Annotated in this window: 56 protein-coding genes, 1 pseudogene and 1 riboswitch (1 of these 58 running past the window's edge); of the genes and pseudogenes, 38 read left to right on the forward strand and 19 right to left on the reverse strand. The window is 51.5% G+C overall.

Going from position 1 to position 57,116, the window contains the following annotated elements:
* Positions 1-415: 415 nt before the first annotated feature.
* From EDM58_RS22620 to EDM58_RS22630, 3 genes are all read right to left on the reverse strand, one after another.
* Entirely contained in the window at positions 416-1,792 is a 1,377-nt protein-coding gene (locus EDM58_RS22620; protein ID WP_122915345.1) for a sensor histidine kinase, read from the reverse strand.
* Complete coding sequence (locus EDM58_RS22625; protein ID WP_122915392.1) at positions 1,793-2,512, reverse strand: response regulator transcription factor; 720 nt, start codon at positions 2,510-2,512, stop codon at positions 1,793-1,795.
* A gap of 220 nt (positions 2,513-2,732) precedes the next feature.
* The gene (locus tag EDM58_RS22630) at positions 2,733-3,296 is read right to left on the reverse strand and encodes a C40 family peptidase (RefSeq protein ID WP_122915346.1); all 564 of its coding nucleotides are present in this window, start codon (positions 3,294-3,296) and stop codon (positions 2,733-2,735) included.
* 4 nt (positions 3,297-3,300) lie between these two features.
* A riboswitch (cyclic di-AMP (ydaO/yuaA leader) is annotated at positions 3,301-3,438 on the reverse strand.
* 297 nt (positions 3,439-3,735) lie between these two features.
* Here EDM58_RS22630 and EDM58_RS22635 point away from each other — a divergent pair.
* From EDM58_RS22635 to prpE, 7 genes are all read left to right on the forward strand, one after another.
* On the forward strand, positions 3,736-4,122 hold the full coding sequence (locus EDM58_RS22635) for a LiaF transmembrane domain-containing protein (protein WP_122915347.1): 387 nt from the start codon (positions 3,736-3,738) through the stop codon (positions 4,120-4,122).
* Positions 4,123-4,185: 63 nt separating this feature from the next.
* Complete coding sequence (locus EDM58_RS22640; protein ID WP_122915348.1) at positions 4,186-4,899, forward strand: PspA/IM30 family protein; 714 nt, start codon at positions 4,186-4,188, stop codon at positions 4,897-4,899.
* Between the two features lie 80 nt (positions 4,900-4,979).
* A complete protein-coding gene (locus EDM58_RS22645) occupies positions 4,980-5,558 on the forward strand; it encodes a class I SAM-dependent methyltransferase (protein ID WP_122915349.1) in 579 nt (192 codons plus the stop codon).
* A 14-nt stretch (positions 5,559-5,572) separates the two neighbouring features.
* Complete coding sequence (liaF, locus tag EDM58_RS22650; RefSeq protein WP_122915350.1) at positions 5,573-6,433, forward strand: cell wall-active antibiotics response protein LiaF; 861 nt, start codon at positions 5,573-5,575, stop codon at positions 6,431-6,433.
* A 13-nt stretch (positions 6,434-6,446) separates the two neighbouring features.
* Positions 6,447-7,610 carry a sensor histidine kinase gene (locus EDM58_RS22655; RefSeq protein ID WP_122915351.1) on the forward strand — a complete coding sequence of 388 codons (1,164 nt, stop codon included), beginning with the start codon at positions 6,447-6,449 and terminating at the stop codon, positions 7,608-7,610.
* Positions 7,607-8,236, forward strand: a complete 630-nt coding sequence (locus tag EDM58_RS22660) for a response regulator (RefSeq protein WP_023556224.1) — start codon at positions 7,607-7,609, stop codon at positions 8,234-8,236. Before EDM58_RS22655 ends, EDM58_RS22660 begins: the two co-directional genes overlap by 4 nt.
* 96 nt (positions 8,237-8,332) lie before the next feature.
* A complete protein-coding gene (gene prpE / locus EDM58_RS22665; protein WP_122915352.1) occupies positions 8,333-9,163 on the forward strand; it encodes a bis(5'-nucleosyl)-tetraphosphatase PrpE in 831 nt (276 codons plus the stop codon).
* A gap of 3 nt (positions 9,164-9,166) precedes the next feature.
* On the opposite strand, the gene EDM58_RS22670 is transcribed toward prpE, so the two are convergent.
* Entirely contained in the window at positions 9,167-9,952 is a 786-nt protein-coding gene (locus EDM58_RS22670; RefSeq protein ID WP_122915353.1) for an N-acetylmuramoyl-L-alanine amidase family protein, read from the reverse strand.
* A 151-nt stretch (positions 9,953-10,103) separates the two neighbouring features.
* On the opposite strand from EDM58_RS22670, the gene EDM58_RS22675 reads away from it, so the two are divergent.
* From EDM58_RS22675 to EDM58_RS22705, 7 genes are all read left to right on the forward strand, one after another.
* Positions 10,104-10,334: a YneF family protein gene (locus EDM58_RS22675; RefSeq protein ID WP_122915354.1), complete on the forward strand. Its 231-nt coding sequence runs from the start codon at positions 10,104-10,106 to the stop codon at positions 10,332-10,334.
* Positions 10,335-10,355: 21 nt separating this feature from the next.
* Complete coding sequence (locus EDM58_RS22680) at positions 10,356-10,541, forward strand: hypothetical protein (RefSeq protein ID WP_122915355.1); 186 nt, start codon at positions 10,356-10,358, stop codon at positions 10,539-10,541.
* A 120-nt stretch (positions 10,542-10,661) separates the two neighbouring features.
* Entirely contained in the window at positions 10,662-13,343 is a 2,682-nt protein-coding gene (locus EDM58_RS22685; protein ID WP_122915356.1) for a response regulator, read from the forward strand.
* 66 nt (positions 13,344-13,409) lie between these two features.
* The gene (locus tag EDM58_RS22690) at positions 13,410-14,219 is read left to right on the forward strand and encodes a CheR family methyltransferase (protein WP_183187600.1); all 810 of its coding nucleotides are present in this window, start codon (positions 13,410-13,412) and stop codon (positions 14,217-14,219) included.
* Positions 14,161-16,188, forward strand: a complete 2,028-nt coding sequence (locus EDM58_RS22695) for a response regulator (protein WP_122915358.1) — start codon at positions 14,161-14,163, stop codon at positions 16,186-16,188. Before EDM58_RS22690 ends, EDM58_RS22695 begins: the two co-directional genes overlap by 59 nt.
* 207 nt (positions 16,189-16,395) lie before the next feature.
* Positions 16,396-18,156, forward strand: coding sequence for an ABC transporter ATP-binding protein (locus EDM58_RS22700; protein WP_122915359.1), 1,761 nt, complete (start codon positions 16,396-16,398; stop codon positions 18,154-18,156).
* Positions 18,153-20,177, forward strand: a complete 2,025-nt coding sequence (locus tag EDM58_RS22705; RefSeq protein WP_122915360.1) for an ABC transporter ATP-binding protein — start codon at positions 18,153-18,155, stop codon at positions 20,175-20,177. Before EDM58_RS22700 ends, EDM58_RS22705 begins: the two co-directional genes overlap by 4 nt.
* 337 nt (positions 20,178-20,514) lie before the next feature.
* Here the strand turns inward: EDM58_RS22705 and EDM58_RS22710 are convergent, their stop codons facing one another.
* A complete protein-coding gene (locus EDM58_RS22710) occupies positions 20,515-21,285 on the reverse strand; it encodes a TSUP family transporter (protein ID WP_023556212.1) in 771 nt (256 codons plus the stop codon).
* Between the two features lie 200 nt (positions 21,286-21,485).
* On the opposite strand from EDM58_RS22710, the gene EDM58_RS22715 reads away from it, so the two are divergent.
* The 4 genes and pseudogenes from EDM58_RS22715 to EDM58_RS26060 all read left to right on the forward strand — a co-directional run.
* Positions 21,486-22,094, forward strand: coding sequence for a superoxide dismutase (locus EDM58_RS22715; protein WP_023556211.1), 609 nt, complete (start codon positions 21,486-21,488; stop codon positions 22,092-22,094).
* A gap of 118 nt (positions 22,095-22,212) precedes the next feature.
* Positions 22,213-22,515, forward strand: coding sequence for an ArsR/SmtB family transcription factor (locus tag EDM58_RS22720; RefSeq protein WP_031305590.1), 303 nt, complete (start codon positions 22,213-22,215; stop codon positions 22,513-22,515).
* Positions 22,516-22,656: 141 nt separating this feature from the next.
* On the forward strand, positions 22,657-23,832 hold the full coding sequence (locus EDM58_RS22725; RefSeq protein WP_122915361.1) for an MFS transporter: 1,176 nt from the start codon (positions 22,657-22,659) through the stop codon (positions 23,830-23,832).
* A gap of 46 nt (positions 23,833-23,878) precedes the next feature.
* A pseudogene (locus tag EDM58_RS26060) lies at positions 23,879-23,950 on the forward strand (superoxide dismutase); the annotation flags it as partial.
* 103 nt (positions 23,951-24,053) lie between these two features.
* Here EDM58_RS26060 and EDM58_RS22735 read toward each other — a convergent pair.
* On the reverse strand, positions 24,054-25,070 hold the full coding sequence (locus tag EDM58_RS22735) for an MBL fold metallo-hydrolase (RefSeq protein WP_221175432.1): 1,017 nt from the start codon (positions 25,068-25,070) through the stop codon (positions 24,054-24,056).
* Between the two features lie 237 nt (positions 25,071-25,307).
* Here EDM58_RS22735 and EDM58_RS22740 point away from each other — a divergent pair, with 237 nt between their 5' ends.
* The 3 genes from EDM58_RS22740 (at position 25,308) to EDM58_RS22750 (ending at position 27,494) form a co-directional block, all read left to right on the forward strand.
* The gene (locus tag EDM58_RS22740) at positions 25,308-26,102 is read left to right on the forward strand and encodes a dioxygenase family protein (RefSeq protein WP_122915362.1); all 795 of its coding nucleotides are present in this window, start codon (positions 25,308-25,310) and stop codon (positions 26,100-26,102) included.
* Positions 26,099-26,971, forward strand: a complete 873-nt coding sequence (gene sigJ, locus EDM58_RS22745) for an RNA polymerase sigma factor SigJ (protein ID WP_246000977.1) — start codon at positions 26,099-26,101, stop codon at positions 26,969-26,971. The genes EDM58_RS22740 and sigJ overlap by 4 nt, the downstream gene beginning before the upstream one ends.
* Positions 26,972-27,047: 76 nt before the next feature.
* Entirely contained in the window at positions 27,048-27,494 is a 447-nt protein-coding gene (locus tag EDM58_RS22750; protein ID WP_023556207.1) for a carboxymuconolactone decarboxylase family protein, read from the forward strand.
* A 73-nt stretch (positions 27,495-27,567) separates the two neighbouring features.
* Here the strand turns inward: EDM58_RS22750 and EDM58_RS22755 are convergent, their stop codons facing one another.
* Together EDM58_RS22755 and EDM58_RS22760 are read right to left on the reverse strand one after the other, a co-directional pair.
* Entirely contained in the window at positions 27,568-28,113 is a 546-nt protein-coding gene (locus tag EDM58_RS22755) for a pyridoxamine 5'-phosphate oxidase family protein (protein WP_122915363.1), read from the reverse strand.
* Between the two features lie 151 nt (positions 28,114-28,264).
* Entirely contained in the window at positions 28,265-29,260 is a 996-nt protein-coding gene (locus EDM58_RS22760) for a metal-dependent hydrolase (protein WP_122915364.1), read from the reverse strand.
* 168 nt (positions 29,261-29,428) lie between these two features.
* Between EDM58_RS22760 and EDM58_RS22765 the strand changes: the two genes are divergently transcribed.
* From EDM58_RS22765 to EDM58_RS22775, 3 genes are all read left to right on the forward strand, one after another.
* Positions 29,429-29,716: an MFS transporter gene (locus tag EDM58_RS22765; RefSeq protein WP_122915365.1), complete on the forward strand. Its 288-nt coding sequence runs from the start codon at positions 29,429-29,431 to the stop codon at positions 29,714-29,716.
* Positions 29,717-29,732: 16 nt separating this feature from the next.
* Positions 29,733-30,815 carry an A/G-specific adenine glycosylase gene (mutY, locus tag EDM58_RS22770; protein ID WP_122915366.1) on the forward strand — a complete coding sequence of 361 codons (1,083 nt, stop codon included), beginning with the start codon at positions 29,733-29,735 and terminating at the stop codon, positions 30,813-30,815.
* A gap of 114 nt (positions 30,816-30,929) precedes the next feature.
* Positions 30,930-31,463 carry a hypothetical protein gene (locus tag EDM58_RS22775; protein ID WP_122915367.1) on the forward strand — a complete coding sequence of 178 codons (534 nt, stop codon included), beginning with the start codon at positions 30,930-30,932 and terminating at the stop codon, positions 31,461-31,463.
* A gap of 81 nt (positions 31,464-31,544) precedes the next feature.
* Here the strand turns inward: EDM58_RS22775 and EDM58_RS22780 are convergent, their stop codons facing one another.
* The 3 genes from EDM58_RS22780 to EDM58_RS22785 form a co-directional block, all read right to left on the reverse strand.
* Positions 31,545-31,703 (reverse strand): YrzI family small protein, encoded by a 159-nt coding sequence (locus EDM58_RS22780; RefSeq protein WP_023556201.1) that lies wholly within the window; start codon positions 31,701-31,703, stop codon positions 31,545-31,547.
* A 143-nt stretch (positions 31,704-31,846) separates the two neighbouring features.
* Positions 31,847-31,999: a hypothetical protein gene (locus tag EDM58_RS25915; protein WP_183187599.1), complete on the reverse strand. Its 153-nt coding sequence runs from the start codon at positions 31,997-31,999 to the stop codon at positions 31,847-31,849.
* A gap of 539 nt (positions 32,000-32,538) precedes the next feature.
* Complete coding sequence (locus tag EDM58_RS22785) at positions 32,539-32,763, reverse strand: hypothetical protein (RefSeq protein WP_122915368.1); 225 nt, start codon at positions 32,761-32,763, stop codon at positions 32,539-32,541.
* A gap of 209 nt (positions 32,764-32,972) precedes the next feature.
* On the opposite strand from EDM58_RS22785, the gene fabL reads away from it, so the two are divergent.
* The 7 genes from fabL (at position 32,973) to EDM58_RS22820 (ending at position 39,825) form a co-directional block, all read left to right on the forward strand.
* Positions 32,973-33,731, forward strand: coding sequence for an enoyl-[acyl-carrier-protein] reductase FabL (gene fabL, locus EDM58_RS22790; protein WP_122915369.1), 759 nt, complete (start codon positions 32,973-32,975; stop codon positions 33,729-33,731).
* A gap of 106 nt (positions 33,732-33,837) precedes the next feature.
* Positions 33,838-34,251 carry a GNAT family N-acetyltransferase gene (locus EDM58_RS22795; RefSeq protein ID WP_023556195.1) on the forward strand — a complete coding sequence of 138 codons (414 nt, stop codon included), beginning with the start codon at positions 33,838-33,840 and terminating at the stop codon, positions 34,249-34,251.
* Between the two features lie 49 nt (positions 34,252-34,300).
* Positions 34,301-34,837: a DUF402 domain-containing protein gene (locus EDM58_RS22800; RefSeq protein WP_023556194.1), complete on the forward strand. Its 537-nt coding sequence runs from the start codon at positions 34,301-34,303 to the stop codon at positions 34,835-34,837.
* 57 nt (positions 34,838-34,894) lie between these two features.
* A complete protein-coding gene (locus EDM58_RS22805) occupies positions 34,895-36,670 on the forward strand; it encodes an ABC transporter ATP-binding protein (RefSeq protein WP_122915370.1) in 1,776 nt (591 codons plus the stop codon).
* A gap of 49 nt (positions 36,671-36,719) precedes the next feature.
* Positions 36,720-37,937 (forward strand): MFS transporter, encoded by a 1,218-nt coding sequence (locus tag EDM58_RS22810; RefSeq protein WP_122915371.1) that lies wholly within the window; start codon positions 36,720-36,722, stop codon positions 37,935-37,937.
* Positions 37,938-38,057: 120 nt separating this feature from the next.
* Positions 38,058-39,257, forward strand: a complete 1,200-nt coding sequence (locus EDM58_RS22815; protein ID WP_122915372.1) for an MFS transporter — start codon at positions 38,058-38,060, stop codon at positions 39,255-39,257.
* 19 nt (positions 39,258-39,276) lie between these two features.
* Entirely contained in the window at positions 39,277-39,825 is a 549-nt protein-coding gene (locus EDM58_RS22820; RefSeq protein WP_122915373.1) for a flavodoxin family protein, read from the forward strand.
* Positions 39,826-39,874: 49 nt separating this feature from the next.
* Here EDM58_RS22820 and EDM58_RS22825 read toward each other — a convergent pair whose 3' ends face one another.
* The 4 genes from EDM58_RS22825 to EDM58_RS22840 all read right to left on the reverse strand — a co-directional run bounded on the left by EDM58_RS22825 (position 39,875) and on the right by EDM58_RS22840 (position 43,347).
* Entirely contained in the window at positions 39,875-40,732 is an 858-nt protein-coding gene (locus tag EDM58_RS22825; protein WP_122915374.1) for an NAD(P)-dependent oxidoreductase, read from the reverse strand.
* A gap of 5 nt (positions 40,733-40,737) precedes the next feature.
* The gene (locus tag EDM58_RS22830; RefSeq protein ID WP_122915375.1) at positions 40,738-41,571 is read right to left on the reverse strand and encodes a pyrroline-5-carboxylate reductase family protein; all 834 of its coding nucleotides are present in this window, start codon (positions 41,569-41,571) and stop codon (positions 40,738-40,740) included.
* 95 nt (positions 41,572-41,666) lie between these two features.
* The gene (locus EDM58_RS22835; RefSeq protein WP_122915395.1) at positions 41,667-42,347 is read right to left on the reverse strand and encodes a zinc metallopeptidase; all 681 of its coding nucleotides are present in this window, start codon (positions 42,345-42,347) and stop codon (positions 41,667-41,669) included.
* Positions 42,348-42,795: 448 nt separating this feature from the next.
* Positions 42,796-43,347 (reverse strand): DUF4365 domain-containing protein, encoded by a 552-nt coding sequence (locus tag EDM58_RS22840; RefSeq protein ID WP_246000979.1) that lies wholly within the window; start codon positions 43,345-43,347, stop codon positions 42,796-42,798.
* A 138-nt stretch (positions 43,348-43,485) separates the two neighbouring features.
* On the opposite strand from EDM58_RS22840, the gene EDM58_RS22845 reads away from it, so the two are divergent.
* Positions 43,486-43,920, forward strand: a complete 435-nt coding sequence (locus EDM58_RS22845; protein WP_122915376.1) for a hypothetical protein — start codon at positions 43,486-43,488, stop codon at positions 43,918-43,920.
* Positions 43,921-43,991: 71 nt separating this feature from the next.
* On the opposite strand, the gene EDM58_RS22850 is transcribed toward EDM58_RS22845, so the two are convergent.
* The gene (locus EDM58_RS22850; protein ID WP_122915377.1) at positions 43,992-44,555 is read right to left on the reverse strand and encodes a GNAT family N-acetyltransferase; all 564 of its coding nucleotides are present in this window, start codon (positions 44,553-44,555) and stop codon (positions 43,992-43,994) included.
* A gap of 138 nt (positions 44,556-44,693) precedes the next feature.
* On the opposite strand from EDM58_RS22850, the gene EDM58_RS22855 reads away from it, so the two are divergent.
* Positions 44,694-46,394 (forward strand): thiamine pyrophosphate-binding protein, encoded by a 1,701-nt coding sequence (locus tag EDM58_RS22855; protein ID WP_122915378.1) that lies wholly within the window; start codon positions 44,694-44,696, stop codon positions 46,392-46,394.
* A gap of 103 nt (positions 46,395-46,497) precedes the next feature.
* Here EDM58_RS22855 and EDM58_RS22860 read toward each other — a convergent pair whose 3' ends face one another.
* The 3 genes from EDM58_RS22860 to EDM58_RS22865 all read right to left on the reverse strand — a co-directional run bounded on the left by EDM58_RS22860 (position 46,498) and on the right by EDM58_RS22865 (position 52,805).
* Positions 46,498-51,006, reverse strand: a complete 4,509-nt coding sequence (locus EDM58_RS22860) for a glutamate synthase-related protein (protein ID WP_246000980.1) — start codon at positions 51,004-51,006, stop codon at positions 46,498-46,500.
* Positions 51,007-51,280: 274 nt separating this feature from the next.
* Positions 51,281-51,421, reverse strand: coding sequence for a hypothetical protein (locus EDM58_RS25920; protein WP_023556181.1), 141 nt, complete (start codon positions 51,419-51,421; stop codon positions 51,281-51,283).
* Between the two features lie 94 nt (positions 51,422-51,515).
* Complete coding sequence (locus tag EDM58_RS22865; RefSeq protein WP_122915380.1) at positions 51,516-52,805, reverse strand: glutamate-1-semialdehyde 2,1-aminomutase; 1,290 nt, start codon at positions 52,803-52,805, stop codon at positions 51,516-51,518.
* A gap of 209 nt (positions 52,806-53,014) precedes the next feature.
* Here EDM58_RS22865 and bla point away from each other — a divergent pair, with 209 nt between their 5' ends.
* The 5 genes from bla to EDM58_RS26320 all read left to right on the forward strand — a co-directional run.
* A complete protein-coding gene (gene bla, locus EDM58_RS22870) occupies positions 53,015-53,947 on the forward strand; it encodes a class A beta-lactamase (RefSeq protein ID WP_122915381.1) in 933 nt (310 codons plus the stop codon).
* Between the two features lie 21 nt (positions 53,948-53,968).
* Complete coding sequence (locus EDM58_RS22875; protein WP_122915382.1) at positions 53,969-54,472, forward strand: NTF2-like N-terminal transpeptidase domain-containing protein; 504 nt, start codon at positions 53,969-53,971, stop codon at positions 54,470-54,472.
* Positions 54,441-55,970: a peptidoglycan D,D-transpeptidase FtsI family protein gene (locus EDM58_RS22880; RefSeq protein ID WP_148039350.1), complete on the forward strand. Its 1,530-nt coding sequence runs from the start codon at positions 54,441-54,443 to the stop codon at positions 55,968-55,970. Before EDM58_RS22875 ends, EDM58_RS22880 begins: the two co-directional genes overlap by 32 nt.
* 210 nt (positions 55,971-56,180) lie before the next feature.
* Complete coding sequence (locus tag EDM58_RS26315) at positions 56,181-57,074, forward strand: M56 family metallopeptidase (protein WP_246000982.1); 894 nt, start codon at positions 56,181-56,183, stop codon at positions 57,072-57,074.
* A gap of 9 nt (positions 57,075-57,083) precedes the next feature.
* Positions 57,084-57,116, forward strand: the beginning of a protein-coding gene (locus EDM58_RS26320; protein ID WP_281275097.1) for a BlaR1 family beta-lactam sensor/signal transducer. The gene runs 831 nt beyond the window's last position; 33 of the gene's 864 nt are visible here — the first part of the coding sequence; it begins with the start codon at positions 57,084-57,086; its stop codon lies off the right edge, out of view.

The following is a 57,116-nucleotide window of genomic DNA, read 5'->3' on the forward strand; positions in this document are numbered from 1 at the left end:
CAAGGAAAGAAGAACATCGGAAAGCCGTATGAGGGAGAACCTCACGTACGGTTTGATGAGGGGGAACTGATAGGAGTAAGGCGACCAAACGGTCGCCAGAAAGCGTCAGTTCTCTACTCTACACCCTGAATTACTCCCTGGATTCGGCTGCTTTTGGCCGCGGTTCCCCCTTTGGAATGGAGTCGGCCAGGAATGACCCCCATCGAAGATCCCAACCCGCCGAAGCGTTTTCCCCTTTTTCCTCCCCCACAGCTGGCTGGCGTACATAAAAAAAAGGCATCTATCACGAGGCGGAAAGCCGCTGGTGTCAGATACCGAACTGGGGGTTATTTATCACTGAAAGCACATGCTTACTTTTCTAAATATAGCAGGTAAAAATAAAGAAACCGTAAAATAAACATAAAGTGAAATAAAATTAAGTTGTATAGAACGGAATGGTGAAAGAAAAGCTGCTTCCCACACCCAATTCGCTCGTCACCATGATTTCCCCGCCGTGGCGACGGACGATGCTTTGGCATATATTCAGGCCAAGGCCAGTGCCGCCGTTGTCCCGATTGCGCGATTTTTCCACACGATAAAATTTGGTGAAGATCTTCGTCTGGTCCTCGGGCGATATCCCTTCTCCCTTGTCGATGACGGAAAAAAGGACATGGCCTTCCCGCTGGTCGCACGTAATCAGGATGGAGCCGCCTGGCTTGTTGTAGGTCATCGCGTTGTTGATCAGATTTTCCATCACCCGGCGCAGCTTAGCTTCGTCTGCCTCGATGTAAAGCTCGTTGGAGACACGCAGCTTCCATTGGAAGGACAGCCCTGCATCCTTGATCCGAACCAGGTAGTCCTCGATGATTCCTTTCATGAACTGCTTGACGTGGATACGGCTTATATTGAGGCGGACCTCCGTGCTTTGCGTGCTGTAATCCTGCAATTCATCGAGGAGCTTCTCCAGGTCGGACGTCTTTTGTTCGATTTTGCCCATCTGTTTCTGAATTCGTTCGAGATCAGTGACACGACCGGTGCCGATATAGGAGGCATAGCCTTTGATCGTGGTCAGCGGTGTGCGGAAATCATGGGCGATAGCTGAGATCAGCTCGGACTGGCGCTCCTCGGACACACGCAATTCGTCCACCATATCGCCGAAATACTGGAATAGCTGGCCGAATTCGTCGTGCGTGCGATAGGAGAAGGAGACGAGCCGTTTGCCATCGCGAATCTCCTGTGTAACACGGGTAAGCTCGTTGACAGGACGCAAGATCCAGCGGACATACAGGGCCATCAAGACCAGTCCGACAAGCGTGATGCTGCCGTAAATAAACCAGAGCATCATCGAGACCCCTTTGGAAGCCATGATGTCGTATTCGTCCGTGTAAAAGTAAATGACGGTCTCGCCTTCCTTGGGAGGCTCCTGCTGGAAATGATACTCGCCGACGATTTTCAGACTGCTTTTTTTCTCCGAATTTCGCTGCGAGGGTGGGGGCTGTTTCAGCTTGTAGGCTTCGGAGTCCTTGGAAAAGATGACATTGCCCCTTGCATCCTTCACGATTATGCGGTACATCAAGTCTTCCGGAAGATTATAGTCCAGCTCCAGCCGCTCGGTAGGGTCTTTGAAATTGTAGGAACGCAGCAGCTGCATCAGCTGTACTTTTTCCGCTGTTTCCTTCTCGTACTGGTATTGAGTGTGTCGGTCATTCTTTAATTGTTCGACGATAATGTCTTCAAAGACAAATTTGAACAGCAGGATGTTGAGGACCATCAGGGCGATAAAGGAAAGAAAGAGTTTGTTGCGCAAGCTCATCTAGAGCTTCTCCCCGATAAAGACATAGCCCGTTCCCCACTGTGTTTTGATGAACTGGCGATCTTCCTCCAGTTTTTCACGCAGGTTTTTGATATGGACGGTGACAGTGTTGAGCGAGCCGTACCCATATCCCCAGACGCGGTCGTAGATTTGTTCGCGGGTAAAGACAATGCCGGCATTCTCAGCCAGGAAGGTGAGCAGTTGAAATTCCTTGGTGGAGAGCTCGATTTTTTGCTCATTTACATAGACGGAGTACGTCTCCTTGTGAATTTCCAGGCCCCTGAATTTCAGGATGGTGATGGACGAAGAGGACGCTTCTTTTACCGGCTGTTCTTCCGAGTGCTTGCGGATGCGCTCGTATCTGCGCAGATGGGCGCGGATGCGGGCGAGCAGTTCTTCGGTATCAAAAGGCTTGGTAATGTAATCGTCTGCTCCAATCTCGAAGCCGACTACCTTGTCTACCGCTTTGCCTTTGGCGCTTAAGAATAAAATCGGCAGGTCCCACTCCCGGCGAATCTGGGAGCAAAGCTCGTAGCCGCTCATATTGGGCATCATAATATCGAGCAGGATCAGGTTGGGAATCTCGCCGCGTTTTAATTTCATCAAGGCCTCCGCTCCATTTTCTGCAGAGGAGACCTGAAATCCCTCGTTCTCCAGGATGTCTTCCAACAACTCTATGATTTCAAGATTGTCGTCGACGATCAGAATATGGTCATGCACCAACATTACCCCCAGTATCTTCTATCTTCCTCATTGAACCAATGATACCTAAGCATATCTGTCTAACTATCATACCATGCCTGGAACGGTGGGAGGGAAAAAGAAAGCATCTTCTGACAAATAGGCGATTGCTGTAGTCTCGTCCTGACACCTGGTCCTAATTTCCGTCAGAAAAAGCCAGAGATTCGATATCCCTGGCTTCCATGATGCAAATGGATGTTTACTTTTGTGGCAGTGATGCAGCTTGCACCGCCTGTTCCTTGTCTGGAGCGGCAGGTGCTTCCTGTACCGTTTCTTCTGGAGCTGTTGGCGCTTCTTCCGCTGCCTTCTCTTCCAGTGCTGGTACATGGACGCGTTTGGCGCCTACATAGCGCTTGCTCCAGTAGTACGGATCGTTCAACTTGGTATTGACGACGCCGCGGCCTGATTCGGAGTGGACAAATGTTCCGTCTCCGATGTAGATGCCGACATGCGAAATGCTGCGTCCGTTGGTTTTGAAGAAGACCAGATCACCTGGCTGCAGATCCTTCTTGTCCACGGCAGTGCCCACTTGGTATTGGGCGGCAGAACTCGCTGGCAATTCTACACCTAGTTCTTCAAAGACGTAGTGTGTGAAACCGGAGCAGTCAAATCCTTTTTTGGTCTTGCCTGCAGTTTTGTATGGGACGCCATAAAGATCACTGACAACATCGTGAAGCTTTGTTGCCTTTTCTTCCGCATGTGCAGCGCCAGCTCCCATCGCAAGCATACCTACAATCAGTAATGAAGCGAACACCTTGCGCAAAAGAACTGCTCCTCTCGTGAGCCTACGAGGTTAGCTGAAGGGTTCGGTCGAAAGGACGCCCTAGACTGCCACATGGACAGCCATTCACCCCAAAAACTTGGTTCCCCCGTTTCCGATCTGCGGAACTCGGCTTTTTCGATCTTTTTTTACAAGAACACCTCCTACGTATTCCATCTCGATCCGAGATTTCCTTTTTTTCGCCTATTTGTTCACGATTTGTTCACATTTTTCTGTCAAAACGTGTAACGAAATCGGATCGACGGCGTCGGCCTGTATTCGTCACCGGATTCGTCCGATTGCGGCAGGAAACGGTATCCGTCCAAGGGCGGAGACAAAAACCAACCGCTCGCCCGTTATGGAGGAAAGGGTGCGGGGGCTAGAATAAAGCCATGAGATTCACATCTGCATCACGGGGTGTAGAGAGGAGGGAAGGGCTAGGATGGGTGAACGGTCAGGAAAGATTCTGCTCGGGCTGGTTCTGCTGCTCATTGGTGGGATGGTTTTGCTCGATCAGATCGGCATCGACAGCGGAGAGATGATTGGGGTGCTGATATCCGGCGTGCTGATGTTTTACGGGGCTCGCAAGATCATGGGGCCGACCGGGTCTCGCTTCTGGGGCATTCTGATTTTTCTGTTCGGCTTCCTGATGCTGATTGGCAAATTGAATCTGCTGTTTACCAGTCTCTTGGCGATCGGGATCATCTACCTGGGGTATCGGCTGATTCGCCGTCAGGATGCCCCCAAGGAAGCGCCGCCTGAATGGGAGCGCCAATGGGCTCGCAAAGTACTGCAGGAAGACTCTTTGGATCGCTGGGAAAAAAGGTAAGCAGCATTGAACGAACTATTTTGGATGGACAATCTGATGTGATATGATGAGGAGGATAAGAAAATGAGTATTTTTAAACGATTGCGTGACCTGACTGTAGCTTCGGTGAATGATGCCCTGGATTCGATGGAAGATCCAGTTGTGATGCTGAATCAATACATGAGAGACATGGAAGTGGAGATCGGCCAGGTCGAGGTGGCCGTAGCCCGTCAAGTAGCGCTTGAAAAGAAATTCAGACAGCAATGGGAAGAAGCGACCGCTCTGGTAGAGAAAAGAGATCGCCAGGTCAAGCTGGCACTCGTGGAGCAAGAGGATGAGCTGGCCCGCCGCGCGCTGATGGACAAGAAGCAGTTTGAAGCTCGTGCGCAGGAATACGAGGAGCTGTACCGCACTGCTTCCGAAGCCGCTGCCCAAATGCGGGAAAAGCTGACTGAACTGAAGGAAGAATTCTACAAAATGCGAGCGAAACGCTTTACGCTGATGGCACGTGCACAGGTAGCCCGTACGCAAAAGCAAGTGAATCAAGCTGTGACAGGCATCGGGACACAGACAGCCGGACGCGGATTTGCCCGCATGGAAGAAAAGGTAATCCGCATGGAAGCGGAAGCACAACTGAGCGGAAAATGGCGTCAACCAAGCGTCGGTCTGGAAGATGCGCTCCTCGCTCTGGAAAAAGATGACCTGGATGCTGAATTGGCTGCAATCAAGGCAGCAATGGAGCAAAAAGGGGATAAGATAGAAAAAACAGGCGAGACAGCGAAGGCAGAAAAAGCCTGATCGAGCTTGACACTTGAATAGATCGTGGTAGTAAGGCAGCCTGTCCTACAGGCTGCTTTTCCCCTAGGAGGTACAGTTACTTGGCAGACTTTTTGGCCTTTTTACGTCGTTTTATAGCAGAGCCCGGACAGGTTGGGAGCGTCATCCCCAGCTCCCGTTTTCTTTGTCAGAACATGCTTAGTTCTATTGATTGGTCCAAGACAGATGTGATTTTTGAGCTCGGACCCGGTACGGGGCCATTTACTCAGGCCATCTCGAAATATAAAAAACCGGATGCCTACTATTTGTTGGTGGAACGAGACCCGCAGTTTCGCAACCTGCTTCATTCCCGCTTTCCCGACCTGACGATTCGGGAGGAAGCGACACAGCTTCGCACCTATCTGGAGGAATTGCATCTGGACAAAGTGGATGTCATCGTATCGGGGCTGCCCTTCGCGAATTTCCCTGCCCAGCAGCGAGCAGCCATTCTCGACCAGGTTCAATCCGTTTTGGCGCCGGACGGCATATTTGTCACGTTTCAATATTCCTTGCAGCTTAAAGCTGAGCTCCAAGCGCGGTTTTCCTGGGTCGAGACTGATTTCACCCTGTTCAATATTCCCCCGGCATTTATTTATACCTGTCGCAACCAAGTACGTGAAGACAACCTGCATGGGGCGTAAGAGAGGAGACTTCCGTGAAATTGTCCCGCTTGCACAAAATGATGGCTGGTGTCCTGATTCTTTTGACGGGCATCGGGCTGTTGTTAGACAGCTTTGGTATCATTTCATTCGGCCTGTTTGATCTCTGGCCGCTGGCGCTCGTCTATTTCGGCGTTCGCCTCTGGAGCGACAATAAAAAAATCAGCGGCGGCATTCTGGCCACATTGGGCATCGTGATCTCGCTGGAGATGTGGCTCGGCATCGGAATCGAAGACCTGTTTAAAATCGGCGTGCCCCTGCTGTTTATCTACTTTGGTTATCGTTTGATTCGCGGCAAGAGTGTACGAACCTTCAAGAAAAAAGAGTCCCCCTCGCTGGATGATGATTTTTTTGCGGCAGAGGAGACGGCTTCTCCCCGGCAGGAACGGGAGCCGGAGGAAGAAAAGCGCTATCGCTGGAGGGGGAGACGTGAGACGGGACCTGCTTCGGAATCCGCGAGGGCGCAATCCGGCGGGATCTTGCTGCCGATGGAAACGCGCAGCTCCTTGATCGGCGATTTTCACTTGACCTCGGGGCGGTTTGAACTGAACCACTTGCATGTCTGGCATGGAATTGGTGATGTAGTGATCGATTTGTCCAGGGCGGTGCTGATGCACGAAGAAGCGATGCTGTCTGTCGATGGCTGGATCGGAGACGTTACGATCTACGTGCCGATCGATCTGGCGGCGTCGGTATCTGCTGAGGTGAGCGTCGGCGATCTGGAGGTTTTTGGTCATCGGCAAGGCGGCATCAGCCGTTGCATCGTGGTGCGTTCCGATCACTACGACACGGCTGCCAACAAGGTACTTCTACGAATCTCGCTGCTCGTCGGCGATATTAAAGTCAAGTACATCTAGGGGGTACTGGCGAATGCGACGACAGAGATTAGCGAGTTTGCAATGGCAAAGTGTTCGGCACGGCCTCATGATGACAGTGAGCGTCATCATGGTTTCGTTTGCTTGTTTTTTCAGCTTGTATTTTGTGGGGATGAATGACCCGCAGATCCAACAATGGTACGTTGCCTGGGTCCATGATCCGACGGTGACGGAATTTATGGAGAATTACATGCCGTTCCAATTGCCACAGGAACCGGATTGGCTGGTGATGGTCGTCGCTTTTGCGGTCTCCCTGCCTGCAGGTGCTGTGATCGGTCTGTTCGGTTCCTATATCTACGGCAATCTGCTGAAAAAGCGGATGAATGTGCTTTGGGAGGCGGCGATGAATTTGGGACGAGGCATCTTGTCCTACCGCGTGCCGGAGCTTGGGACGGATGAAGTCGGCGAGTTAGGGTGGCAATTGAACCGGCTGGCGTCCCAGTGGGAGGAGCAGGTTGCTTCTCTGCAGCGCTTGTCCAACCACAACGCAGCATTAGCCGAGCAGTTGAAGCACACGGCCGTTACAGAAGAGCGGCAGCGTTTGGCCAGAGAGCTGCACGATGCGGTCAGTCAGCAGTTGTTTGCGATTGCGATGACGACTGCTGCACTCAAGCGGATCGTGGAAAAAAATCCGCAGCGGGCCGCCCAGCAAATCGAGCTGGTGGAGGAAATGGCTGCTGCTGCACAGGCTGAGATGAGGGCTTTATTGCTTCATCTGCGGCCGGCGACACTGCAAAACAAAAGCCTCAAGGAAGCGGTGCTGGATCTTTTGGAGGAGCTCACGCGAAAGAACAGCATGGGCATCCATTGGGAAATCGAGGATGTCGAAGGGCTGCCAAGCGGCATAGAGGACCACCTCTTCCGGATTCTTCAGGAGTCGCTGTCCAATACGCTGCGGCATGCCAAAGCAAATCAGATTGTCATCAAGCTGTTTACGCTGCAGGGACAAGTCCGGATGCGCATTGTCGATGACGGGGTGGGTTTTGACCCCGATGGCGAAAAGCTGACCTCTTACGGTCTGCAAAGCATGCGTGAGCGGGTGGCAGAGGTGGGCGGTTCGATGGAGATCTATTCGGCGATAGGAAAGGGAACCCAAATCGAAGTGCGGATTCCCTTGGTTTCACAATCGGAACGTGAAGGAGTTGAGGGTGATTCGTGATTCGGGTGTTACTGGTAGATGACCATGAGATGGTGAGAATGGGCTTGGCTGCCTATCTGTCGACAGAGGATGATATCGAGGTAGTGGCAGAGGCGGGAAGCGGCGAAGAAGGAGTGCGGCTGACTGTCGAGCTGAAGCCGGATGTGGTCCTGATGGATCTGGTCATGGAAGGCATAGGCGGAGTAGAGGCGACGCGGCGGATTCGCGAAAAATGCCCGGCGAGCAAGGTTATCGTGCTGACCAGCTTTATCGACGATGAAAAGGTGTATCCCGTCATTGAGGCGGGTGCATTCAGCTATTTGCTCAAAACATCGCGAGCTTCGGAGATCGCCAAGGCAATTCGCTCCGCCGCTGCTGGCGAGCCCGTCCTGGAATCCAGGGTGGCAGGGAAGATCATGGCCCGTTTTCGCCATGGTCAGGAAGCGAAGCCGCATGAGCAGCTCACCCCGCGGGAGCTGGAGGTGCTCAAGCTGATTGGAAAGGGAAAATCCAATCAGGAAATAGCCGACGAATTGATCATCGGGATCAAAACAGTCAAAACTCATGTGAGCAATATCCTGGCGAAGCTGGATGTAGAGGACCGGACGCAGGCCGCGATCTACGTCCATACCCACAACCTTGGTTGACAGCACTACCGGACTCACCCGAGAATAGAGGGGTGAGTTTTTTTTGCAGATGTGGTAAAGATAGTAAGTAATCGTATTGGAAGGGAGGAGCGGATCGTGAGACATAAACCACAGACGCGTTCCAAGATCCTCAATGCAGATCAGGGAGTGGATTTTGTAGGCGATGTGCATGGCTGTCACGAGGAGTTTCTCGAGCTTCTGGGCCTCCTGGGCTATGAGCGCGGACGGGACGGGACTTACCGCCATCCCGGGGGACGAAAGCTCTTGTCGCTTGGCGATATCACAAGCCGTGGGCCTGCTTCGATCGCGATGCTGCAATTTTTTATCCGTCATATCAATGCAGGCTTGGCCGAGATGGTAGACAGCAATCACGGATGGAAGATCGCCCGTTGGCTCGATGGCAGACCCGTCACCTTGGCGCACGGAGACGAAAAAGTGGATGAGGAGTTTCGGCAGTTCCAGATGGAATTCGGGCCGAAAAAAACGTCCTTGCTCAAGGAGCAGAGCCGTCGCCTGCTGTTTTCATCCCCCTCGCACATGATGATTCGGCAAAAGGACAAGCTGGTCGCCGTCGCTGTCCACGCCGGGATTCGGGACGATTATATCGGCATGGAATCGCCTGCTGTACATACATTTTGCCGCTATGGAGACGTCGCCGGGATCGGGCCGGATGGACGGCCGATACGCAAGGACTGGGCGCAGGAACGAAAAACGAATCAGCCTTTGATCGTCTGGGGCCACGATCCGCGTCCGAAGCCGGAACGGTTGAACGGCACACTCAACATCGACCAGGGATGCGTATTTGGCGGCATGTTGACCGCGTACCGCTTTCCCGAGGACGAGCTTTTGAGTGTGCCGGCCAAGAAAAACTACTCTGGACTCGAGGAGACGCCCCTCACTCGCTATCGGAGGGAGCATCAGGACTGACGCCTATTGCCCTTGCTTGCTCAGTTTCTCGTACAAGCGTTTGAGGATCAGGGCTTCCGCCCACAGAGGCAATGGCTGGTCCATTTGCTGGCGCCAGATTTCATCAGTCAAGAAACCTTGCTCATACAGCCAGTTGATCGCTTCATGCTTCCATTCAGGCACTGGTTTGCCACCTCCGCTTTCAGGTTTCGTCGGACCGGGTGTCGGCTTCGTTTCTGGCGGCGGGGGAGAAGGCGGTCGATAATTTTGCTTGGCGTAGATGCAAAAGGCGCGAACGACCGCTTCCGCAAGTCCCTCCCAGTCGGAGGCGAGCTTATTCGCATCCTGCGCGTTGTCCGCGAAGCCGTATTCCACGATGACAGTCTCTACGCTTCCTGTCTCGCGATGCATGTAGTAGTAGTCGAGCTTGGAATTGTTGGGCAAGGTGCGAGTAAAGATACGGCGATTGGGCATGCCCGCTGCTTTCAGCTCTTCGGCGATGATGCGCGAAAAGGTAGGCGTGCTGTAGATCGAGTAAATCGCTTCGGACCCGCGTCCTCCGCCGGAATTGATGTGATTGGAAATGCAGTAGCGAGCCCCGCTTTCACGCACTTTTGCCGTTCGTGCTTCTGCTGTCAGGGTAATATCTGTGGTTCGTGTGATCGCAACAGGTATATTCAATTCCTGGAATCGCCGATATTGGTAAAGGGAGATCTTCAGGTTCATATCCTTTTCTGTAAATTGCGCATTGTTTCCTCCGCCAGGGTCAATCCCGCCATGCCCGGCGTCAATGATCAGGATAGGAGCCATGGATTTCATCACCTCTATTCTTAGCATATGAAAAAAAGGGAGAACATGCGTGAGGCAGTAACACCATTTTCGTTCCCGCCATGTACAGGGAATCGAACTATGGTACAATAAAAGAGCTCATTATTTTATTTAAGAGGATGGTAATGCATAGATGGCATGGTACAACTGGGTAATCCCCATCGTTACACTGCTCGTTGGCCTCGCAGGAGGCTTCTACGGAGCCACCTATTACTTGAAAAAGCAAATGGCTAACATGCAGATGGATGAGAAGCAACTGCAAGCGATGGCTCGTTCAATGGGAATGAATTTAAATCAAAAACAATTAAAGCAAATGAGCCGTACGATGAAAAATATGAAAATGCCCAACAAGTTAGGGAAGTAGGATGACTGGAGGGATGTCGGAATGGGTCCGACCCGTCTTCGTTACACGATGCTCGGCTTTATACTCGGCGTCTTTGTCGTGTACTTGAAAGAGTTGCCTTTGTCGGAGGGAATTCGGTTCGCAGCACCTTTTTACGGAGCGGGCATCGGCCTGCTGCTTGACGGCATCATGCTTCGGATCAAACAGCAAAAGGGAAGCAAGGAATAGAGAGAGCTTGGCATATGCCAGGCTTTTTTTCGTGGACGATTTGCACGATTTGGAAGGATAGCCGGGTCGCTTTATCGAAAAAAGGAGGGATAGCCAGTATATCATGTGAGAGGAGCCAATATGCGATATAGAACCATTCTCCTGATCGGATTCTCAACAATGATGGTGCTGTTGTTTTCTCTCTTGGCCATTTCGACGAGCATTCATGCCGGCTTGATCGAAAACGTCACGGAAATCGTGGATGATCGCTTCCACAAGGTACAAGTAGCGAGTGATGTGGAAAATCAGGTGAATCGCATGAGCGGCCTGTTGAACAATATCGTCCTTGAGGAATCCTACGAAAGTGTTCTCAAAGCAAGGGAAAAGTATACAAAATCATCCAATGAGGCCAATCTTGCGCTGAACTCTCTGCAAAATCTCGTCACGACAGAGGAAGCGCAAAAATACCTGGCGGACTCCATCAAGCTGTTCTCCTCCTTTGAGAGCAAGGCGCAAAGCGTCATCGAGAGCGCGGAGGCGGGACAAAGAGCCGAAGCCAAGCAAATGATCGTACAGGAAGCGGCCGTGGTACGCGACAAATTATTGCAAAGTATTGAAAAGTTAAAAAACGTTCAGGAAGGCCTGCTCGCGGAAGCCTATGTGAGAGCCAATGAACAATATCTCTTCATAGACAGGATCAGCAAGATATTTATTGTGTTCGGACTCGTCGTCGGAGGCCTGGTAGCCGCCTGGACGATCCGCAACATTGCGAATAACCTGAGGCGCATCAGCTCGGTCATCACCATGGCGACATATCGTTCCGAGGAAAACTACCCCCGCATTCAAATCAACACGCGGGATGAAATCGGCGAAATCGCGCGGGCATTCAATATGATGGCAGAGACTTTGGAGCTGCACGCCGAGCAAGAGAAAGAGTACAAGCGGGCGATCATGGATCACAGTTGGCTGAAGACACAAGTTCATGAGGTCACCTCCAGCAGCCAAGGGATTCAGGATGTGACCAAGCTGGCCCAATCCATTGTGAACAAGATTACCCCGATCGTCGAAGCCTCGTACGCGGTTCTTTTTGTACGCGACGGGCACGTAGATGCTCAAAGGCTCGTCAAGGCGGGAACGTATGGCTTTGATGCTCAGGATTTGCAAGTAAAGGCCATCGAATTCGGAGAAGGGCTCGCGGGTCAGGCTGCCTTGGAGAACAAGCCGATCGAACGGGTGGATCTCCCGGATGACTATATTCAGGTAGGGTCAGGTCTTGGCAGCACTCGTCCGGTTGCGATCATGATTTTGCCGATTTCCTATGAAGGGCATGTGCTCGGGGTGCTGGAACTCGCTTCGTTGCAACGCTTTACGCCGCTGCAAAAGGATTTTCTGCAGGAGATTATCCACGATATCGGGACCATTATGAACAGCATTTACATCCATATGCAGGTCCGCAACCTGTTGAAGGAATCCCAGACCTTGACCGAGGAGCTGCAAAGCCAATCCGAAGAACTGCAGCTCCAGCAGGAGGAGTTGCGCAGCATCAATGAAAAGCTGGAGGAACAGTATAAAAATGCGGAACAGAAAGCCAGGGAACTGGAGAAGGCAAAGGAAGAGCTGGAGAGAAACGCCGTTGAAATCGAGCTGGCATCCCGCTACAAGTCCGAGTTTCTGGCCAACATGTCCCATGAGCTGCGAACTCCGTTGAACAGCCTGTTGATCCTGGCGCAAATCCTCGCTGACAACAAGGAGCGCAATCTCACACCGCGCCAGGTGGAGTTCGCCGCGACGATCCATAGATCGGGCAATAATTTGCTCCGTCTGATCAACGATATCCTGGACCTCTCAAAAATCGAGTCTGGCAAAATGGACATTCTGATCTCCAAGGTTCCGATACGCGAGATCGTGTCCTATATCGAACAGAACATCCAGCCTCTCGCCGCCCAAAAAGGACTGCATTTTACGATTTCACTGGGGCCGGGCTTGCCGGAAATCATTGAGACGGACCAACAGCGCGTCCAGCAAATTATCACCAACCTGCTCTCCAATGCATGCAAGTTTACCGCCAGAGGCAGCGTCAGCCTGGACATTTCCATGCTGCCGTCCGAGTTGGGCCAAAGAATTGCGTTTGCTGTGAGAGATACGGGGATCGGCATTCCGTCAACAAAACAGCAGATGATCTTCGATGCGTTCCAGCAGGCTGACGGGACGACGAGCCGCAAGTTCGGCGGGACGGGCTTAGGTCTGTCGATCAGCAGAGAGCTGGCGAATCTCTTGGGAGGCTCCATTCTGGTAGAGAGCGAGGAAGGGCGGGGAAGCACCTTTACCCTCGTCCTGCCGCTGGAGCAAGGAGAAATCGTTCAGCCGGAAGTGTTGGCATTGCAGGAAGCGGCAGCGTCCTTGGCTGCAGGTGCAGAGCCGGCCGATACGACAGACTGGGATGAAGGATTGAAAGGGAAGAAAGTGCTGATCGTCGATGATGATATGCGCAACATCTTTGCCCTGACAGCAGCCATGGAAGAACGGCATATGCAGGTCATTTTTGCCGAGAACGGCAGAGAAGGCCTGCAGATGCTGGAGGAACATCAGGATGTCGACATTGTGCTGATGGACATCATGATGCCGGAGATGGATGGGTACGAGGCGATTGAAAAAATACGCAGTGATCCGGAATTCCATAAATTGCCGATCATTGCTTTAACGGCGAAGGCCATGAAGCATGATAGAGAAAAATGTATCGAAGCGGGGGCTTCGGATTACATTAGCAAACCGGTAAACATGGAGCAGCTCATCTCGCTGATGCGGGTATGGCTGTACGGATAGGAGTGAGGAAATATTTACGAGAACAACGAAGAAGCGGGGGAGCGCGAGGACCAGCTTGAGCATGATCTGGAGCGAATTGAGATCGCTCTCCTCCTAGAGGGGATCTACAACCAATACGGGCATGATTTTCGCAACTACACCTACTCCTCTATTCGGCGCCGAATCTGGCATCGAATACGGATCGAAAAGCTGCAAACCATCTCCGGCCTGCAGGAAAAAGTCTTGCATGAACCCAAGATGATGGAAAAACTCTTCTCCGACTTCTCCATCAATGTAACCGAGATGTTTCGCGACCCGCACTTCTTTTTGACATTTCGCAAATCCATCGTCCCCCATTTGCGAAAGATTCCGTTCATCCGCATCTGGCATGCGGGCTGCTCGACCGGGCAGGAGGTTTTTTCGATGGCCATCCTGCTCCATGAGGAAGGGCTGCTGCACAAGAGCAGACTCTACGGGACGGATATGAATGAGCATGTCCTCAAGAAAGCGAAGATGGGCAGCTTTCCGATCGAAAAAATGCAGCTGTACACCAAAAACTACATGCAGGCTGGCGGTACGCGAGCCTTTTCGGAATACTATACGGTCAAAAATGGAGTGGTCCAGTTCGAGCCTTTTTTAAAGGACAATATGGTTTTTGCCCAGCACAATCTGGTTACAGACGGCTCCTTTAACGAATTTCAGGTCATCATTTGCCGCAATGTCATGATTTATTTCAATGAACCACTGCAGAATCACGTGCACCAGCTGATTTATGAAAGCTTGTGCACGGACGGTTATCTTGGACTCGGCAACAAGGAAGGAGTTGTATTCACAACCCATGCAAGCTGTTATGAAGAAGTGGACGGAACCGAAAAATTCTACCGAAAAGTCAAATGATGCAGGGCTGAATTGGGTGAAGGACTCTGAACATCAGGAGAATTGGGCATGGAATAAAAAGGTAAATATTCTTCTGGTAGATGATCGAAAGGAAAATCTGCTTTCTTTACAGGCCGTGCTGGATTCCCCACGTTATCGGCTCGTCTCTGTACAGTCGGGAGAAGAAGCCTTGCGCCAGGTCTTGAAAGAAGAATTTGCCCTCATTCTCTTGGACGTCCAGATGCCCGGCCTCAATGGATTTGAGACAGCCAAGCTCATCAAGCAGCGAGAGAAATCAAGAAACATTCCGATCATTTTCGTGACGGCGATCAGCAAAGCCACCGAACACGTCCTGGAAGGCTACAAAGCCGGCGCTATTGATTATATCTTCAAGCCTTTTCATCCCGATACATTGGTGATGAAGGTCGAGGGCTTCGTGCAGCTCTATCTGCAACAGCAGCAGATCGCATTTCAAAGGGAGATGCTTCACTCCCGCACCATGGAGTTGGAGGAGGCCAATGACCGGTATTTGCGGACGCTGCAGGAATTGATCAAAAGCGAGGCACTGTCGCGAACGATCGTAGACACCTCCGTCGATACCATCATCACATTTGACGAAAATCGCCTGATTCTTTCGCTGAATCCAGTAGTGTGGCCCATGTTCGGCTACAGACCCCATGAGGTGTTGAACAAGCCCATCAATCAACTGCTTGCCTTGCCGTTTCACTCGGATGATTACGTGTTGGACAAAATTGTGGAAACGGTAGCGGTGCGCAAGGATCAAAGCAGCTTTCCGGTCGAAATCCAGCTTGGCAAAACGACGATCGAGCAGCGGGATATCTACGTCTGTTCGGTTCGTGATATTAGCGAGCGAAAGCAGTTGGAGATTGAACGCAAGCATCAATACGACCGGCTGGAGGTGCTGGTAAGGGAACGCACGAAGCAGTTGGCTGCGTCGCAGGAGCAATTTCAGAAGATTTTCCAATCCAGCCCGTGCATGATCGCGATCCGTTCCTGTGAGGATGGCGCCTATATCGACGTCAACCAAAGCTGGATCGACATCATGCAATATACATACGAGGAAGTGAAGGACTCTACAGAGGACAAGCTGATCCTGGCCAGGGAATACAGCTGGCAAAAGCGCCCCCTCGATCTGGAGGAAGCGGTGCGCAATGAAAAGATTCAATACTTGACCAAATCCAACGAGCTGCGCGAAGGCTTGCTGTCTACGGAAATCATCTACATCCAAGACAAGCGAAGCATTCTAAGCGTCATCACGGATATTACCGAACGAGTCTATCTGGAGAAAGAAATGGCTCGCCTGGACCGTTTGCACCTGATTGGGGAGATGGCAGCGGGAATTGCTCACGAGATCCGCAATCCAATGACGACGGTACGAGGCTTTTTGCAATTAGCCAAAAATTCCAGGGACAGCTCAGCGCTTCAGTTCGTCGATCTGATGCTGGCAGAGCTGGATCGGGCCAATGTCATCATCACCGAGTTTTTGACGCTGGCGAAGAACAAGACGAATGAAATGACGAGGCAGCATCTGGAGGATGCGCTGGAAACCCTCCTGCCATTGATTCAGGCAGAAGCAGTATTAAGCGGGAAAAATGTGCATATTGATTGGAAAAAGTGCCCGGAGGTATATCTGGATGGCAAAGAAATTCGCCAGCTGTTTTTGAACCTCGCATTGAATGGCCTGGAAGCCATGCCGCCTGGAAAGACCTTGACCATCAAAATCTACGAGCAGGATGGGGAGGTCGTCCTCGAGGTGACTGACGAAGGGACGGGCATCCAGGAGGAGCTGCTGGAAAAGATATGGACGCCGTTTTTCACGACCAAAGAAAAGGGAACTGGCCTGGGGCTGGCTGTCTGCTACAGTGTCGCCAATCGCCATCGAGCCAAAATTGAAGTGAAAAGCAGCAGTTCAGGCACCTCATTTTTTGTACGCTTCAAGAGCTGCGATACCATTTGCGAAATCAATTGACAAGAGAGAATAGCGAATGGTAAAGTATTCCCATCGTTCCATAAAATGAGACGTGATACAGCAGGCGACGGCTGCGTTCAACGGGCCTTTTCGCTTTTCTATATCGAACATGTGAACAGGCATATTGCTTACAAGCGGTATGCCTTTTTCGCTTCGCACACCAGGGAGGACAGCGCTTCACGTTGGGAACGAGAGAGGAGTGAGTGGATGTTTTCGATTTTTCTGAAAATGGGTTGGTTTTTTAAAGAAAATTGGCAGCGATATACCTTGGCGATACTCCTGCTGATGGTCGGCAGCCTCATGGAAATACTGCCGCCCAAGATCATCGGGATGTCCATCGACGAGATGTATCTGGGTACCTTGACAACAGATAGACTTATCGGCATATTGCTCTTCTTTACCGCGCTTTCCTTCGCGATCTACGCGATCACCTACATTTGGGTATCCAGGCTGTTCGGGGGAGCCTATCTGGCGGAGCGTACGCTGCGTGCCATGCTGATGAGACATTTTCTGAGGATGACCCCCACCTTTTTTCAACGAAATCGTACGGGGGATTTGATGGCACGCGCGACCAATGATTTGAAAGCCGTCTCCATGACCACAGGCTTCGGGGTCATGACGATTGTGGAGACCATCAGCTATACGGCGATGATCCTGCTGACGATGTTTGTCTTCATCAGCTGGGAGCTTACTCTGATGGCTATACTGCCGCTGCCAATCATGGCCTACGCGATCAACCGCTATGGCCGCAAAATCCACGCCCGTTTCTCTCTTGCACAGAATGCCTTCGGGGCGTTGAATGATCAAGTCCTGGAATCGGTCTCGGGTGTTCGCGTGATTCGCGCCTATGTGCAGGAAACAGCTGATCAACGACGCTTTCAGGAAATGACGGATGACGTCTATCAGAAAAATATTGCGGTAGGGAGGGTTGATTCCTTGATCGAACCGACTGTGAAGCTTTTGATCGGGATCAGCTATATGATCGGAATCTTGTACGGTGGTTATCTGGTTTTTCAGCAAAAGCTGACCTTGGGAGAGCTGGTTTCCTTCAATGTCTACCTGGGGATGCTGATCTGGCCGATGTTCGGGATTGGCGAATTGATCAACGTCTTGCAGCGAGGCAACGCATCGCTGGACCGCGTCAATGAAACCCTCGGCTATCAACCAGATGTGCAGGACGCACAGGATGCAATTGCTATCGAGGTGCCGACTGAGATCTGTTATGACCGTGTGACCTTTCGCTATCCTTCCGCCCGTGGCGAACAGTTGAAAGACGTATCCTTCACCTTGCAGCGCGGACAGACGCTGGGGATCGTGGGACGCACGGGCAGCGGCAAGACTACCTTGCTCCGACAGCTATTGCGGGAGTTTCCTCTGGGTGAAGGAAGGATTACCATCTCCGGCCAGCCGCTGGAGAAAATCGCGCTGGACAACGTCAAACGCTGGATCGGGTATGTGCCGCAGGAACAGATTCTCTTTTCGAAAACGGTCCGCGAGAATGTGCTATTCGGAAGACGGGACGGGACACAGGAAGAATTGCTGCATACCCTGCAGCTCGCCTCCTTTGACCAGGATGTGCAGAGGCTTCCTGATGGGCTGGAGACCTTGGTGGGGGAAAAGGGAGTAGCCTTATCCGGAGGACAAAAGCAACGGGTCTCGATTGCGCGCGCGTTGATGATCGATCCGGAGATCCTGATCCTAGACGATGCGATGTCTGCCGTAGACGGGAAGACAGAAGCAGAGATGCTCACAAGCATCCGGCGGGAGCGGGCAGGAAAGACGACGCTGATCGCCACACATCGGATGTTTGCCGTCCAGCATGCTGACTGGATTCTGGTACTGGATGAAGGGCGAGTCGTGCAGGAAGGAACGCATGAGCAGCTTATGGAGCAGGGCGGCTGGTACAAAGAGCAATATGAACGGCAGCAGGCAGAAGAGCTGTTGAACGAAGGGCAGGTGAAGCCATGAGTACAGGCAAAAGATTGTTCCATATCGCGCTCCAGTTTAAAAAGACGATCCTGTTGGCGCTGCTGATGCTCTCCGTCGCGGTGGCTGCGGAACTGACGGGGCCCTTTTTGGCGAAGAAGATGATTGACACCCACATCATGGGAATTGAACTGCCTTGGTATGAGACGGCAGAGCAGCCATTTGCCGTACCGTATCAGGATCGGTGGTATACACGTCAGGATCACGTACAGGAGGAGGGCGGCCAGCCCGGAAAAGAGGTTCGCATCCTGCAGGTGGGGCGTTCCTACTATTTTGTCGATCAGCCGATCTCCTTTGACGGCGAGCGTACGGCGACAGATCGCGAGCTGACGATCATCAAGGGCAGCGAGCAGGCAGTCTATCCGGCTGTAAAGCTGAGTGTCCCGGAGCTGTTTGCCTTCTTTCGCCCGGAGACGAAGGGCTTGCTGGTCTTGGCTGCATTCTACGGCGGCTTGCTGGTGATAGCGTCTGTGCTGCATTACGGGCAAAAATTTATGCTGCAAAAAGCGGCCAACCTGGTGATCCGAAAGCTGCGCATCGATGTCTTCGCCCATATCCAGCGTCTGCCTGTCACCTATTTCGACCATTTGCCGGCGGGGAAGGTGGTGGCCCGCGTCACCAATGACACGGAAGCGATCCGTGAGCTGTTTGCGAATGTGCTGGCTTCTTTTTTTACCAGCGCCATCTACCTGGTCGGCATCTTTACGGCGTTGTTCCTGCTGGACACGCGGCTAGCGCTGGTCTGCCTGCTCATCCTGCCGGTCATGTTCGTCTGGATCGCGGTGTACCGCAAGTTTGCCACCCGTTTTAACTTCGTGATCCGCACACTCATCAGCGACATCAACGGCATGATCAACGAGTCGATCCAGGGGATACCGATCATTCGGGCGTTTCGCAAAGAAAAGGAAGCAATGAGCGAGTTCGCGGAGCTTAACGATAATCTTTTCGCCTATCAGAATAAGATGCTGCGGCTCAATGCGACAGTCTCGTTCAATCTGGTCATGCTGCTCAGCAATCTGAGCTTTGTCTGTTTCATTTGGTACACGGGCTGGGCTTCCTTGACGGGGGGCAATTTGTTTACGCTCGGAGTCATGTACGCATTCGTCGATTATTTGACCCGCTTGTTCCAGCCGATCAGGCAGATCATGAATCAGTTGGCCAATTTTGAGCAGGCGCGCGTGGCTGCCCACCGGGTCTTTGAGCTGCTCGATGAGCCGGGGGCGGACGTGGAGACGGGGAACGTGCCGCGTTTTACGGGGAAGGTCAGCTTCGAAAACGTCACCTTTGCCTATCAAAAGGACCAGGCCGTGCTGAAGGACATCTCGTTTGAAGCCATGCCGGGCGAGACGGTGGCGCTGGTAGGGCATACGGGATCTGGCAAAAGCTCGATTATCAATCTGCTGTTCCGCTTTTACGAGATCGACCAGGGAACGATTCGCATAGACGGTCAGGACATCAGCCGGCTGTCCAAACAGCATCTGCGCCAGCATATGGCGATTGTGCTGCAGGACCCGTTTCTTTTTACCGGCACGATTGCATCCAATGTAAGCCTGAATCATCCCGACATCTCCCGGGAGCGAGTAGAGCAAGCCTTGCATGCCGTCGGAGCGGATCAGCTTTTGCATACTCTTCCCAAAGGCTTTGACGAGCCCGTGCTGGAAAAGGGAAGCACCTTGTCGGCAGGACAACGACAGCTTATTTCCTTTGCCAGAGCGCTTGCCTTCGATCCCGCGATCCTGGTTCTGGATGAAGCGACAGCGAGCATCGATACGCAGACGGAAAGCGTCATCCAGCAGGCTCTGGAGGTGCTGAAAAAAGGGAGGACCACCTTCATCATCGCGCATCGGTTGTCGACCATCAAAAATGCCGACCGCATCCTCGTCCTGGACCGCGGCAGGATCGTAGAGCGCGGACGGCACGAAGAGCTGATGGAATTGGGCGGGAAGTATCACCAGATGTATCAGTTGCAGCAGCGTAAGTCATCTGTCGCTTCGATCGGCTGAGCGCAGCCCTCAAAAGAAGGTTGGGAGACCAGAAAAAGCTGGTCCAGGAAAAAGGGGGAAAAAGCGAAGGCATTTGGGATCTTGACCAAGCCGGAACGGAAAAGGTGGAACACGGTTTTAGCGGCCAACCCTGAATCAACTTCTGGGGAACGGCTGCTTTTGGCCGCGGTTCCGCCTTTGGAGTGGGAGGCGGCCAGGGATGACCCCCAGCAAAGATCCCAACCCGCTGGAGCGTTTCCCCCTTTTTCCTCTCCACCGCTAAAGCTTGAGCACAACCAACCAAAAAATGCGGGGTCACTTCATTCAAATGGAAGTGACCCCGCGTCTTTCTTACTAACTAAGGCATGAGTACCAATTCATACACCATCTTGCTGATCAGCGCAACGGAGACGATCAAAAAGAGCGGGCGGACAAAGCGGACGCCTGTTTTGATCGCCACCCGAGCCCCGAGGGATGCGCCGAGCAGCATCGCAACACCCATCACGAGACCAGTCAGGAAGATAACCTTCCCTTCGACGATAAAAACGGTAAGTGCTGCTATATTGCTCGCCAGATTCAGAATCCGCCCATTGCCTGCCGCGATGACAAAATCATAGCCGAACAACAACACCATCAGGAAAACGAAGAACGAGCCCGTACCAGGGCCAAAAAAGCCGTCATAGAAGCCGATGAGAAAAGTAAGAGGAATCCCCAGACCGAGAGTAAAACGAGTCAGCCCCTTGAATTGGGTGTCCTGGCCAAACCGTTTATTGAACAGGGTGTAGACAAAAATCAGTCCCATCATCACGATGACCAGAACTTTTAGCAGCTCCTGCGGGACGAAGAGGACGACCTTTGCTCCTATAAAGGCACCGACCAGGGAGACGGGAAAGAGGATCAGCATCAGCTTTTTGTCAAACTTGCCGCTGCGGATAAAAGTGACGGAGCTGGTCGCGGAAGAGATCGTGCCCGCCAGCTTATTCGTACCCAACGCCAGATAAGGAGGCATGCCCAAGCCGAGCAAGGCCGGCAGGGAGATGAGTCCGCCGCCTCCGACCGTGCTGTCGATAAAGGCGGCGATAAACCCAAAAATTGCGAGAATGAGAACCGTAGATAAGTCCATTTCCATTGTTTTATCACCTGATTTTCTGAGGAGTAAAAGGAATACTCCAAGTCTAGCACTCTCATTTCTGATTGCAAGATGGAAAATATTCATCGAACTTGCTAGATTACGATACTTTGCATACCGATTTGTTGTAAAAGTGTATCTCTTGAACTATAATAAGGGTGTGGCTTGAACCATACATAATTTGAAGGAGGAATGTTACAATGGCACATCAACTTCCTGCATTGCCATACGCGCACGACGCGCTGGAACCACACATCGACAAGCAAACTATGGAGATCCACCACGGACGTCACCATGCGACATACGTGAACAATCTCAACGCAGCTCTGGAAGGACATGCAGACCTGCAAGGCAAAAGCGTAGAAGAGCTGATCAGCAACCTCGATGCTTTACCAGAAGGCATCCGCACAGCAGTTCGCAACAACGGCGGCGGACATGCCAACCACACTCTGTTCTGGGAAGTTATGTCTCCAAATGGCGGCGGCGCGCCAACAGGCGAACTGGCTGACGCGATCAACGCAGCATTCGGCAGCTTCGACAACTTCAAAGCTGAATTCGCGAAAGCAGCGACTGGCCGCTTCGGTTCCGGTTGGGCTTGGCTGATCGCTGATGGCGGCAAAGTAGCCATCACTTCCACTCCAAACCAAGACAGCCCAATCATGGAAGGCAAAACGCCAATCCTGGGTCTGGACGTATGGGAGCACGCATACTACCTGAACTACCAAAACAAACGCCCTGATTACATCGCTGCTTTCTGGAACGTTGTAAACTGGGATGAAGTAAGCAAGCGTTTCGCTGCTGCGAAATAATAGCTTTCTTCTAATAGAAAAGGCTTGTCGCCTCAAAAAGCGACAAGCCTTTTTTGTGTCATTTTGAATTCCCTGGATCGATATTGACATATCGAAAATTAACGATATAATAATGCGTATGAAACCAATGGATATTTTTAAAGCACTGTCCAACGAATCTAGACTGCAAATCCTGCAATGGCTGAAAGAACCAGAACGTCACTTTATTCCTCACGAAGGGATAGATATGAACGAAATTGGGGTATGTGTGAGCCAAATCACGGATAAGTTGAACATGACGCAATCAACGGCTTCACAATACCTCTCCATCCTTCAACGAGCCGGACTAATCAAAACGAAGCGTATCGGCAAATTTACTTATTATCAAAGAGATGAGGAGGCTATTCGCGCCATAGCTCATTTTTTTCAGGAAGAGCTGTAAGGAGAGGAAACTGAATTCCTTTACAGGGGTTCGGTTTCGTTTTCACCAAACGAATCGACAATTTGCGAATTGTTTTTTTGTTTATCATATCGACATATCGCGATATGTGTTTATATAAAAGCAAGAGTAGGAGAGATGAATATGGAGAACACATGGAAAGTATACCTTTTGGCCATCGTCAGCTTTTTAGTCGGAACATCAGAGTACATCATATCCGGGATTTTGGATAAGATTGCTCAATCATTTGGAATTACGTTGGCTGCAGCAGGTCAGCTCATTACTATTTTTTCGCTTGTATATGCGATTGGAACCCCCATTCTGATGACTCTCACGGCAAGTATGGATAGACGCAAATTGATGGTTTACGCTCTTGGTTTGTTCGTTCTGGGAAACATTCTTTCGTTTGCACTTCCCGGGTATGGATGGTTTGTTTTTGCTCGCATGATCATGGCGCTAGGCGCTGGTATGGTTGTTGTTTCCGCACTGAACATTGCGGCAAAAATCGCTCCTTCCGGCAAGCAGGCTAGCTCCATCGCAACCGTTATCATGGGATTCACCGCTTCATTAATTGTCGGTGTTCCTTTGGGAAGAATGATGGCAGAATCATTCGGGTGGAAATCTGTCTTTGGTGGAATCGCTTTGTTCGGAATCATTGCCATGATTGTAATCTTTATCGCGATACCGCGTACAAAAGGGGACGAGTCCGTACCTTTGCTTCAACAACTTGCCCTTCTGAAAAAGAAAAAAGTAGCCATTGGATTATCCATTACCTTCTTCTGGTTAGGCGGGTATTCGATTGCATATACGTATTTGACTCCTTATCTGCTCACCGTTTCCGGGATCAGCAGTGATCTCCTCAGCACAGCTTTGCTGATTTTTGGGATCGCCAGCCTCGTTGGTTCCAAGTTTGGCGGCTATAGCACGGATCGATGGGGAGTAGCTGTTACATTGATCGGGGGAATGGCGCTTCACATCATGATGCTGATATTCCTATCTGTAGTAACGAATTCAACAGCCGCAGTATTCGCTATTCTTATCCTGTGGTCATTCGCTGCTTGGTCATCCGGACCAACCCAACAATATCATTTGGCGACGCTCGAACCGAAATCCTCAGGAGTTTTGCTTGGCCTTAATCAATCCATGATGCAATTGTCCATGGCAGCTGGTGCGGGAATTGGCGGTATTGCCGTAGAAAAAATATCGCTCGCTTCGGTGACCTGGATGGGAGCATTGGGGGTTGCAGTGGCAATTGCAGCAATCCTGGCCCTTCCCCGTTCAAGGTCAAATCAGAAGGAAGTAAATGCTGTTCACAGTTAAATTTATCTTTTTGTACGGGGATGGTTCTTCTGATATACAACATGCGGATTACATCGCTGCTTTCTGGAACGTTGTAAACGGGGATGAAGTAAGCAAGCGTTTCGCTGCTGCGAAATAATAGCTTTCTTCTAATAGAAAAGGCTTGTCCCTTATTGAGGCGACAAGCCTTTTTTACCAATAGGAACTGGCTAGAATTTGCCCCCAGAGATCCTTCCCTACACTTATTTTACATATTTGAATTGAGGTTCTTTCACCTGCACGTCATTGCCGATGTGGAAAGACATCAAATCCTCGCCGACTACCACATTGCCGTTGAATACCTTGCTCGTTCTCACAGCGAGGTTGGCATTCGCATCTGTCAAGCCGCCGAGCAGGACGATATGCGAGTAGACGGCCAGCTTCGGTTGTACCTGGCTGAATACTTTTCCCGCTTCCTCAGGGGTGGTATGAATGTCCAAGATCTTTTGGATCGCCGGCGATTTCTCATCCGGTTTGGCCGCCGCTACCTCGTGGATGATCAAATCCGTTCCCTTCGCGTATTGAATCAAATTCTCGTTGTAGCGCGTATCACCGGAGATGACAACGGAGTGCCCTTTGTAATTCACCCGGTAGCCATAGCTTGGCTCCATGGGGCCGTGATCGACGAGAAAAGCAACGACTTGAACGCCGTTGTGCTCATAGACGACCCCTTCCTCGATATCGTGTCCAATTGCATCCAAACCTTTCAGAACTTCATTTTGGTTTTCCTTTCTGACGGCTACATCTTCCTCGTAGGCTTTTGCCAAGTTGACCATCATCTCTTTGGTGCCCTGGGGACCCCATACCTGGAATTCAGTCGCCCTTTTTCCTGCTGTAGGCAGAGAACCTGTCAGCCAGACATCGGGGATGCCAATCGTATGGTCGGAATGCAAGTGAGTGAGGAACAGCTTGTCTATTTCCCCCGGCATGATGGAAAGTTGGCTGAGTCGAAGTGCCGCACCGCGCCCTGCGTCGAACAGCAAACGTTCCCCGCCAGCCTCCACGAGGGTAGAAGGACCGAAACGCTCCATGCTGAGAAGTGGAGAGCCAGTTCCCAAAAGAGTAACAGTGATAGCAGGTGCTTGATTGGCTTGCGCCGCAGTTGCTTGAGCGTATGCTTTGCCGTCTCCGAAAGACGGCATCGGCAAGAATAAAGAACAGGCGACGAGTGCAGCAGACATCGGGACCGACAGCAAACAGGTGAAATGGTTGGTTTTCATAGAAGCAACTCCTCACTTTGTTTTTAACTAGAAAACATTGTTTTGCAAATTATACAGTCCCTCGTCAAAGACAGTCAATGAATTGATAGAATTTAGTGTATGTTGTTTATTTTCAGATAAGTGAATATGCATATCCCAATCATTTTTTCTGGAAAGGATAGTAATGGTGCTCGTTTTCCGATATAATAATACTTACTAAAAGTAACTAGGTTAATAAAAGAAAGGATTTGTTGACACATGATGCCATCCTTTTTTATCGCACACGGTGCCCCTTTGCTCGCGATTGAAGATAACAGCTATACGCAAGCCTTGAATCAGCTCTCTGGACGTTTGCCGCGTCGCCCTCGGGCCATTGTCATTTTCTCGGCACACTGGGAGTCTTCGTTGCAGGAGGTAGGCTCGATGGATGTCTACCCGACGATTCACGACTTTGGCGGTTTTCCCCGCGAACTCTATGAGATTCAGTATCCTGCCAAGGGAGATCGGGAAATCGCAGAGGAGACGTATCAGCTTCTGCAGCGTGCAGGTGTGCCCGTCCGAATGAATGAGGAGCGGGGATTGGACCACGGTCACTGGGTCGTGCTCCGCATGATCTATCCCGATGCTGATGTGCCCGTTATCTCTTTGTCGGTAAATCCGCAGCTGACCGTGGAGCAGCAATATGCGATCGGTCGTGCCCTGGTCCCCTTGCGTGCCAAGGATGTCCTGATTCTGGGCAGCGGCGGCACGGTCCACAATTTTTCCTATATCAACATGCGTGAGAACTCCGGAGCAGCTTATGAGTGGGCGGTGGAGTTCGAGGACTGGCTCAAGGATACGCTGGCATCTTGGAATGTGGAAGACCTCGCGAACTACCGCTCCTTGGCGCCGCATGCGGAGAAGGCGGTTCCGGTATATGGAAGCGAGCATTTTGTTCCGCTCATCTATGCGATGGGAGCTGCGGACGATGTGCGTACGGCGGAGCGCTTGCATATCAGTTTTCGCTACAACAGCCTGAGCCATACGATCTGGCAGTTTGGTTCCGCGCAATGATGAGCATGCAGATGGAGGATGTGTACCGCGAGTACAAACCATTGTTGTTTTCCATCGCGTATCGCATGCTGGGAACCGTAAGCGAAGTGGAGGATATTGTGCAGGAGACTTTTCTTACCTTGGCACGAGACGACATCGGAGACATTCACCATATGAAAAGCTATCTGTGCAAGGTGCTGACCAATCGCTGCCTGGATTTCTTGAAATCGGCGCGCAGAAAACGGGAGCATTACGTCGGCGAGTGGCTGCCGGAGCCGTTGCCTGATGTGGACGGCAACGGCGATCCCTTGCATGCGTTGATCCAAGAGGAGGCCATCTCGTATGGGCTCCTCGTTTTGATGGAAAACCTGTCGCCGTCCGAGCGTGCCGTCTATGTGCTGAGATCGGCGCTGGGGTATGAATATCGTGAGATCGCTCAAATGCTGGAACGGGCAGAACCGGCTTGCCGCAAGCTGTACAGCCGTGCGCAGCAAAAGATTCAAGCCGCTCAGATGCGGGTAGACGTCCAGCCCGAGCACGCCCAAAGGCTGGTGGAGCAGTTTGTCGATGCGATTCAAAAAGAGGATGCTGCAGCCTTGATCCGCTTGTTGAGCCAGGACGCTGTTCTCATTTCGGATGGCGGCGGCAAGACCCGGGCAGCTATTCGCCCGATCAGTCCCGACAAGCATGTCGTGGCATTTTTGCTGGGGGTTTCCCGAAACTGGAGCGGTATCCAGCAAATTTGCTCGCTCAATGGCCAGCCGGGGATTCTGATGTATGGAGCGGAGATGCGGCCGACAGCGATCAGTTTCGTCCTGGACGAAGACCTGGAGCGAATCAAACGAATCTACATTTTGCTCAATCCCGATAAAGTGAAACATCTTTTCTAAATGCGGTCACAAAACCGCGGGGCTTCTCGTCTATGAGTACGGCAACATATTTTTAGACGGGAAGGGATGGATTTTCATGAAAGCCAGAATGAATCACAGAGTAGCAAATCCGGAAGCATATCAAACCATGCGCCAGCTGGAGAAGTTTGTGAGCGAGAGCGGTCTTGAGCCCAAGTGGCTCGAATTGATCAAAATACGAGCCTCCCAGATCAACGGATGCGCCTTTTGTTTGGATATGCATACGAAGGACGCAAGAAAGCTCGGGGAAACCGAGCAGCGTATCTATTTGCTGAACGCGTGGCGGGAAGCAGATGTATACAGCGAGGAGGAGCGGGCCATCCTCGCTTTGACAGAGGCTGTGACTCTCATCGCAGAACGCGGCGTCTCCGAGGACGTATATGCGCAAGTGAGGGAACATTTTGAAGAGAAGCAGATCGTCTCGCTAATTATGGCGATAAACGTCATCAACTGCTGGAACAGACTGGCCATTACGACGGGGATGACAGCTCCGGCAAATTTGTAATGTTTCTCGAAAAAGGAAAAAGACACGCCTGTTCATCACGGAATAGGCGTGTCTTTTCATGCTTTTACGCGAGCTACACATCCTGCTCTACTTTCCGGCCGTGAAAAAACTTCTTTTCGTCGCCAGCCAGATTTCCTTTGGCACTGATGGTATCGGGTGTGATCCGAAACACGGCGGTGGCACTCCCCATGCTGGAACGATACTTCAACACATGCTGCAATGGCAAAGGCTCTGAGAAATATCCGGGCACGTATTTGTCCAGCATCGCTTGCATGGCTTCGCGCATTTCCTCCGGTTCTTCCACGCGCTCGATCGTGCCAGACAAGAAAACGCTCATATAAGCGGTATCGACATGGGCTGGGACGGGATCGGCGATGGTCCCGTATTCTTCACAAACACTGAAGCAGACCCGGTTGTTGGCTTGAATCATCTCGATTTTGCGTCCGGAATCCGCTCCGTGAAAGTAGAGCTTGCCCGCCAGCCAGCAGAAGTTCAAGGGGATGATGTACGGTTCGATGCCGTTCGTCATGCCCAGATGTCCGGTTTTGGCCTGTGACAGGAACTGATCGATTTGTTCTTTGTCAGTAATCGTTCGTTTGGCGTAGCGAATGGGAATCATGGGATCATTCTCCTTCATGCAAAAGATGGGATAGCAACATCGTATCTCCTGCCTGACTTGGTTAAAAGGTGCAAATCTTATCAGTTGATGCAGGTCAGATACCACAAGAAAAAACCCGCATGTATAGAAACTGCGGGCATCACATTCATGTTTAATTGAGTTGTTTGTCAGGATCGAGCTTTTTGTTCAACTGTTCTTCACCGCGGTGAATCCAGCCGACGAATGAATCGAGAATATTCAATTCATAGTCGAGGTAGACGACCGCGACGAACATGTAATGGCTTTTTCCCTGGTAGCGGGAGCGATAGCGCAGATCGATCCACTTCACCTCATAGCCGAAGTCGCGCTCTTTGGTCTCTACATGTACATGATGCGTAAAAGCGAGGAAGGATTTGACGCGAAACGATTCCTTGGCGGCGGCGATGATTTCATTTTCCGATTTGATCTTGAAGGTGTCCAGCACGATGACTTCACCGGCATTGACTTCCCCTACATACCAGGTCTGCTCGGTACGCGCGACGAAGGTCCAGTGTGTCCATGACATGGTCGGGATGATGGTGTACGTCCCGGAGCGTCCGATTTTTTGCCGGACCAACTCGGTGGTGCGCTTCTGCACCTGAAATCGCCAATAGTAATAGCAGGCGATCAGCAGGTAGATCGCGAGGAACACCTTGCCGGGATCAAGGCCTGATGCCCAGAGCATAAAACCCAACAGATGAGCGGAAAAAATCAAAGGGTCAAAGATAAAGATCGTGTTGAATGCAATCCACTTGTCCCGAAACGGATACAAGCCCTTGGTGCCATAGGAGTTGAAGAGGTCTACAAAAACGTGGAGACAGACAGCGAAAAAGATCCAGCCTAGCAGATGAAGCCAATTGGTTTGGGGCATGAACAATTGAATGAAGGCAAAAATGGCTCCTGTCCACAGAAAGATTGCGGGCACAGAGTGGGAGATGCCCCGGTGATTGCGTATATAGGCAGCGCTGCCGCGGATGCGGACCAGGCCGTCCAGATCAGGTGCCTGTGAGCCGATGACAGTGCCTAGCATGACAGCTTCCATCAGTCCTGGTGTCGATGCCACGATTGGGTCCAGATGCGCGAGTCCCGCCAGTCCAAAACCCATGGCAAAGTGAGTAGCAGTGTCCATGAACCTCTTGTTTTCCTCCTTCCAGGCCTTGGCCTCCTGTTTGTATTTATTATAACGTTCCGGCGATAAGATTTTCCTTACGAAATTGAAAAAAATTGTCCGCTTGTTCCCTATTAACCTGGATTGTATGATGAAGTGGAGTTGTCTTGCAAGGGAGGAATCGACCAGATGATAACGGTATTTATCGAATACAAGCTCATTTTGGAAAAGCGCGGGGAGACACTTGCCCTTCTGGCCGAAAGAGAGTCTGTGTCATGCGGGCTGGGGGCGCGTCAGTACCGCTGTCTGGAGGGATGCGATCAGCCGGGCCTGTTCGTGGAAACCTTCGAGGTGGACAGTTTGGAGCAGTACGAACAGATCAAGCAGTGGCGCTTGGAAGATGAAGCATTCTGTGCCTGCATCGCAGGCGGAGCCAATAAATTGAACATCTGGGCATTTGCTCCTGTTCGACCGTAAACAAAAGGAGATCAGCATGCGTTATACATTACCGGAAGAATTTCATGTGTTTGGTTTTTCGAGCGATTTGCTCGCCTGGTACGATTCCCAGAAAAGGGACTTGCCCTGGCGAATCAATCGGGATCCTTACCGGGTCTGGGTATCGGAGATTATGCTGCAGCAGACGCGTGTCGAGACCGTAAAGCCGTACTACCTGAACTTTATGGAGAAGTTTCCGACGGTTCAGGCACTGGCGGAAGCACCCGAGGACGAAGTGCTGAAGGCGTGGGAGGGCTTGGGCTATTATTCGCGGGTGCGCAATTTGCAGACAGCCGCACGGGAAGTGCAGGCGAACTACGGCGGAATCGTGCCTGACACCCCGGAAGAAATTCGCACGCTAAAAGGCGTGGGCCCCTATACAGCCGGGGCGATTCTGAGCATCGCCTACGAAAAGCCGGAGCCTGCGGTAGACGGCAATGTCATGCGCGTCTTTTCCAGACTTCTCTACCTGACCGATGACATCGCCAAGCCAGCCACTCGGATCAAAATCGAGCATCTGGTCCGCCAGGTGATTCCCGAAGGCAGAGCTGGAGACTTCAATCAGGCGTTGATGGAGCTTGGCGCGATGGTCTGCACCCCGCGTTCTCCGCAATGCCTCACCTGTCCGGTCTTCGATTACTGCATCGCCCGCCGGGAAGGTGTCCAGGAAGAGCTGCCGAACAAGGGCAAGGCGAAGCCGCCGCGTCCCGTTTATCTCCAGGTAGCCTTGATTGTGCGCGACGGAGCCGTCCTGATCAACAAGCGTCCGGAACAGGGACTGCTGGCGGGCATGTGGGAATTCCCTATGGTGGAGACGGAAGTGGATCGAGAGGCAGCCAAAAAAGACCTGCTGACCCAGCAAATGCAGGAGCGATTTGGCGTAGAGGTGGAGGTTCGCGAGATGCAGGGAGAAGTGCAGCATACCTTTTCCCATCTGCAATGGAATATGCAAGTATGGCTCTGCGACTGGATCGAGGGAGAGGAGCTTCCTCCGACAGCTCGCTTTGCCGCCGTCGAGGAATTGGATGCCTACACCTTTCCTGTAGCGCATCACAAAATCAAGGCGATGCTTCACGGATAAACAAATAACTACACGAAAAGGCATGTTATCGGCAGCGATCGAGCATGTCTTTTTGTTTTGAATCAACGAAATGGGTGGAATATATGTTAAAATATGGTATGGGGGGGTGGGGGCATGTATAAACAAATGATCCTGTTGTGCATGGCGGTACTGGCGCTGTTTGGCTGTTCAAGTCCTGATGCAGATGAGGAAGCCCGTAAGTTGGCAGATGCATTTAAAAACGTTCAGTACCAGATCGAGATCAAGGATGCCGGGACAGAAGCAGATATAGACCAGGTATTGGAGGATTTTATCAATCAGAGAAATCAGCAGATAAAGGAATACGCGACAGAAAAGGTATACCAGGATTATATGAAGAATCGCGAGGCTTTTTTTGCTTACCAAGTCGCTGTCCAAGAGAAGGCAAATATGCAGGTGGCGATCACTGAGTTTAACAAGATCCGGGAAAATGAGGACGGCTCGGTCACGTATCACTATAAAATGGAGATTCGTCTGGAATATTTGGATGGCGCTCCCGCACTGATCATTCCCGCCGATGGGCAAATGGATGTGATCCGAGTCGATGGAGCGTTGAAAGTAGCGCGGGATTGGGATGGCTGGCCGATCATTCATCTGTGGAAGCCGCAGCCAATAAACAAAGCAAACTAATAAGGAAAAGGAGGCTATCCCGATGCCAACAGACGATGGGATAGCCTCCTTCGATTACCGTGCCTTATTCAAGCCGTTTCCTTAGCGAATACAGTATTCAGGAAACTGCGTGTAGATCTGGTGCTTCTGATCTTCCCACTGAGCAATGGCTTGTTCTTGCTGGTATCTGGCCCATTTTTGCTCAGGAGTCACTTTCCGCCGTTCGATCGTAATGGTGAAAAAAATCATGGGAATGTACATCCTATATACGCCTCCCTTCCGTACAATTCCGGTGCAGTCAGAGCCCCTCTATCGATTTGACTCCTGTCAATCTCATCATCTGACGTCTACGTTTGTTGTTCATACAAAATCCCTCCTCATGAATTCAAAAATGATTGCCGTGATTAGATGCGCGCATTCAATTGAGCTGCTTCCAGAGCGTGCGCTTCTGCGCGTTTTTCCAGGTAGCTTTCTTGTTGAACCTTTGCGAGTCGCTGTTCGACGCTTTCCTTTTTGCGCTCGATCTTGACCTGGAAATAGAGAAAGTTCAGTACCATACGAATCACCTCCTTTCAAAAATTTGGAAACCAAAAAAACCGCGGGCAAAGCTCTGCGGTCTTTTCATCACGAAAAAGGGAACGAAAAGACCACAAGCACACGCCTGCGGTCTGGTATCTGACGAGTAAGGAATAAGGAAGACACGTATTGTGTCTAAACTACAATTCGTCGGTCCAGGAGGCGCTGCCATATGAAGTTGGAGCAACAAGAAGATCCCATGTACGATCAGTCATAGTAAGCATAGTGGTCATCATGTTGTCGCAGCCTCCTTTCCTTCTTTGTAGTGTGTGAATCTTACAAATAGGATATGGTATTTTTTTCATGATGTAAAGCAATTTTTGCCTGTTTTAAAAAAGAAAGTTTATTCTGATAATGATGCGCGATAGCAGGCGGGCAAACCGCCAGCTTTCTACCAGAACATGTAGATCAAACCGATCATGGCCAGCACGCTGAATGCTACAACCCCGACAATGGTCCAGACTTGGCTGGAATTGGATTTCGTCGTCATTTGCTCGCCTCCTTTGCGGATCCGCCTGGTCTAATCAAAGATGGGGGCAGAGGAGTGGTCCCATCCGCCGCTGTCTCCGCCTACCGGACCTCGGTCTTCCAGCTCCCGGATCATTTTCGTGTGCAGGGAAGCTCCTTCTGCACTGAGATAGGGAGCCAATTGGGAACACACATGATGAAAGTACAGCAGCTCTGTCGTCTCCCAGTCCTTCATGGAGATCATCGTTAGTTCCGACAAATCCCTTCCTATGTACATGTCATGAGTCTCCTTTCCATGTGGCAATGCGTCTTATCTGTTCGGGTCTGCGACCATTTGCATGTTTAGTATGGCTTGGAATTTGAATTGCAGTCATCCTGCACGAATGCATCTGGTGGCAAAACAGAATAGAGAGAGGTATAATAATGAAGTGATTTTTAGAATTTAGTACCAGATACTAATAGTTGGTGTGATAGGAGGCATTTCATTTGAATACGGGGAATAAAGTAGCACTGGTAACAGGTGGAACACGCGGGATTGGCAGAGCAATCGCCCTGCAGCTGGCAGAGCAAGGCTATGATCTCGTGTTGAATTATTTGCGCAATCGAAGCGCAGCGAGAGAGACGGCAGCTGAGCTGGAAGCAAAAGGAGCCCGTGTGCATCTCGTCAAAGCAAATGTCGGCGATGTTGCCAAAATCAAGGAATTGTTTGTGGAGATCGACCGGGAATTTGGCCGGTTGGATGTGCTGGTCAACAATGCGGCGTCCGGCGTATTGCGTCCTTTGATGGAGCTGGAAGAGAGCCATTGGGACTGGACCATGGAAATTAACAGCAAGGCACTGTTGTTTTGTGCGCAAGAAGCGGCAAAACTAATGATCAAGGGCGGAAACGGCGGGAAGATCGTCTCTTTGTCCAGTCTGGGTTCCATCCGTGTATTGGAAAACTATACAGCAGTCGGGGTGTCCAAAGCTGCGGTAGAAGCAATCACTCGCTATCTGGCAGTCGAATTGGCCCAGCATAATATCGTGGTCAACGCAGTTTCCGGCGGAGCAGTGGATACGGATGCGCTGCGTCATTTTCCCAACCGCGAAGAATTATTGGGCAGCTCGGCAGCACGTACGCCAGCAGGCCGCATCGTCGAGCCGGAGGATTTGGCAAACGCAGTCATGTTTCTGCTTTCGGACAAGGCATGGATGGTTCGCGGACAAACACTGATTGTCGACGGGGGCATCTCTTTGTTAACCTAAGTGGTACCAGGTAGGGGATCGAAGCAGATTTTGGGTCGTTCACAGGCAAGACAAAGTTGTCCATCTGGTGTACAATAGGTGAAGAAGGCTACGAAGGAGGCATAACATGCTGATTCGTCCGTTTCGACTCGGTGATTACTCGGCGATTACAAGTATCTGGCAAGAAACCGGCTTGGACCAAACGGAAACGGAGTCGTTAAACGATTTGGCTCAACAGCTAGCGTGGGACAGCGATTTGGTGATGGTAGCAGAACAGGAAGGCAAGGTTGTCGGCGTGGTAGTAGGGACGATTGATGGTGCTCGTGCCTATTTCCACCGCCTGGCTGTATTACCCAGCATGCAGGGGAGCGGGATTGGCCGCAAACTGGTGGAAGCGATTGAAAAGCGTTTTAAACAAAGAGGCGTCAATCGCGTTCTGATCATGGTCAACCAGAACAATCCCGGAGTGCTTCCTTTTTACCACTCGCTTGGTTATGAAGTGCAAAAATATGTTACACTTTCCAAAAAGCTCTCTTCTTGAAGGAGGCTTGTCCCCAATCAGATAGAGAAGAGAAGAAAGGGGAGAGTCAATGTCGCCAACTCCAGGCTCCAATATCCGCATTGAAAGTTATAAACATGACCATTCGTTGCACCGCATATGGGACAAAACGACGTTGATTCATACCAGTGACGCAGTAGTGATTGGAGGCAACGATCGGGTCAAGGTGACAGAGGCAGACGGGCGGGAGTGGCGTACGCGCGAGCCGGCCATTTGTACATTCGGTCGCGGTCAGTGGTTTAACACGATCGCGATGATCCGCGACGACGGAATTTACTATTACTGTAATATTGGTTCGCCATTCAGCATGAAAGGTCAACTTCTCAGCTACATAGACTATGATCTGGATGTGAAGGTATATCCAGATATGACGTATTCCATCCTGGATGAAGAGGAATTCCTTTTGCACAGCAAACAGATGAATTACCCTCCATTTGTGGTGGAGCGCGTACAGTCTGCGTTGCGTGAGGTTGTAGAATGGGTGCGTGCCCGACGCGGACCGTTTCAAAGTGGCTTTGTTCAGCGTTGGTACGACCGTTACCAATTGGTACGAGATGATGAGGAATAATCCCTTTCCCGAGGTACGGGGGAGGGATTTCCTTGTTTGCGAAGGAGGGACTTTTGCTTGAGCATCCGGCGTTATATGAGCTATGTGAAGCCGTACTGGAAGCAGATCGCCGGCACCATTTTGATTGGCATTGTCAAATTTACGATCCCTCTCTTGCTTCCGCTTTTAATCAAATACGTGATTGACGATCTTTTACCCAGTCCGCTGCCGCAAGGGGAGAAGCTGCGTCAATTATTCTGGCTGATGCTCGGGGCATTTTTGCTGTTTACGGTGGTTCGCGCCCCTGTGGAATACATCCGCCAGTATTACGCCCAGTGGGTCTCCAGCCGCATTTTATACGACATCCGCAATCAGCTTTTTGGCCATCTGCAACGCCTCTCCATGCGCTATTACAACAACCACAAGACAGGCGAAGTGATTTCACGGGTCATCAATGACGTGGAGTCGACCAAAAACTTTATCGAGACCGGACTGATGAATCTCTGGCTCGACTTAATCACCATTGCTCTTACGCTCGGCGTCATGTTTTACATGGATGTGGAGCTGACGATTGTGGCCATTATCGTTTTTCCGTTATACAGTTTTGCAGTCAAATATTTTTACAAGCGGCTGCGTCAATTGACCAAGGACCGTTCGGCAGCGCTGGCCCATCTGCAAGGGCATTTGCATGAGCGGGTCGGCGGCATGTCCCTGATTCGCAGCTTTGCACTGGAAAAGCACGAGAGCAAGATTTTTGCCAAGGAGAACAATCACTTTTTGCAAAAGGCCTTGGCGCATACCCGCTGGAATGCGAAAACCTTTTCCGTGATCAATACCGTGACGGACATCGCGCCGTTGCTCGTCATCGCCTATGCGGGCTACCAGGTGGTAACCGGCGGGCTGAGCGTAGGGACATTGGTCGCCTTCTACGTGTATTTGGACCGTTTGTATACGCCGTTGCGCCGGTTGGTCAACTCGTCTACCGTCTTGACCCAATCGATCGCCTCGATGGACCGGATGTTTGAGTTCCTTGACGAAGCGTATGATATTACCGACAAGCCGAATGCGAAGGAAATGCCGCTCGATCCCGATACAGGACGCATTCGCGGAGAGATCCGGTTTGAAAATGTCTCGTTTCGCTACCGGGAGGAAGGACCTCTCGTGCTGGACGGCATCAATCTGACGATCAACCCGGGAGAAACTGTGGCGGTGGTCGGGATGTCGGGGGGAGGAAAATCTTCGCTGATCAGTCTGCTGCCTCGCTTTTGGGACGTGACAGAGGGAAGAATCACGATCGACGGCATCGACATTCGCGATGTGAAGCAGCGCAATCTGCGACATCATATCGGGATGGTGCTGCAGGATAACATTTTGTTCAGTGAATCGGCAAAAATGAACATCATGATGGGTGATCCGGATGCGGACCAGGAAGCAGTCGAACGTGCCGCTGTAGCCGCCAATGCACATGATTTCATCATGGAGCTGCCGGAAGGGTACGAGACGGAGCTGGGCGAGCGTGGCGTAAAGCTGTCTGGCGGACAGAAACAGCGCATCGCCATAGCACGTGTCTTTTTGCGTGATCCCGGCATTCTGATCCTGGACGAAGCGACTTCAGCCCTCGATCTGGAATCGGAGCATATGATCCAGGAGTCTTTGGCTCGTCTCACCAAAGGAAGAACCACCATCATCGTCGCGCATCGCCTGTCGACCATCACCCACGCGGACAAAATCGTCGTGATGAAGGAAGGCAAGATCGTCGAACAGGGCAGGCATGAAGAACTGCTTTCGCAAAAAGGCGTGTATCACACCTTGTGGCATGTACAAGATCTGGGGGCTGCGCCCGAACTGCAGTAGGAGGCAAGCTAGAACTTCTAGGTCAGGCAGTGGAACGGAGGAGATATGGGTGGAAACATGGCGGCGCAATTTATACGTTTTATGTGGATGCCTGTTTTTCGTCATGGTCGCAATGAGCATGGTCATGCCTTTTTTGCCCCTTTATATCCAGCAGGATTTTGGGATTGAGGACCCGCATGAGGTCACGATGTGGGCAGGTATTATTTTTGGAGCGAACTTTTTAACGGCGGGTCTCGTCTCTCCGATTTGGGGAAACCTGGCTGACAAACACGGGCGCAAGATCATGATCCTGCGCTCCGGTTATTTTATGTCCATTACTGTAGCCTTGACGGGCTTTGCAGGAAGTTTATGGCAATTATTGGCTTTGCGTCTGGTCAACGGGCTGGTGGGCGGCATCATCCCTGCCAGTACGGCACTGGTGGCTTCTTCCGTGCCGAAAGAGAAAATCGGTTGGGCACAAGGGCTGCTCCAATCATTCATCACAGCCGGTACGATTATGGGGCCGCTATTTGGCGGACTTTTGGCTGATTATATCGGCTTTCGGATGATCTTCGTCTTTACCGGCTGTATTTTGTTTCTCGCTACTTTGGTTATTACGTTTACCGTTCATGAGAAGTTTACGCCGCCGGAAAAACGCAACCAGTCGAGTTTGCGCCAGGATTTTGACATGATTTTTTCCTCGAAAAAACTGCCTGCACTCTTTTTCGTGACGGTGATGATCCAGTTCGCACTGTTCAGCATTGTTCCGGTATTGCCGATCTACATATCCCAATTGCTTGGGCCCGAGGGAACGAAGGTGGCATTGTGGGCAGGGATTGTGCAGGCTGCGATGGGAATTGCCAACGTAGCAGCGTCCCCGCGTCTAGGCCAGCTCGGTGACCGCTACGGCTCGCAAAAGGTTCTTTTGGGATCGCTGATTATGGCAGGCGTGCTGTTTATCCCGCAAGGCTTCGTCAATGCTGTATGGCAATTGGTGCTGCTGCGCTTTCTCTTGGGCCTGTCGCTCGGTGGCTTGCTGCCTTCTGTGAATGCCTTGCTGCGCAGGGCTACGCCTACGCATATGATCAGCCGCGTCTACGGGTACAACAACAGTTTCGTCAGCATCGGCAGCATGCTGGGACCGATGATCGGGGGATTCGTAGCGGGGTATATCAGCATCAGCGGCGTATTCTGGATGACCAGCGCTTTCTTGCTGATCAATGCAGGCTGGGTGTACTACAGCTTTTTTGGCAAACGCGCTGTACAGGAATCGGAACCTGGAATATAATGGGGCTACTTGAAAGAAAATGAGGTGCATCTCCATTGTAAGAAGATGTCGGTCAGGAAATGAGATTTCCTTTGCAACAGAACAAAAATGGAGTTCTGAACCGACAGGGGGTTGCATGGCATGTGGAATAAACGTTTTCTATTCCTCTGGGCGGGTCAGTCATTGGCCAATCAGGGGGATGTTTTTTATATTGTGGCAGTGATTACCGTCATCTACACGGCGACGGATTCGATCTTTTTTACCTCGATGGTGCCGGTAGTGAATGTTACGATGAGATCGGCTGGGAGTTTGACGGCTCCCTTGCTGTTTCGCCGTTTTTCCCTGCAGCGCATCCTGTTTGCTTCGCAGGCTGTAAAAACCGCATTGCTTGTCATCGCTGCGGCAGCGACTGAGGAAGGGAGATTGCTGCTATTCGTTCTGATTGCCTTGATTGCGTATCTGGACGGCTGGGCTACACCTGCACGTAATGCGCTGGTGCCAAGGCTGGTCCCCCGCGAGGCTCTGCTTCGGGCCAACGGATTGCTTGCCGCCTCTGATCAGACGGTCTACTTCGCTGGCTGGGCTGCTGGCGGCATCGCGGTTGTCATGCTGGGTGCAGACAACGTGCTGTGGGGAACGGTTGGCGCGTATGGTCTGGCTGCATGGGCCATGCTGGGAATCGGATATGTCCCGCGCTCCGGGATGGAAGAGCAGACGGAAAAAACAGACTGGATGACGGGCTGGAAGTGGATACGTAGGGAAAGCAGGCTGCGCCTGATCGTCGTGATGGATGTATTGATTGGCTTGTCGAGCGGAGTGTGGATCGCTGCCATCATCCTGCCGTTTGTTCTGAAGGTTCTGGGACAAGGCGAGGAGTGGTGGGGGTATATCAATGCGGGGTACATGCTTGGCTCGATTATCGGCGTTTCCGTTTTGATGGCGGCTGCCCAGCGGTTGCAGCAGCATTTGACCCGCTGGATTCTTTTGGGTACGATCGGCGCAAGCATCCTTACCTTTTTATTTGCTGGCAGCAGCGACCAGTTTGCAGCTTTGCTGTTCTCCCTTTTGCTCGGACCGGTTTTTCAAATGCAGCTGATCGCGAAGCAGACGGTGCTGCAACAAGCGGCACCGGAATCGACACTACCGTACGTCATGTCGGCCAAAGACACGATTGATTCGCTCAGCTTTGGTCTGTCTGCGCTCTTGATGGGGGCTTTTGCAGAGTGGCAGGGACCGCGGGCAGTCTATTATTTGTCTGCCGTATTGCTGGCAGGAGCTGTTTTCCTTTCGCTGCGCATTCATCAGGCTCGTTCTGCAAAATCTGTTAACGTATCGAGTTGAGAAACAGGGGGAGTGCAGGATGAACATTCTGGTTTTGCAAGGAAGCTCTCGCGACCATGGCAATACAGAGGAATTGACCAACCTGGCTTTGGCCGGGATTCCGCATACGTCGATTCGTCTTCGGGAAAAGCACATCAGGCCCATTTTGGATCAAAGGCACGAACCAGGGGGCTTCGTGGATGTGGAAGATGATTATGATGGAGTGACTGAGGCCGTGCTGGCCCATGATTTCCTGATTTTTGCCACACCGATTTACTGGTACGGCATGTCGGGTCATATGAAAAACTTCGTCGATCGCTGGTCCCAGAGCTTGCGAGACAAGCGCTATGCCTTCAAGGAATCGCTGGGACAAAAACAAGCGTATGTGATCGCGACAGGCGGGGATCAGCCCCATATCAAAGGCTTGCCCCTCATTTTGCAGTTCCAGTACATTTTTGAGTTCGTCGGGATGCCCTTCGCGGGCTACATCATCGGGGAAGGGAACAAGCCCGGGGATATTTTGCAGGATCAGCGGGCATTGTCCGCCGCCAAGCTGCTCAATGAACGGCTGAAAGCACAACTCACGTAAAAAAGCAGGAGAGCATGCCAGAGGATACACTGGATGCTCTCCTTTTTTTCTACTTGTTGCTATCCAAATGGCGCAGGATCGCCATCAGATCAAGATCTCCCAACCCTTCCTCCAATGCGTGGCGGTAAGTGGCTGCTGCCGATTCCGCCAAAGGAGTGGAAACACCTGCTTCGCGCGCGAGGCGCAAATCCTTCGTCATATGCTTCAAGGCGAAAGCGGCAGGATAGTCGTCAGCCAAAATCGATGCGGCTTTTCCGCGGATCAAGGGAGTGCCGACAGCGCTTTCCGAGATGATTTGCAGCATCTGCTCCGTGCCGATCCCGAGCGAGCGGGCAAAGAGCAGGGTTTCGGAAACGCCCTGAACCGTAATGCCCAGCAAGAGGTTAATCGCCAGCTTGGCGGATGTTCCAGCCCCGTTCGGACCCATATGCAAAGCGATCTTGCCCAGCTTGTCCAGCATCGGCTTGGCTTCTTCATAGTCCGTTTGTTCGCCGCCAACCATGATGACGAGAGTCGCTTCTTTGGCTGGCCCGACACTACCTGAGACTGGCGCGTCGAGGAAACGCAGACCGGCTTGTTTGGCTTGCTCTGCGATGGTCCGGGAGGTATCCGGTGAGATGGTGCTCATATCGACAGCCAGTTTGCCGCGAACAGCAGAAGAAGCGAGGATCCCGTCCGTACCGGTGTAGATTTCCTTTACGGCTGCATCATCACTTACCATCGTAAACAGTACATCGCAAGTCTCTACCAATTGCTCCAGCGAGTCAGCGCGTTTGGCCCTGTTTTCGCACAACACCGCCGTTTTTTCCGGAGTGCGGTTCCAGACATACAATTCGTAGCCTGCTTGCAGCAGATTGCTTGCCATCGGTACTCCCATGTTTCCCAAACCTATCCAACCGATTTTCATATCATCTAGTCTCCTTTTTCTTGATTGTTTGCAGCCTGCTGTTTAACCCGCTCTTTGAGCAGCGCATGCTTGGACTCGGTCATGTCAAACAGCTCGTCGAATCCGGCAGGCAGTCTTTTTTCCAGCACGCGAAGTCCTTCTTCGGTGATGCCCCCCTTGGTGGCCACCCGCTCGATCAGCTGGTCAAAGCCAAGCTGTTCGGATTGCAGCAGCTGGGCAGTACCCAGCATCGTTTCCACCAGCATCTTTCTCGCCGTATCGAGGGGAAGTCCCGGCGACTTGCGTACAGCAGCCTGGGCAAAGGACTCCATGATTCCTGCCAACAGTCCCGGTCCGCTGCTGGTCAGAATCGTCGCCGTCTCGATTTCCTGCTCGGAAACCTCTTGCGCTGTCCCAATCGATGAGAGCAGGGAGGCGAACTGTTTTTGCTGTTCTCCAGTCAGTCTGCTGCTGCATGTATACAAAGAAACTCCCCGCAATTCCTGTGATGTGACTGTGGGAATGACTTTGCTCACGGGGCCTGTATGTACGGCTTCAAGATCTTCTATGCTGACACCAGCCGCTACGGATACGAGATGAACCTGAGAGGGGAGGGACAGCTCTTTCACGAGCGGGAGCAGATCCAATGGCTTGGTGCAGACAAAGAGCAAGTCAGCGCTATGTCCGACTTCCTGAGCGGAAGAAGCGACTGTCACGCCATAGGTCTCTTGCATTCTGTCCGCTTTTTCACGCGTTCGGTTGTACACGAGCAGATCCTTAGGGGACACTGCTTTGCTTTTGCAAAAGGCCGTGACCAGCATCTGGCCCATGCTGCCAAGTCCGATTATTCCGATTTTCATAGTCACACCTCCTTAAAATATTGTAGCGCAGCACAAGAAAAAAAGGTACAGTCCCCCAGCAGGAGGAATCTGTACCTTGTTCGTCATTCTATCGATTATTCGTCTGAACTGCGGAAGATCATGATGTACTTCACCAGTTCGAGGACGGAGATCAGGGCTGCGGCTACGTAAGTGAGCGCTGCGGCACCGAGTACCCTGCTTGCGCCGCCTTCCTCCGTATTGCGGATGAAGCCCATTTTGACCATCTGCTGTTTCGCACGGCTGCTGGCGTTAAACTCGACTGGCAAGGTTACCAGTTGGAAAGCGACTGCAGCGGAGAAGAAGATGATCCCCAGGAGCAGCAGTCCCGACATTTTAAAGAAGAATCCGGCCAGCAAGAGCAGAGGCGCAGAGCCAGACACCAGGTTGACTACAGGGAACATCTTGTGACGCGCGACCAGCATTGGATAGGATACCTTGTGCTGGATGGCGTGGCCGACCTCGTGGCAAGCGACAGAGAGTGCTGCGATCGAATTGCCGAAGTAGACCGGATCAGACAGGCGCACTACACGTGACGTCGGATCGTAGTGGTCCGTCAGTGTGCCAGGGATGTGCTCGACGGCGACATTGGTCAGTCCGTTGGCATCCAGCATGCGGCGGGCGGCTTCAACACCGGTCATGCCGGAGGAAGCAGGGACTTCCGCAAATTTGTTAAAGGTACCTTTAACGCGGAACTGGGCCCATAAAGACAGACCAAAAGCGATAAAGATCAGAAAGTCCATCGGGTGAAACAGGATCACGCAAAATCACTCCTTCGTGTATGTCAACTTCTTGAATGCATCGATATAGATGGTGTTCCTAATCAAGTTTACGAAAAAACAGCATACCAGTTTCATCTTTTATTGTACAATCCCTGACCAACTTTGACAATATAAACGGTGGCTTATATGTAAAAAACCTTTTTGGGGTTGGTGGTCCACCAGCTATCGTGGAGGGGAGGAAAAAAGGAAGAACGCTCAGGTGAGGTGGGATCTTCTCTGTAGGTCAATCCTGGCCGCCTCCATTCCAAAGGCGGAACCGCGGCCAAAAGCAGCCGATTCCAGGGAGTGATTCAGGGTTGGCCGCTGGTAGCGTGTTCCGCCTTTTCCATTGCGGCTGGGTCAAGATCCCAAATACCTTCGCTTTTCTTCCTTTTTTCCTCGGCCAGCTTTTTGGTGGGCGTCCGGGAAGTTTTTGTTCTATACCTTAGTTCACAGAAGAAGATAAAAAGTCTTGAATGGTTACTTCAAATTTGAAGGTCTTTAGGATGTCATAGTTTTTCATTGAGATGTTAATTCCGTATTCGGGTTTGCTTGTTTGTCCGGGCTTGTCATAATTTCGGTCTACAAAAACCTCGTTAGGGACTTCCCACGCTTGGGAAGGGATTAAGAAGATTTCTGGCAATTGCCCCTCTTTGAAAATCAGTAGAGCCATGTACAGGTTGGGGTTGCTAATATTGAATTTACTCTTTTGGGCAAAAACGTAACCAGATCCCCGTAAGGATTTGACTTGGATTTCAGAGAAACGTCCTTTTGTATCTTTTACAATGAAATCAATTCCCCGGTCATCGACCTCCGATGAAAATACCTCAAGTCCATAAGAGGCGAATTCCATCTTGGCGAAATATTCAGCGTATTTACCGAGTTGCAATGAGTTAAGCACAGCCCAATTCATATTTGGCATTCGTATCACCTTTTTCGTTGATGTTAGAAATTTTTTACTGTGATGCCGATAGCTTTCGCAATATTGTACCATCATCCGTGACTAACTTCCTTAGTCAGTCATATTTCTCGACTAAAAGACGGCAAAGCATAATCGTATTCACTGCAAATAACTGGTAATCTAAAAAAGTGGGGCTGAAAGGTAGCTATCAAGTCGGATCAACAGGAGGCATTCATGATTCTGAAAAAATTAGCAGCGGTAGGAGTCTCCTTTTTTGTGACCATGATTTGCTTCGCTTTGTTCAAATGGATTGCACATGCGGAAACTGATATGAAAAAGATTTACTATGGATTGGGCATGATCATGACCACGTACGCGTTGCCGTTTATGATTTTCGGAGCGCTTTTAACCTGTCTGGTGGATGCATTCCGATTCTCGCGCAACCTGCATAGATTTTTCGGCTGCTTACTGGCTGCTACGATTACTGCAGGGGTCGTCATTTCAGGACTTCTCCGGTTTCCGGATTTGGCGATTTTCGTAGCAATTACTTGTCTCGTAAATACTTTTGTGTTTTTCTTTGTCCACACTCTGGTAATCCGCAGATCAATCCAGATTTTGCTTGCGGCCATTCCCTTGATCTATCTGATAGCACTTGACATGACCACATAGAAGGAGGATGCAATAACAAGTAGCAGTTTGGGAACATGGAACATCCATTCGAAGCTGCCACTTTTTATAACCTATTCATCCCCGCAAGCTTGCAAAGCTTTACCATAATCAGATTTGACCATTCCATAAAGCTCTATATCCTCAAAGCTTCCCCACTTCCATACATGCTGGGGAAAAGTGCCCTCGTGTTTCATCCCAATTTTCTTCATCACCTTGCTAGAACCTGGGTTTTTGGTCATCGCCGCTGCGAAAATGCGGTTTAGTCCCAAATCTTCAAATCCAAATGCAACCATTCTCTTGGCAGCTTCTGTGGCAAAGCCTTGTCCCCAAAACGGATGACCCAGCCAATAGCCCAGCTCGGCACGCAGATGATTTTTTGTAACATCCAGGAGCATACATCCAATTAACTCTTGATCCTCTTTTTTTACTAAAGCAAAAGTATAGCTGTCTCCTTTTTCGACGGATAGATGAGTGCTCTCAATCCATTTCTCTGCCGCTCCATCGGGGTAAGGATGCGGAATGGAGAGGGTTGTCCGTGCTACTTTTTCGTCCCCAGCTAACACTTGAACCACTTTGGCATCGGATTGTTCGAAGAGTCGAATCAATAATCGATCTGTTTCAAATCTCAGGACCATCTTCTGTCCTCCTTTTGAATCTATGCGACTTTATATGAATATATGGAGATGCCTTTTCTACATGATAATCAACAAAGAAAGGTATTTGACTTCGAGTATAAAATCTATTGCCATTCCTTATAGTAAGCGAGGAAAGGAATGGTGAAAATGCACGCGGTAGCGCAAAAAGAAGCGAAAACAAGCGAGGATTGGCACGATGCCATGACAAGGAATGTCGCCCAGCATTTCGTACAGCAGCTTACACTCTGGGGAGTGGAGCGGGTGTACGGTGTGATTGGAGATGCAAATCTTTACTTGCTCGATGAATTGGGAAAACAGCAAAAGATTACATATATCGCATGCCGTCATGAGACGAACGCAGCGCTGATGGCGTCCGCAGAAGCGAAGCTGACCGGGAAGCTGGCGGTCTGCACCTGCACGAGCGGCCCCGGCTTGGCCTCGATCATCAATGGATTGGCTGATGCCTGGGCGGATCGCGTACCTGTACTGGTGATTAGCGGACAAGTGCAAAGTACAGAAATAGGTTTGGGCGGCGTGCAGGATATTGATCAGCAGCTTTTCATTCAACCGCTTGCTGGTTTCAGTTCATTGGTTGCCGATAGTCATGGTTTTCCAAAGCTGCTGAACAAAGCAGTGAAGACAGCGCTGAATAAAGGCGGTGTAGCCCATCTGTCCATACCAAAGGAGATTTGGCAGCTTCCGGTATCAGGAGGCTTCTTTCCTTTGCCGGTAAAAGCCGGGCCACCCATGCCCAGCCCTGAACAAATACAAAAGGCGGCCCAACTGATAGACAAGGCGAAACGTCCGGTGATTTTAGCAGGGCGCGGCATCGAAAAAGCGCAGTACTACGCCATTCAATTTGCGGAGAAGATACAGGCGCCGCTGATGGCAACCATGCCGGCGAAAAGCTTTGTTCCCAATGATCATTCGCTGTTTGTGGGTGGTCTTGGCCATGCGGGTACGGAAATATCGCGGGAGCTATTGGAAAAGGCAGATCTTTGCATTGTACTCGGGGCAACCTGGTGGCCTGCGGATTATGTGCCACAGACGATTCAAATGGTTCAAATCGACGCTAAGGCCGAAAATATCGGTTCTAGCTGTCCGGTAGCAGCGCCTGTGGTCGGAGAGATGACAACGGCTTTATCTCAGCTTATCCCGATCGTGCAGCAAAAGCGAAACGAGCAGTATCTGGCGGAGATCGCGGAGAAAAAAGTGGAGTGGAACAAAAGGATCCAGCAAGAGTCGCAAGTGGTGTCCCCGACTGACGCCTTATCTCCGGCTTACGCTGTCTCTATCGTGCAGAAATGTGTCGCCGCTGATGCGATCATCTCCATTGATGTAGGGGACCACACTGTCTGGTTTGAACGGATTTTTCAATATAAGCACCAGAAGCTGATCATCTCAGGGACGTGGCGGACACTTGGCTTTGGCTTGCCAGCGGGAATCGCATGCCAGCTGGCTATGCCGGACCGACAGGTGGTAAGCGTGGCTGGTGATGGAGGAGTGGCATACTCCATCATCGAGCTGATCACCGCAGTTGCCTATAATCTGCCGCTCACATTGATCATCATGAATAACCAGTCCTATGCGATGGAAAAAAACAGAATGATGGTAGAAGGATTACACACGCTTGGTTCCCAAATTCCCAATCCGGATTATGCGGCTCTGGCGAAAGCGTGTGGGGCACAATCCGTTCGGGTGAGCAAGCCTGAAGAACTGGAACAAAGCATTCGCGACGCACTGTCTTCGCGAACAACCTCGGTGGTGGAAATCATGTGCACGGCTCCCATTTTGCCTCACACCAAAATTCTTAAAGGCATGGACACATTCAACTCCTAGGAATCGGTAAAACCCTTGATTCCAGGAGAGAGCAAGCAAAAACAGCGGCAGTCCAGGACACTTTTCACGTCCTAGTCCACCGCTGTTTTCTTTTATCCTGTTCTTACTCAGTCGACACAGACGGATCAGCCTGTTCTTTCTTCGGCGTGATCATGATGAAGTGGGACGCAGCATCGTCAATCCATTGCTGGACGCGGCGTGCAGTCTCGTACTGTTCTGTGGCGAGGAGCTCTTCCTTGTAAGCGCCGAGCAGTTCTGCCACATCGTTTTGACCCTGCTCATCCAGCTGGTAGAGGAATACCTTTGCGCCTTTTGCGATGCGGCGCTCCAAAGCAGCCTTATCAAAGCCCATTTCCGGGTTCAGCTTGACGTAGACCACTCCGCCAGTCATCCCTGCGCAAATCCACGGGCCTGGATCACCTAGCACGACAGCCCGGCCATTGGTCATGTACTCGAAGGCAAAGCCTTTCAGGTTGGCGCGAGCTCCGATGCCGCCGAGCTCGTCACGAATCGGCTGGGTGATTTCGCCGCCGAATACCACATCGGCGCCGGAGAGACGGATGCAGGCGCGGGAATCGGCATTTCCCTGTACGATGAACAAGCCTTTTTGCGCACCGTAGCAGAAGCTTTTCCCGACGGACCCGTTGACGTAGGTTCCGTTTGCGCCTTTCGCTTTCAGGATGGAGACCCGACCGCCGAAGCTGGTTTTGCCGACGCCATCCTGCGCTCCGCCTTCGACGCGGATATTGACGCCTGCGACGTTATAGGCTGCCAGCCCATTGCCTGGGACACTTCCTGCCACGAAGTCTAGGGATACCTCCGGCAAGCTGGAATAGCTGCCGTCCAGGTGATTTTCCACGCGCGCCCCAGCCCAGCGGCTGCCGAGTACACGCTCTCCCGACAGGATGCTGGTAAAGGTCTGCTTGATCGGGCGATCTGGACTGAAGTAGCGGGAGTCGCTTACGGCGGTTGCCGAACCGGCGGCTACCAGAACACGCTCCTCTGCTGCTTCTGTCGCTGTGGAGACGCTGCCTGCCTTGTACAGAGGGTGTACGGCCAGCAGGGAAGTCAGATCGATTTTTTCCTGCAAACGGGTCTGCACTAAAAGATCGGAGCGTCCGACCAGATCCTGCGTGCGGGTAAAGCCCAGCTCTGCCGTGATGCGGCGCACTTCTTCGCCAAACAGGGTGAAGAAGGTTTTCAGGCCGGATACAGCCAGGTCCGTCTGGCGGGGGACAAAGCGTCGCAAGCCTTTTTCATGCGCTTCCTCCAACGAATCGATCTGCGTGGCGATCCCTACATGGCAGGTGTCCAGATGGCAGCCGCGGCAGGTCGTGCAACCTACGGCGATCATCGCCAGGGTGCCGAAACCGATTCGGTTGGCTCCTAACAGCATCAATTTCACCACATCAGCAGCACTTCTCACGCCGCCGTCCGCCCACAGCTCCACCTTGTCGCGCAAGCCTGCTTCCAGGAGGGCGTTATGAGCCGCTTTCACTCCGATCTCCGCAGGCAAACCGACGTGCTGCAAGGCATGGACACGGGCGGCACCCGTACCGCCGTCAAAGCCGGAAAGCGTAATGTAATCAGCGCCTGCCTTGGCGACACCGACTGCGATGGTTCCGATATTGGGCACGATTGGCACCTTGACGCAAATTTTCGCCTTATCATTCGCAGTCTTGAGCTCGGTAATCATCTGAGCCAAGTCTTCAATCGAATAAATATCGTGGTTGTTGGATGGCGAAATCAAGTCTGAGCCGACTGTTGCATTACGGGCAGCCGCAATTTTGGCTGTTACCTTGGAGCCTGGGAGGTGACCGCCTTCGCCCGGCTTCGCGCCTTGCCCGATCTTGATCTCCAGAAGATAGGCGGCGTTGGCCAGCTCTACATTGATTCCAAAGCGTCCCGACGCGACCTGGATTCCGCGTGTATGGCGGTAACGGCCCAGCATATCCTTGATCTCTCCGCCTTCTCCGTTCATGCAGATCATGTTGAGTTGATCTGCCGCTTCCGGATAGGCGCGGAATGCCGTCTCGTTCTGCGAGCCAAACGACATCGAGGAGATGAGGAACGGCAGGGAGTGATTGCCTACGCTCAAGTCTACCTGCTGCGGGTCGGCTTTTTTCTGCGCCTGATCAAAAGCAAAATCGGCGACGTGGCGAATCGAGATCGGATTCTCACGCTCGTTCTCCTCTACCTTCAGCGCGTAGTCGGAGTACGGAATATCTCCTGCCGCCATCTGCCCGATCGCTTTCCAAAGCCGCGGGAAAATGTGGAAGGTTCTGGATTCGCGTGCCGACTCGCTGCTGTAATCCTGATAGCGCTGCAGGCTGTCCGTCTCGAGATCCTGAAAGGAAAGGCCGGCTTCCGCAGAACCGCAGAAATTGACGATCCCCAATGATTGAGCGACATCCTGGCGCAGTCCGATCGAGGAGAACAGCTTGCCGTAGCCGCGCAGCTCGTGAATGCCGATGGTCGAGGTCACTTTTTCCAGCCCTTTGTTCAGCGCGGAGTAGAGATTGACGGCCGATACCTCTCCGTCTTTGGCGAATGCAGTCGCAAACATCAGATAAGGGGAGACAGCGTCTGCACCAGAGCCGATGGAGAGAGCCAGATCATGCAGGGAGCGAATGGCTCCGCTGCGCAACACAATGCTCGCCTTGCGTCTTAGGCTGCTGCCTTGCTCGTCATATGCCGCTTTCAGCCCTTGGTCTACAGTGCTTATGGCAAGCAATGGGTCGAACCAGTATTTTCCTTCGCGATGGGTCTCCGTATCATCCAAAATCAGCAGAATAGCACCGTTCTTCACTGCGTGTAAAGCCGATTCGCGCAGCCTGTCCAGACCTGCCTGAAGGCCGTCTTCTTCTGTAAAATGCGTGGACAGAATCGCGATGCTTTGCGGATGGTTGTGGAAATAGTGAATGACTTGCTCCAGCGAATGCGTTCCCTGCTTTTTCGCGGCTTCCTGCAAGGATTTGCCCTCCATGAGCAGCGGGGAAGGAAGCTCCATGCGCTTGCCGCTCGCGTCACGGCTGGCCAAAGGCACGCGAGAACCGATCACGACGCGAGTAGAGAAATGCTCCATCTCACGGTCCCGGTCGATGGCCGGATTGGTTACGACGGCAACGCTTTCTTTCATGTAGTCAGCCAGGTTTTGCCGCTCTTTGGAAAGGGCGCCAAGCGGTCCGTCATGACCCAGTGAGCGGATTGGCTCGGCTCCGTTGGAAGCCATCTGTTCTACCAATTGCACCTGCTCGCGATCCCAGCCGAATGCACTGTAGATGGAGGAAGTAGGAGCTGCCGCATCAGGCTCGGGAGCAAGAGATTCGAGCTGGTAGGAGAAATGCAGATGCTGACTGGCTCCTTCCGGCTGAATTTTCTGTGCAAAACGCTCGTAAACCAACTGTTGAAGCTGATGATGCGGGATGATTTCCACATCCTGACCCTTGCGCAGCCGCACCCCTACTTTTTCCCCCGGGGCAAGAGATTTGGGCTCACTCGCCATTTCATTTGCCAAAATGACGCCTTGCTCAGAAGAGAAGTAGAGGGAGGTCGGCCCTTCCACCATCCAGAGCGGACGCAGACCGAGCGCATCGACGCTGAAGACGCACTCGTCAGCATGACGGGAGACGATACCCGCAGGACCCTGGGCAAAATGACCCCAAGCCTGACGCAGATAGACATAGAGATCCTGCAGATGTGCAGGGAGATGCTTCATTTCATGATGAATCGGCGGGAACACCACTTCCATCGCTTCAAACAGGCTGAGGCCATAACGGTGGATAAAGGTTTCGATCGTCCGGTTCAGGTTCTGCGAATCACTCCCGCCATCGACGAGCGGCACGCCCAGCATCTGGGCTTCTTCCTCCAGCTTGCTGATCGTATTGATCTCTCCATTGTGTCCGAGCAATGAAAACGGTTGAACGCGGAAAAAGTTGGACAAGGTATTGGTGGAGTAGCGGTTGTGGCCAATCGTTACTGCGGAGAGGAAGCGTTCATCTGCCAAATCACGGAAGTAAAGAGGCAATATATTGGCTGCACCCATCACTTTGTAGGCGCTTGTATACGGACTCAAGGAAGCCACGTGGACATGATAAGCCGATTCGATCGACGTATGAACCTCAAACAGGCGGCTGGCATAGTCGGCATCCGTCAATCCCTCTGGAGCCAAAAGGGCAAGCTGCCAGAAGATCGGCTCATCTCGTTTGCCGTTATTGCCCAATACCTGCGAATCTACACAATTTTCACGCTCCAGCAGGATGGCAATGTCGTTTTGGGCAAAAAGAGTGCGTATCTGCTGCTGCACCTGCTGGGGATCGTGTCCGTTGCGAGGGACGAACAAATGGGCAACCGCAAAGCGCGGATCCACGCTCAAGGCGCTGTCCAGACCTGCTTCTTGCAAATAGTCGGCCCAGAGTGCACGCGGGATGTCGGTCAGGATACCGCATCCGTCACCTTCGCCATCGATAAAACCAGAGCGGTGTTCCATCTGGATCAAAGAGCGAATAGTCTCGTTGAGGTTGTGGCGCGTCGGCGTACCGCTTTTTTCGACGATACAGATGATGCCGCAGCTATCGTGTTCAATATGGTGGAAATTGCGAAAGGTTTCCATGGTTTCTTTTTTTTCTCTGTTTAGCATGATTTCGGTCAGTCGAAGCTGACCATCCACCTCCTACAAAAAGAATTCTGAAACTTCTAAATAATGTAGGAATCCAGAATAACACGAACAAGGAATCTGCACAAGAAAGTGAAACGGCAATTTTGTGACTGAAAGCGCTTCCCTTTTAATAAAATGTTTTTTGTCGATCAGGACACTTGAATAATCAATAAAAAAAGAGGACGTATCCCACCATTTACCAGATGGTGAGTACGTCCGTCTTTGCGGTTTAGCGGTCGTGATTTTGTGTTTTGTGATGTTCGGTTTTTCGCGGATTCTGGAAGCCCACGACCTCCATCATTTTGGAACTCATCTTGGGATCCATCGTTTTTTCAGGTGCTTTTGGATAGGTGTTTTCGCCTTTAGACATAAAGCTCCCCCTCGGAACCGCAATTATGGAAAACGAACATTCCTAGTATGTCCGCAACAGCAGCTCTCCGACCGGCGAAATCTTTTCCAGATGACTACAAGGCAGCAAAGCAGCGTTCGACTGCCGCAATCGTGTCTGCGATGTCCTGTTCGGTATGAGCGGTCGTGATAAACCATGCTTCATACTTCGATGGTGCAATGCAGATGCCTTCGTCGAGCAGAAGGCGGAAGAAGCGGGCGAATACTTCGCTGTCCGCTTTTTGAGCGGTGTCGTAGTCGTAGACTGGCTGATCCGTAAAGTATACAGCCATAGCGCCTTTGACGCGGTTGAGCTGAATCTGCGCGCCGTGTTTTTCGGCTGCGGCGCGGATGCCTTGTTCCAGCATGGCTCCGAGGCGTTCAAACTCCTCGTAGACGCCAGGCTGCGCCAGAACCTCCAGGCAAGCGATTCCCGCACGGATCGAGGCTGGATTGCCTGCCATGGTCCCGGCCTGGTAAGCAGGGCCGAGTGGGGCTACCTGCTCCATGATCTCCCGGCGTCCGCCGTAGGCACCGATCGGCAGACCGCCGCCAATGATTTTTCCCAAAGCTGTCAAATCCGGCTCGACGCCAAGCAGGTTTTGTGCGCCGCCGTAGCAGAAGCGGAAAGCGGTAATGACTTCGTCGTACACAACCAATGCCCCGGCTTGATGGGTAAGGCGGTTTACTTCCTCCAGAAAACCGGGATTTGGCTCAACAATCCCGAAATTGCCGACGATAGGCTCCACGAGGACGCATGCTGTCTCGCTGCCCCATTTTTCGATCGCTGCTGCGAAGGCGTCGATATCATTGAACGGAACGGTAATCACTTCATTGGCGATGCTTTGCGGGATGCCGGCACTGTCCGGGATACCCAGCGTGGACGGACCAGAGCCCGCCGCTACCAGAACCAGATCAGAGTGACCGTGGTAGCAGCCCGCGAATTTGATGACTTTTACGCGATTGGTATAGGCACGAGCGACGCGAATGCAGGTCATTACGGCCTCGGTTCCTGAGTTGTTGAAGCGGATGCGCTCCATCGAGGGAATCGCTTCGCGGATCATCGTCGCGAACTTGATTTCCCAAGGGGTAGGCGTGCCGTACAGCGTGCCGTTCGCCGCGGCTTCGGTAATGGCCTGGGTCACATGCGGATGTGCGTGACCCGTGATGATCGGTCCGTATGCCGCCAGATAGTCTATGTATCGATTGCCGTCTACATCCCAGAAGTAAGCGCCCTGTGCACGCTCCATGGAGACCGGAGCGCCGCCGCCGACAGCCTTGAAGGAACGGGACGGGCTGTTGACGCCGCCCAGAATGACATCCATGGCCTGTTCATGCAGTTGTGCAGATCGTTCACGATTTTTCATCGTTTTCCCTCTTTTCTGTTCCCAAAAGTCAACCCTATCTTACCACAACTGTGAAAAGTCATGCCCTGTCAATGTCTCGATAAGGGGGAGGTTGACATCAATTGACTACACATGTAATACTGTACTACGAACGTAATCAAATAGAATGGGAAGGTGATGACGAAAGCTGTTTCCTGTAAGTACAACATCAAAGAAAGAGGTTATCCAACATGAAAATTTTTACACAAAAAATAAAATTAGCGATGCCATTGCTGTTACTCTCCCTGTATCCGCTAGCGGGGTGCTCGGGTTCTCCGGATACAAATGCCCAGTCCGCAGCCACGGTGGTGCAGGAGGCTTCAGAAGTGGATGCAGACCAACAGTTGGGCCAATTGGAAAAGGAGTATGACGCCCGACTAGGTATTTACGCCATCGATACGGAGACAGGGCGAACCGTTTCCTATCGACCAGACGAGAGGTTCGCCTACACATCTACATTCAAGCCTTTAGCCGCAGGTGCGTTGCTTCTTAAAAAGCCGCTCGACGGACTGGATAAAGTGATCACATACAAGAAGGAAGATCTGGTCACCTATTCCCCGGTAACCGAAAAACATGTGGAAAAAGGAATGACCCTTCGGGAAATCAGCGACGCTGCGATTCGCTACAGCGATAACACGGCCGGGAATCTCTTGCTGAAGGAATTAGGCGGTCCCGCTGGCTTGGAGACGGTACTGCAAGAGGTTGGGGATCACATTACAAAGCCGGAGCGATACGAGACCGATCTCAACGAAGCTGTCCCTGGAGATATCCGTGACACCAGCACGCCAAAAGCACTGGCTACAACACTCAAGGCTTTTACCGTGGATGGGGTGCTCCCTGCAGAGAAGCAAGACGTTCTCATCGATTGGCTGAAACGGAATACGACGGGTGATGAGCTGATTCGAGCAGCCGTCCCAGAAGGCTGGACGGTCGGCGACAAGACTGGAGCTGGAAGCTACGGGACGAGGAACGATATCGCCGTTATTTGGCCGCCAAATCAGGCTCCGATTGTCATGGCTGTGTTGTCCAGCCGAACGGAGCAGGATGCAACCTACGATAATGCGTTGATTGCCAAGGCCGCCAAGGTTGTGCTCGACTCACTCGAGCTGCAGCAGGAAAAATAGTCGGCATTAGGAGAGGAATAGATGCCAAAAACAGTTTGGTTCGGACTATGCATGCTACTCTCACTTTTGACAGGATGTATGGGACAGTCAAGTAATCCTGAAGACACTATGAATCGCTATCTGGATGCCTGGCGCAAGGCACAGTACGAAGAAATGTACGATATGCTGCTGGTTTCCAGCGCAAAGGAAGTGACTAAAGAGGATTTTGTGAATCGTTTTCGCAAAATTTATGAAGGAATAGAGGCCCGCAATATCGTGATTACTCCTTTATCCGTACCGGAGGAAAGCGACGACAAAAAGACGGATAGCACCAGGCTCTACCCATACGAGATCAAGATGGATACGATTGCCGGAATGATTCAGGCAAAAGGAAAGATTCAGCTGGAAAAGGATGAAGGCGGGGAGTGGAGAGTACATCTGACTCCATCCTATATCTTTCCCGGCATGCAAGATGGCGACACGGTAAGGGTGCAAACCTTGCAAGCGTCCCGCGGTGAGATCAAATGGTCAGGGAATTGCGATTAACGGCTTCGTGGAAATGATCGGAATAGTCCCAGGCAAGCTCGGGGAGGATGCTGAGAAAACAAAAGCAGCTCTTGCCGAGCGGCTGGGGATTACCCAGGAAGCGATAAACCGAAAATTGCAGGCTTCCTGGGTCAAAGATGATCTATTCGTTCCCATCGCCTACCTGGGTAAAAATCAAGCGAACATTGACTATAGCGATTTGCCGGGTGTCCTGAGAAAGCAGGAAAAAGCCCGTGTCTATCCTTTGGGTGAGGCAGCAGCCCATCTTAGCGGGTACATCCGGGAAGCAACTGCGGAGGAAATAGCGGGCAGATCGGACCACCTGTACGGACCAGGCGACTTGATAGGCAGAGCAGGATCAGAACAGGTATATGAGGATGTTCTGCGAGGGCGGGACGGCAAGCGGATCTCAATCGTTGATGCGACGGGCAAGACGCGGGAAATATTAGCCGAATCCGCACCGGTCAACGGGCGTGACGTTCGTTTGACAATAGACGCGGATTTGCAAATATCGTTATACGAAGCGATTCGTGAAGATGCCGGCACAGCAGTTGCGCTTCAGCCGAAGACAGGGGAAATTCTGGCGTTGGTGAGCAGTCCGGCATACGATCCGAATGCATTCATCACAGGTATGTCAGATGAACAGTGGGATGCATGGAATCTGAATCCCGATAAACCCTTTCTGAATCGATTCACCAAGTTGTACTCTCCCGGCTCTGCCTTTAAACCGATTACAGCAGCAGCCGGTCTGGAGCTTGGTGTCAGCTATGCTGAAAAAACTAGAGAAATCAAAGGCTTGCGATGGAGTAAAGACAGCAGCTGGGGGAGCTATTATGTAACACGTGTAAAGGACAGTCCCAAGGTCAATCTGAGGGAAGCCCTTCTCTATTCGGACAATATCTACTTCGCCCAGGAAGCGCTGGAGATCGGCGCCGATGCTTTTTTGAAAGAAACGGGCAAGTTTCTCAGCAACGTGAATCCGAATATGACATACCCTTTTCCCAAAGCAAGCTTGAGCAATCACGGCATCAAGAATGAGATCCAGCTGGCTGACTCTGGGTATGGACAGGGCGAGGTCGTCATGACCCCCTTGCATCTTGCTCTGGCATACACCCCATTTCTCAATGATGGGGTTCTGATTCCTCCCGTATTGGACTATCAAGAAGGGGACGCTGTCGGATCTTCCGGAATCAGCGTCATCTCAGCAGACACGGCCAAGCTCATCCAAAGCATGCTGGCAGATGTCGTAAACAATCCGGGTGGTACTGGTTACGGAGCAAAAATAAAAGGAATCGAACTAGCAGGCAAAACAGGGACAGCAGAACTAAAAAACAAAAAGGAGCAAAAGGGGCAAGAAAATGGCTGGTTGGTCACTTTCGATACCGCGGAGTCAAAACTCTTGATTGCCATCATGGTGGAAGGTGTAGAAGGACGCGGGGGCAGCGGATACGTGGTGAAAAAAGCCAGACCCGTATTGGAAGAGTATTACAGCAAATAAAATGGTTTCGATCATGACGAGAAGGAAAGGGAATTCTTCCTGCTACATCCGACTGTTGGAGTTGTCAAATATGTCCGGATGCAGGGGGGATTCCTCTTTTTGGCAGGTGTGCCGTTGCGTTGCCAAACAGTAATGCAGTCGCTATAATTGGTTATTACATTTGTAATTCATGTGTCTTGAAGGAAGGTCAGGCGAAGGGGGAAGAATAACATGTTTCATCAATTTCTTATAAGCATGCTGGTGTCTTCTCTCACGATTGCCGTGATCATGCTGATCAAAAAGGTGTTCCGCAAACAGCTTTCGGCAAAATGGCAGCATCGCATATGGATATTTTTACCAATATCACTTTTGCTTCCTTTCATACCCCGCCAGTTTGCTGATTTCGATATCCCCTACCATTTGTCCAGCAACCAGCTCGTGGAAAATGTCAATCCGTCTATGGAAACCCGATCACGTATGAGCGAAAATAACAATTGGCTTCAGGACCTGACTATTTCCATCCAAGACTCTACGCCACCCTATCTGGATACGTTGGTCGGCAGTATTTGGATTGGCGGGATGGCCGTGCTGACAATTTTCATGATCATGGCTTGGTACCGGACAAAACGATTGCAAAACAATACGCGAAAGCTGAAAAATCAAGAGGTTCTCCAATTATTTGAACAGTGTAAACAAAAATTGCATATATCGAGAAAGATTCACGTAGGGGAGTCCCCGCGGATCGCGACCCCCATGATGTGCGGCCTGTTTAAGCCTTGCGTCGTGCTTCCGCCGCGGCTTGACGCATGGCTGTCTCTGAAGGAAATCCAATTTATCTTCCTGCACGAGCTGTATCACTTCAAAAATAAAGACAATTGGATCAACTATCTGATGGCGTTTTTCCAGGTATTGTACTGGTTTAATCCCCTGATCTGGATCGCCGTTCGAGAAATGCGGCTTGATCGGGAGATAGCCTGCGACCATGCGGTTCTGCAATGTCTGGATGAGCAGAGTCAGACGGAGTACGGGAATACCATTATTCATTTTGTTGAAAGAGAGATGCGAATAAGGAACTTCCGGTTTTCCAGCCAACTCAATGGTTCCAAGGCTCACATCAAAAAATGAATCGAAAAAATTGCCTCCTTTCCAACAGATGCCCGGATGTCC

It is taken from the genome of Brevibacillus panacihumi (genome assembly GCF_003710985.1).
Taxonomy (GTDB): Bacteria; Bacillota; Bacilli; order Brevibacillales; family Brevibacillaceae; genus Brevibacillus; species Brevibacillus panacihumi.

Excerpts from the sequence above, each read along its gene's own strand:
- EDM58_RS22815 (WP_122915372.1), top strand. The coding sequence starts at position 38,058 with ATGTGGAATAAACGTTTTCTATTCCTCTGGGCGGGTCAGTCATTGGCC.
- EDM58_RS25920 (WP_023556181.1), bottom strand. The coding sequence starts at position 51,421 with ATGTCTAAAGGCGAAAACACCTATCCAAAAGCACCTGAAAAAACGATG.
- EDM58_RS22635 (WP_122915347.1), top strand. The coding sequence starts at position 3,736 with ATGGGTGAACGGTCAGGAAAGATTCTGCTCGGGCTGGTTCTGCTGCTC.
- EDM58_RS22825 (WP_122915374.1), bottom strand. The coding sequence starts at position 40,732 with ATGAAAATCGGTTGGATAGGTTTGGGAAACATGGGAGTACCGATGGCA.
- EDM58_RS22620 (WP_122915345.1), bottom strand. The coding sequence starts at position 1,792 with ATGAGCTTGCGCAACAAACTCTTTCTTTCCTTTATCGCCCTGATGGTC.
- EDM58_RS22775 (WP_122915367.1), top strand. The coding sequence starts at position 30,930 with ATGTATAAACAAATGATCCTGTTGTGCATGGCGGTACTGGCGCTGTTT.
- EDM58_RS22865 (WP_122915380.1), bottom strand. The coding sequence starts at position 52,805 with ATGAAAAATCGTGAACGATCTGCACAACTGCATGAACAGGCCATGGAT.
- bla (WP_122915381.1), top strand. The coding sequence starts at position 53,015 with ATGAAAATTTTTACACAAAAAATAAAATTAGCGATGCCATTGCTGTTA.
- EDM58_RS22655 (WP_122915351.1), top strand. The coding sequence starts at position 6,447 with ATGCGACGACAGAGATTAGCGAGTTTGCAATGGCAAAGTGTTCGGCAC.
- EDM58_RS22820 (WP_122915373.1), top strand. The coding sequence starts at position 39,277 with ATGAACATTCTGGTTTTGCAAGGAAGCTCTCGCGACCATGGCAATACA.
- EDM58_RS22795 (WP_023556195.1), top strand. The coding sequence starts at position 33,838 with ATGCTGATTCGTCCGTTTCGACTCGGTGATTACTCGGCGATTACAAGT.
- EDM58_RS22860 (WP_246000980.1), bottom strand. The coding sequence starts at position 51,006 with ATGGAAACCTTTCGCAATTTCCACCATATTGAACACGATAGCTGCGGC.
- EDM58_RS22710 (WP_023556212.1), bottom strand. The coding sequence starts at position 21,285 with ATGGAAATGGACTTATCTACGGTTCTCATTCTCGCAATTTTTGGGTTT.
- sigJ (WP_246000977.1), top strand. The coding sequence starts at position 26,099 with ATGATGAGCATGCAGATGGAGGATGTGTACCGCGAGTACAAACCATTG.
- EDM58_RS22740 (WP_122915362.1), top strand. The coding sequence starts at position 25,308 with ATGATGCCATCCTTTTTTATCGCACACGGTGCCCCTTTGCTCGCGATT.
- EDM58_RS22720 (WP_031305590.1), top strand. The coding sequence starts at position 22,213 with ATGAAACCAATGGATATTTTTAAAGCACTGTCCAACGAATCTAGACTG.
- EDM58_RS22725 (WP_122915361.1), top strand. The coding sequence starts at position 22,657 with ATGGAGAACACATGGAAAGTATACCTTTTGGCCATCGTCAGCTTTTTA.
- EDM58_RS22675 (WP_122915354.1), top strand. The coding sequence starts at position 10,104 with ATGGCATGGTACAACTGGGTAATCCCCATCGTTACACTGCTCGTTGGC.
- EDM58_RS22705 (WP_122915360.1), top strand. The coding sequence starts at position 18,153 with ATGAGTACAGGCAAAAGATTGTTCCATATCGCGCTCCAGTTTAAAAAG.
- EDM58_RS22670 (WP_122915353.1), bottom strand. The coding sequence starts at position 9,952 with ATGGCTCCTATCCTGATCATTGACGCCGGGCATGGCGGGATTGACCCT.
- EDM58_RS22700 (WP_122915359.1), top strand. The coding sequence starts at position 16,396 with ATGTTTTCGATTTTTCTGAAAATGGGTTGGTTTTTTAAAGAAAATTGG.
- EDM58_RS22685 (WP_122915356.1), top strand. The coding sequence starts at position 10,662 with ATGCGATATAGAACCATTCTCCTGATCGGATTCTCAACAATGATGGTG.
- EDM58_RS22755 (WP_122915363.1), bottom strand. The coding sequence starts at position 28,113 with ATGATTCCCATTCGCTACGCCAAACGAACGATTACTGACAAAGAACAA.
- EDM58_RS22750 (WP_023556207.1), top strand. The coding sequence starts at position 27,048 with ATGAAAGCCAGAATGAATCACAGAGTAGCAAATCCGGAAGCATATCAA.
- EDM58_RS22785 (WP_122915368.1), bottom strand. The coding sequence starts at position 32,763 with ATGTACATAGGAAGGGATTTGTCGGAACTAACGATGATCTCCATGAAG.
- EDM58_RS22850 (WP_122915377.1), bottom strand. The coding sequence starts at position 44,555 with ATGGTCCTGAGATTTGAAACAGATCGATTATTGATTCGACTCTTCGAA.
- EDM58_RS22780 (WP_023556201.1), bottom strand. The coding sequence starts at position 31,703 with ATGTACATTCCCATGATTTTTTTCACCATTACGATCGAACGGCGGAAA.
- EDM58_RS22715 (WP_023556211.1), top strand. The coding sequence starts at position 21,486 with ATGGCACATCAACTTCCTGCATTGCCATACGCGCACGACGCGCTGGAA.
- EDM58_RS22680 (WP_122915355.1), top strand. The coding sequence starts at position 10,356 with ATGGGTCCGACCCGTCTTCGTTACACGATGCTCGGCTTTATACTCGGC.
- EDM58_RS22855 (WP_122915378.1), top strand. The coding sequence starts at position 44,694 with ATGGTGAAAATGCACGCGGTAGCGCAAAAAGAAGCGAAAACAAGCGAG.
- EDM58_RS22875 (WP_122915382.1), top strand. The coding sequence starts at position 53,969 with ATGCCAAAAACAGTTTGGTTCGGACTATGCATGCTACTCTCACTTTTG.
- EDM58_RS26315 (WP_246000982.1), top strand. The coding sequence starts at position 56,181 with ATGTTTCATCAATTTCTTATAAGCATGCTGGTGTCTTCTCTCACGATT.
- EDM58_RS22845 (WP_122915376.1), top strand. The coding sequence starts at position 43,486 with ATGATTCTGAAAAAATTAGCAGCGGTAGGAGTCTCCTTTTTTGTGACC.
- EDM58_RS22765 (WP_122915365.1), top strand. The coding sequence starts at position 29,429 with ATGATAACGGTATTTATCGAATACAAGCTCATTTTGGAAAAGCGCGGG.
- EDM58_RS22760 (WP_122915364.1), bottom strand. The coding sequence starts at position 29,260 with ATGGACACTGCTACTCACTTTGCCATGGGTTTTGGACTGGCGGGACTC.
- EDM58_RS22735 (WP_221175432.1), bottom strand. The coding sequence starts at position 25,070 with ATGAAAACCAACCATTTCACCTGTTTGCTGTCGGTCCCGATGTCTGCT.
- EDM58_RS25915 (WP_183187599.1), bottom strand. The coding sequence starts at position 31,999 with ATGGTACTGAACTTTCTCTATTTCCAGGTCAAGATCGAGCGCAAAAAG.
- EDM58_RS22830 (WP_122915375.1), bottom strand. The coding sequence starts at position 41,571 with ATGAAAATCGGAATAATCGGACTTGGCAGCATGGGCCAGATGCTGGTC.
- EDM58_RS22695 (WP_122915358.1), top strand. The coding sequence starts at position 14,161 with ATGCAAGCTGTTATGAAGAAGTGGACGGAACCGAAAAATTCTACCGAA.
- EDM58_RS22840 (WP_246000979.1), bottom strand. The coding sequence starts at position 43,347 with ATGATGGTACAATATTGCGAAAGCTATCGGCATCACAGTAAAAAATTT.
- mutY (WP_122915366.1), top strand. The coding sequence starts at position 29,733 with ATGCGTTATACATTACCGGAAGAATTTCATGTGTTTGGTTTTTCGAGC.
- EDM58_RS22640 (WP_122915348.1), top strand. The coding sequence starts at position 4,186 with ATGAGTATTTTTAAACGATTGCGTGACCTGACTGTAGCTTCGGTGAAT.
- EDM58_RS22800 (WP_023556194.1), top strand. The coding sequence starts at position 34,301 with ATGTCGCCAACTCCAGGCTCCAATATCCGCATTGAAAGTTATAAACAT.